Here is a 48,875-nt window from a genome sequence, read left to right on the forward strand (position 1 = left end):
CTATGCATATGGTGGATATGGACTCTATAATGGAAAAAATGAATCCATCACGATGACAGACAAACCCTTGGTGGTTTCGGTGGTAAAAAAGGATTCGACCAAAAAAGATTCTGTCTCCTCGTTCTCACCTGTACAGAAAAAGTCTGAAAAGGAACTGAAAAAAGAAGCAAAGGAATTAAAGAAAGCTGAAAAAGAAGACCAGAAAGACAAGGAAAAAAATAACAAAGCAGCGCTTGTCACCGATAAGGACCCTAAGAAGACCGTAGCGGAAAATAAGAATTTCATCGGCAAGGATGAGAAACTAAAAGAAAATTCCGAGATGGACTCTGTTTTTATGACTGCCGACACCCTATTCTCACAGATGATCTTCCGGCGAGATTATATCGCACGGGATTTTAAATTAGATCGAGAAGGGGGAGCCATTGAAGAAGACAATGAGGTCGATTATGGTGATACAGATTCTACGTCCACCGATATAGATTCAACCAATGATTTACGACAAGCAGCCGATAGCTTAAAAAAAGGTATAGACAGCCTACATAAGAAGGAAATCAAACAACCCACCCCTGGCAAGGAAATCAAAAAATCAGCAGATACTACCATCACTAAAAGGCAGAATATTGCAAAGAAACAACCGGTGATCGTAGGTGATCAAAATCGGATTGAGATTGAAAAAAATCTGAAAGCCGATAGTGTATTACGCAAAAAAGCAATCATCCCGAAAGGCGGGGAATCGGATCAGATTATGGGTGCCGCATTGAAAAATGCGCAAGGCGGGAAAAAAGATTCTTTGGCTCAGGATACCGCAAAAACGAGAATTCTGAAAGCCTACTATAATGCCCGATTATTCAAATCCGATCTGCAGGCGGTTGCCGATTCCATGTATTATGGTATGCAGGATTCGATGTTTAGGTTGATGGGAAAACCGATGATGTGGGCTGAGAATTCGCAGATATCCGGCGATACAATCTTCTTGCAGGTCAAAAATCAAAAACTGGACAATTCCCTTTTAGTCGGAAATGCATTTATGGTCAATGCCACAAGCGATTCATTAAAATTCAATCAGATCAAAGGAAGAAAAATTACCAGCTTCTTTACCAATAACCGGATGGAACGCCTCTTTGTGGATGGAAATGCTGAAAACATTTTCTATAATATCGACGAGAAAACGAATGTAACCACAGAACTCGTTCATGACCGAAGCAGCCGTTTCAAAATTCTGATGGAGGACAATAAACTCAAAGAATACGTTTCCATCCGAAAAGTCGATGGCAAGGTCTATCCGATAGCAGAGGTTACCGCGGACAAAGAGTTTCTGCCAAACTTTACATGGCGTCCTGAGGACCGTCCTAAATCGAAAGCGGATCTATTAAATAGAAAACGTGACCTTTCCAAGTCATCTTTCACCGCTCCGACAGAAAAAGAAACGGAGGAAAATGGGAAAATGAAATCCAAGCCTAAAGAGGATAAGCAGGGTCAGGAGAAGAAAGGGAATGACACGAAAGCCGGAGCAAAAGCTGTTTCGAATAAAACCAGCAGTACGCCTAAAGCAACAAGCCCCGAAGCAACAACGGCTAAGCCGCAAGTAAAAAAAGACATTACGCCAACAACCGATAAAACAGCTGTAAAACGAGATTCAACGAATTTAAAACCGTTGACAGGAGCAGCTCCAGATAGCACCCAAACGTCCAAAAAGAAAGAGACGAAATAGACCATATAAAAAGGTAAACACAAACGGGGCAAAANNTTTTGCCCCGTTTGTGTTTACCGTAAAGGATAAAGTTTATCAACTAAAATTGCGCCTAAGCATTATTTTGTTTTTAGATATTCAGCAAGCTTGCCGACAGCAATCGCACGATGACTGATCGCGTTTTTTTCTTGGGCGCTCATCTCAGCAAAAGTTGTGTTGTAGCCATCAGGGATAAAAATCGGGTCATAACCGAATCCATCCACTCCCCTACGCTCTTTAATGATTTGGCCTTCGATACTTCCCTCAAAAAAATGCTGTTGTTCATTCAGGTATAACGAAATAACGGTTTTGAATCTAGCCGTACGGTTTGGATTATCGCCTAATTTTTCCAGCACAAGATCAATATTCTTTTCCATATCCCTAGAGCCCGAATAACGTGCCGAATACACTCCCGGTTCACCATTTAAGGCATCTATTTCCAGGCCCGAGTCATCACCAAAACAGTAAAGCCCATATTTGTTGACCAAATAGTCCGTTTTTTGCTGTGCATTTTCTTCAAATGTTACCCCGGTTTCCGGTATATCATCCTGACAGTCAATATCGTTTAAACTTTTAATAACAAAAGCATCTCCCACTATTGCCTGAACTTCGTTCAATTTATGGGCATTATTCGTTGCAAATACAAGTTCTAGCATCTTCTTCAATTTTATATTGCCAAAAGTAAAAAATCTTATTTAGAAAGGTGGCAAGCATTCTGATTGGCTATATAGCTTTTTGAAATCAAGAAGCTATAAATGTTTTAAACTCGTTCCAGAACAGTTTCTTTTTATTGATATCGGCAAACATCTCCTCAAAGCTAAAGGTATTGAACACCGTGGCTATGCGCCCTTTCATATAAGAATTGTGTTCGATCGGAGGAAGCTTTAAGGATGCGGGCTCCACACCCAATAGAATAATCTTTGTTGGTTCAAAAAAAGCCATAATCCGCTTAAAATCGTTGGGATTATGTGCATTGGCTAAATTGACCACCGCCACAGTTTCCTTCGTTAACTTTAAAGCACCAATCGTTTTTTCAAATGCTTCACCTGCTGCTGGAGAAAAATAAGGATATGCTACATAACGCAGAATAAAGAGTATCCCCTGATCTTTGTTGCCCTGATAAATAAATTCTCCGCCAAACACCTCCAGTGCATTGCCGCTACCCTTTTGATCTTTTCCGCTCCCTAGCGTACTCGATTCAATGTTTTTGTCTGAAATAACTGGCGTAGCGAATTGATCAACCGAGGGAATTCCAACAGCGACATATTCCGTATCCTTTGCTTTGGCTACAGCTTCCGGTTCCGACCGGAAATCATACCCATTAGAAAAAATAGTTTCATCCATTAAGGCTTGAAGGGCTACCGGATTATCTGTTGTTAAATTGCTCATCGTCTGAAAAAGAAATAGTGGAAAGTAAAGATAAACAAGAAAAGAATAAAAGAAAAGGAGCAAGGAATAAAGAACTTGCCTGAGCCAAATTCTTTGTTCCTCACTCCCCTTTCTCTATAAAAAAGATTAATGCCCTAAGATATAAGAGAAAATCAAAGGCGCTACGATTGTCGCGTCAGATTCTACAATAAATTTAGGTGTATCAATATCCAATTTACCCCAAGTGATTTTTTCATTTGGAACCGCTCCGGAGTAAGACCCATAAGAAGTCGTTGAATCAGAAATTTGACAGAAATAAGCCCAGAAAGGTACTTCTTCCCACTCCAAATCTTGATACATCATTGGAACGACACAGATCGGGAAATCACCGGAAATACCACCGGCAATCTGGAAGAAACCAACACCTTTACCTGCAGAATTATTACGGTACCATTCCGTCAAATAAATCATGTACTCAATACCCGATTTAACGGTGCTCGCTTTCAATTTACCCTTGATCACATTTGACGCGAAGATATTACCTGTAGTCGAATCTTCCCATCCCGGACATACAATAGGCAAATTTTTCTCCGCAGCAGCAACAATCCATGAATCTTTTGGGTCAATTTCATAGTATTGCTCCAATACACCAGAATTAACGACCTGATACAAAAACTCATGTGGCAAGTAACGCTCACCTTTCGCTTCAGCAGCATGCCACACATCTTCAAGATGTTTCTGCAAACGACGGAAAGCTTCTTCTTCCGGAATACAAGTATCTGTTACACGGTTGTAGTGATTATCCAATAATTCTCTTTCTTGTTCCGCTGTCAAATCTCTATAATTCGGAATTCTTTTGTAATGTGAGTGAGCAACTAAGTTCATCACATCTTCCTCCAAATTAGCCCCAGTACAAGAAATAAAGTGTACTTTATCTTGACGGATCATTTCTGCCAAAGAAACACCCAATTCAGCAGTAGACATTGCGCCTCCTAGGGAGATCAACATTTTTCCACCATCCAAAAGATGTTCCTCGTAACCTTTTGCAGCATCTACTAATGCCGCTGCGTTAAAGTGACGGTAATTATGCTCAATAAATTGAGAAATAGGTCCTTTTTGAGTACTCATGATATTTTCTAACTTTTATAAAATAATAAGTACCGCAAAGGTACTGAATATTATCTATTTTAGGCTTCCTCTCCCACCAAAACAGCTATTGGCGGCTTATTTTTTAACAAATGTAAAAAAATAGCCAATTTTACTTCTTTAACAGTTTGGAGAAAAAGAAATATGCAGCCATTAAGAAAATGATAATAACAATAAGGACGACAATCTCCTGAGCGCCTATCCCCCAGTTCATACTATTCATATCTTCCTTATATAAGTTAAATCACCCATTTTTCACAGCCATCCAGAAATGCCTGGTCTATATCTGCGCCAATCCCCGGTTCGTCCGATATATGGATTTTGTATCCGTCATATTGAATCCCCCCGATGACCGGATCCTCTAGGTGCCCAACCATGCAGGTATCTAAATCAAAGAATTTGACATTGGGAGCCGCATAGGCGAAATGGACTTTAGCGGCTAATGCTAAACGAGACTCCAACATCCCACCGATCATACAGTTAATACCATATTCCGCAGCAACGTTATTAATTCTCAAAGCTTCTTGGATCCCCCCTGATTTCGAAAACTTAATATTGATGTAATCACAGGCATCTGATTTACAAAGTCGTTCCGCATCATGATGCGAATAGACAGACTCATCAGCCATAATTGGGACGATCGTCTCTGTGCGCAATTGAGGTAACAGTTCATCATTCCAGGTCCGCATAGGCTGCTCACAAAATTGAATTTTAAACGGTTCTAAGCCTTGTAAGGCTTCCACTGCCTCTTCGTAAGACCAGCCTTGGTTTGCATCAATCCGAATAGGCATCTCAAATCCGACCGCTTTACGAATTTCACGGATACGAGCCACGTCTGTTTTCGGATCCTTTCCCAGTTTGACCTTCAACATAACTGCCCCCTCATCCTGCAGACGCTTAGCTTTCATTGCCATCTCCTCTGGAGACGCTATACCCAGCGTTATATCCGTGGTTATCTCCCTTGTGGTTCCTTTTAAAAATTGATAAAGAGGTAAACCAGCATGTTTGGCCGCCAAGTCATGCAATGCGACATCAAAAGCAGATTTGATCGTTCGATTTCCTGCAATATACAAATCCAGTTCAGCCAGTCGTTCGGCGATGGCCAGCGGATCCTTTCCTTTCCAGATCTTGGCAAAATCACGAGCCAAAACCAGGCAGGTATCCTGCGTTTCTCCCACAATCATGGGGAATGCCGAGCATTCACCGACACCGTAGATTCCAGTATCGGTATATACACGTATAAAAGTATTCTGAGCATAATCCATGGTTCCGGTCGCAATAACAAATGGTTCCATCGGAATGCTGAGCCGGTATATCTCAATTTCAGTTATTTTCATCTTCTGTCTATAAATTAAGTCATTTTGATAGTGCACAAACGTTGTGCAATTCTTTGCCTAATTTATACATATTATTGCAATCCCACGATGCTTTTTCCATATCCAATAAAAATTTATCGCCAAATGATGCATTATTTGAGGATCGAAAAAGCGTGTTAACACAACAAAACAATAAATACAATATCCATAACAAAAACATTAAAAAGAAACAATAAAATCAAAACAATCACATTTTTATTAGAATATTTATAATTTTATTCATTTTTATTCCTATATTAGCAATGTATAATATTTGAAAAGGAAAGATGATTCAACAAAGACCGAAAACGGAGGGCCTTTACGACCCTAATTTTGAGCATGACGCCTGTGGAGTAGGCTTTGTCGCCCATATTAAAGGGAATAAATCACACGCACAAGTAAAAGACGCCTTGACCATGTTGGAGAACATGGAGCATCGTGGTGCCTGTGGTTGTGATCCCGAAAGTGGAGACGGAGCTGGTATCATGATTCAGCTGCCACACGAATTTTTGTGGGAAGAATGTATCAGCTTAGGAATACAGTTAGAGGAACCGGGATATTATGGAACAGGAATGGTATTTCTTCCAAAAGAAGAAGACATGAACAAAATATGTCGGGACTTGATTGAGGAAGCGGCAGCCGAAAGGGGTATGAAATTCCTTGGCTACCGTCCAGTACCAGTCAATCGTGAAGGTATTGGACCAACAGCGCTCAGTGCCGAACCTGAAATCGTCCAATTTTTTGTTAGCAGACCGGACGGCGTTTCAAACACAGAAGAATTTGAACGCAAACTTTTTGTTCTACGTCGCCTGATCATTCAAAAAGTTAAACAGCAACAAGAATACCCTCTCCCACTTTACTTTGCATCACTTTCTTGCAAAACTATCATTTACAAAGGTCAATTAACAACATACCAAGTCGGCACCTATTACCTTGATTTACGCGATCCTCGTGTGGTATCCGCGTTTGGATTGGTACACTCACGCTTCTCGACCAATACTTTTCCTTCCTGGTCACTAGCACAACCGTTCCGTATGTTGGCCCATAATGGTGAAATCAACACCTTAACAGGTAACCTCAATTGGTTTTACGCTGGAATGCGTGCCCTTTCGTCACCTTATTTCACCGAAGACGAAATGGAAATCCTGCTTCCTATCGTTGATCGGGGCCAGTCGGATTCAGCCTGTCTTGACAATGTTGCCGAGTTGCTTTTACACAGTGGCCGTAGCCTGACACACGTCATGTTGATGTTGGTACCTGAGGCATGGGATGGTAATACCCAAATGGATCCACTGAAACGTGCATTCTACGAATACCATGCAACCTTAATGGAGCCTTGGGATGGACCTGCAGCACTATGTTTTACCGATGGTAAACATATCGGGGCAACACTAGACCGTAACGGTTTACGCCCATTACGTTATGCTGTAACTTCGGATGACCGTGTTGTCGTTGCTTCCGAAGCCGGCGCCCTTCCGATCGAAGAATCTACCATTATTAAAAAAGGCCGCCAACAGGCAGGCAAGATATTTCTCGTCGATATGGAGCAAGGCCGCATCTTAACAGACGATGAAGTAAAAGATCAATTGATCAACCAACAACCTTATAGCGATTGGTTGGACAACTATAAAATCAAGCTAGAAGAACTGGAAGAACCTCGTGTCACCTATACCTATCTTTCCAAAGAATCCGTTTTCAAATATCAGAAGACATTTGGTTTCTCCAGAGAAGACCTCGAAACAATCCTGACGCCAATGGCATTGACCGGATACGAACCAACTGGTTCGATGGGTTCGGATGTTCCGCTCGCTATTCTTTCCGATCAGCCACAACATATCTCAAGTTACTTTAAGCAATTTTTCGCACAAGTAACCAACCCACCGATCGATCCGATCCGCGAGCGTTTGGTTATGAGCTTGGCAACCTTTATCGGTAATGCAGGCAACATCCTGATCGAGGACAAAAAATTCTGTCACTGCGTGACCTTACCTCATCCGATCCTAACATCCAAAGAACTTGAAAAATTACGTTCTATTGATACCGGATTGTTTCAGGCAAAAACCATTCAGTCCTATTTCCGTTCAGACGGAAAGCCGGGTTCGCTGGAAGCAGGTTTAGAGCGTCTATGCAGATATGCCGATGACGCTGTACGTGATGGTTTTCAGGTATTGATACTTTCGGATCGCGCGATAGATTCCAAACATGCGGCAATCCCTTCTTTGCTTGCTGTATCAGCAGTTCACCACCACTTGATCAAGACCGGTAACCGTGGTGCTGTAGGACTAGTTGTCGAAGCCGGCGATGCTTGGGAAGTACACCACTTCGCCTGCCTATTGGCTTTTGGTGCCACAGCGATCAACCCGTATATGGCACTGGCAAGTATCCGTACCATGAAGGAACAAAACACCTTGGATACCGAACTTACCTGGCCTGAGCTATCCAAAAACTACGTAAAAGCAGTTAACAACGGTTTGTTGAAAATTTTCTCCAAAATGGGGATATCAACATTGCAATCTTATCACGGAGCACAAATCTTTGAAGTACTTGGTATCGACAAATCTGTTGTTGATAAATTCTTCTGTGGCGCAGTATCCCGTATCGGTGGTATGACACTGGATGATCTGGCCAAAGAGGCTTTATCTAAACACTGGCGTGGATTTGAAAAAAGCCGTACACCACAAAATCTTCTGCCAGAAGGTGGTATCTATCAATGGAAACGTCGTGGCGAAGGTCACTTGTGGAATCCAGATACCATTCACTTATTGCAGCAAGCATGCCGGACCGGAGACTATGCCACGTATAAAAAGTATGCAACCAAGATCAACGAACAGAAAGAACATATGTTTACCCTTCGTGGACTTTTGGATTTTGCTAAACATCGCAATTCCATTCCATTGGAGCAAGTTGAGCCGGCAAGTGAAATACTAAAACGCTTTGCTACCGGAGCGATGTCCTTTGGATCTATCTCCCACGAAGCACATAGTACCCTTGCCATTGCCATGAACCGCATCGGCGCAAAATCTAACACCGGTGAAGGAGGGGAAGATGAATTGCGTTATCAACCTCTTCCAAATGGGGATTCCATGCGTTCGGCAATTAAGCAAGTCGCTTCTGCGCGCTTTGGTGTCACCTCCAATTACCTGACACAAGCGGATGAATTACAGATCAAAATGGCACAGGGTGCTAAACCGGGTGAAGGTGGTCAATTACCGGGGCCGAAGGTGGATGCCTGGATTGCGAAAACCAGACACTCTACACCAGGCGTCGGTCTGATTTCCCCGCCACCACATCATGACATCTATTCCATCGAAGATTTGGCACAGTTGATCTTCGATTTGAAGAATGCGAACCGCCAAGCGCGGATCAATGTCAAATTGGTATCTAAAGCCGGTGTAGGAACGATTGCCGCCGGTGTTGCTAAAGCACATGCTGACGTTATCCTCATCGCAGGTTTTGACGGCGGAACAGGTGCCTCACCGATCAGTTCGATCAAACATGCCGGATTACCTTGGGAACTGGGCCTTGCCGAAGCACATCAGACGCTTGTGAAAAACAAGCTGCGTAGCCGTGTGGTCTTACAGGCCGATGGTCAGGTAAAAACAGGTCGCGATATCGTTATTGCAACACTTTTAGGCGCCGAAGAATGGGGTGTTTCCACAGCTGCCTTGGTTGCTGGAGGTTGTATCATGATGCGCAAATGTCACCTAAATACCTGTCCCGTCGGTGTAGCCACACAAGATCCTGAATTGCGCAAACTTTTCTCCGGAAAACCTGAAGATATCGTCAACCTATTCACTTTCCTTGCCGAAGAAGTACGCGAGACCATGGCATACCTCGGCTTCCGCACCATCAATGAAATGGTAGGCCGTGCTCAGTTCCTCAAAAAACGGGAGAACATCGACCATTGGAAAGCAAAGAAAATCGACTTTACAGATATTCTCCATGTTGAGCGCAATGAACCCGGACAATCGTTGTACAATACAGAAGAGCAGGATCACGGCATGGCCATGATTTTGGACTGGGGATTATTGAAACAATCCAAACTAGCGTTGGAAAGCAGAACACCGGTTTTTGGAACGTTCAAAGTAAAAAATACCGACCGTACCATCGGAACAATGCTCTCCAACGAGATCTCCAAATTATACGGCTCTGAAGGCTTACCGGATAACACGGTCAATTTCAAATTTGAAGGATCGGCAGGTCAGAGCTTTGGTGCATTTTCAACAAAAGGACTCTCTTTTGAATTGCAGGGCGAAGCCAATGACTATGTTGGTAAGGGCTTATCAGGTGCACAGTTGGCCATTTATCCGGTAACGGAAAGTGCCCTTGTACCTGAAGATAACATCATTATCGGCAACGTCGCACTATTCGGAGCCACTTCAGGACACCTATTTGTCAATGGCCAGGCAGGCGAACGTTTCGCTGTGCGTAACTCCGGAGCTACTGCTGTCGTTGAGGGTGTAGGCGATCACGGTTGTGAATATATGACGGGTGGACGGGCACTGATCCTCGGCGCGACAGGACGCAATTTTGCAGCCGGAATGAGCGGTGGTATTGCGTGGATTTATGACATCAATGATGATTTCCGCGAAAACTGCAATCAGGAGATGGTGGACCTGGATCCATTGGAAAGTGAAGATGAAACAGCAATTATTGCCCTATTGAAACGTCATGTATTGTTGACCAATAGCCGTAGAGCAGATTTCATCTTACAGAACTGGGCCCGCGAGAAAAATAAATTTATTAAAGTATTCCCTAGGGAATATAAAAATGTCATTCGTCAAAAATTAGTTGAAGCATAAAATAGGAAGCACAGATCATGGGAAAAATTACAGGTTTTAAAGAATTTGAGCGCGTGCTTCCAACAAAAGAAGCTGTTGAAGGCCGTGTGCAGCACTTCAAAGAATTTAATAAAGGATATTCTGAGAATGAGCTGAATAAACAGGCCGCGCGTTGTATGGATTGCGGTATTCCGTTTTGTCATTCAGGCTGTCCACTGGGCAATGTAATTCCTGAATTCAACGATGCCGTATACGACGGTAAATGGGAAGAGGCTTATCAGATCCTGACCTCGACCAACAACTTTCCTGAATTTACAGGTAGAATATGTCCTGCTCCTTGCGAATCGGCCTGCGTATTGGGCATCCATAGCACACCGATCACCATCGAGGAAATTGAAAAGCATATCATTGAGATTGCATTCAAAAAAGGCTATGTAAAGGCCCATAAGAGCTATTTAAAAACGGGCAAACGTGTTGCCGTGGTCGGTTCCGGGCCAGCTGGACTCGCTGCCGCAGCACAATTGAATAAAGCGGGCCATGACGTCACTGTTTTTGAACGTGACGATCAGGTGGGCGGCTTACTCCGTTATGGTATTCCGGATTTCAAACTGGAGAAGTCTGTTATCGACCGCCGGATTAATTTAATGAAAGAGTCTGGGATCGAATTTAGCGTCAATACGGAGGTAGGAAAAGACATCAGCTTTTACGAATTGAAAGCTTATGATGCCGTAGTATTGGCTACTGGATCGACCGTCCCCTGGCACATGCAGTTGCCCGGACATGAAGCCAAAGGGATCCATTTCGCCATGGACTTCTTAAAACAGCAGAACAAAGAAGTCAGTGGCATCAGCATTGATCAAGAACGTATTTTAGCGACAGATAAACATGTGGTCGTGATTGGCGACGGTGATACAGGTTCGGACTGCATTGGTACCTCCAACCGCCACCGGGCCAAAAGTATTACACAGATCGCCCGTAAACCAACACCTGCAAAAGAGCGTTTAAGAAACAATCCCTGGCCGATGGACAAAGTGACCTTCGGAACCTCCTCTTCACAAGAAGAAGGCTGTGAACGTCTTTGGGCAACGGAAACACAAGAGTTTGTTCACGACGAAAATGGCCATGTCAAAGCGGTAAAAATTAAAGAAGTTGAATACGAAGTCGATGAATTTGGTCGCCGTACGAGACTGGGCGAATCCGAAGTTCGGGAAATTCCTGCCGATCTTGTTTTATTGGCTATTGGCTACAAACATACCGAGCAAAGACTACTGGAGCAGCTCGGTGTACGTGTGGATGAAAAAGGAAATATCCTGGCAAACGACAAAGATTACCAAACTTCAGTGGAAAATATCTTCACAGCGGGTGACTGCCGCAAAGGGCAATCCTTGGTGGTCTGGGCGATATCTGAAGGCCGGGAGTGCGCACGAAAAGTAGACGAATACCTCATGGGGTATTCCGAACTTGAAAGCAAGGATTTCTTGGCTACGCAACAAGCATAATTATAAATAATAATCCTCATATAACAAAAGCACCTTAAGGTGCTTTTGTTATATGAGGATATCCGCGCCCATTACTGAAAATCTCCCTCAGGGGAACGCAAAATACTCCAAGGGGAATTTACTTTGCTCTCAGGGGGATACACTTTTCCCTTAAGGGACTACAAAAAATTCTTAGGGGAATTTGATTTCCTCTCAGGGGGATACACTTTTCCATTAAGGGATTGCAAAAAATTCCTAGGGGAATTTACTTTCCTCTCAGGAGGATACACTTTTCCCTTAAGGGACTACAAAAAATTCTTAGGGGAATTTGATTTCCTCTCAAGGGGATAAACTTTTCCCTTAAGGGATTGCAAAAAATTCTTAGGGGAATTTGATTTCCTCTCAAGGGGACAAACTTTTCCCTTAAGGGATTGCAAAAAATTCTTGGGGGAATTTGATTTCCCCTCAGGGGGATACACTTTTCCCTTAAGGGTTTGCAAAAAATTCTTAGGGGAATTTGATTTCCTCTCAGGGGGATACACTTTTCCCTTAAGAGATTTCAAAAAATTCCTAGGGGAATTTACTTTCCCCTCAGGGGGATACACTTTTCCCTTAAGTTCAGGCTAGCCAGCCAGACCATCTAAAATCAAGCTCTACGCCATCCAAACACAGTTTATAAGAAAACATTTATTCCAAATCAATAATTATTAGGGATAAAATTCCGCCACATGGAGTTTTCCGCTTTTTGCATTTTGGCGGAATTTTACCCCCTCACGTCCTCTCCACTGTCGTATGTTGGTATCGTTGCTAGCTCAATAATTTATTTTAAACTTTTAACATTTAAAAATTATGAGTCAATCCAACTTTAGAAAAATGGAAATATCAAAAAATGCCTGTTTTATAAAGTCAGGCATTCTTTGATATTAACCAAAATAATTATTTCAACGGCGTTTTTAATTTAATAAAATAGATGCTATTCTTATCAACGGTTTTTATCGCCGGTAATATCTTCGATTTATAAATCCCCTCTCCCGTAACGCCAAAATCATCGTCGTTACATACAGCGATTAAAGATGAATTAATAACAGCCAATCCTTCGGCTTTGTCATGTGGATATAATTCTTTGATATCCTTCATTAAATCAGCCACCAAAGTTTTGGTAACAGGCTTAATATTATATTTCGCTAAGTTAGCAGCATCTTTTAGTTCTTCAACACTCTTACCATCAAAAAGTCTCCCTTTTTCACCGTTATTATCATCAGAAATATCCGTTGCACCCGCAAGATCTATCTGATAGATTTTTTTGAATACATCACCACGTGTTTCTTCTGTTGCATATGCTCCGTCACGTTCCAGCACAATAAAAGTGGAATTGGACACCGCAGCAATTTCACTGACAGCCTGTAGGTCAGACCGTTCCATCATATACACGTACTGCTTGGTATTTCCAGTTGCGATATCCATAGTGACAATGCGGATAATCAAGGAATTCTTCACCGCATCCTTGGATGGATTATAGAGTGGAAATTGCATCATACCGACCAAAGTCTTTCCATCCGGTGTAATGGTCAATCCCTCCATTCCACGATTTGGTCGACGTTTGGCAAAGACCAAGGGTAATTTCTTTCCTGTTGTCCAAGGATTGATCCGCTCAATCTCCTTTCCAGAAGCATCAAAGTGAACGATATGTGGTCCATATTCATCACTTACCCACCAAGAACCGTCAGCGGCTCTTGCCAAGCCCTCCGAATCGATGCCATCTTCGCTTTTTCCCAAATCCTTTCCATTCGTATCCAAAGCTTTCTCTCCCGAACCCCCTTTACCCTCAGGGTTCGGCAAGCCGTTCAATTTTACACCGTTTTTATTCTTTAATTCAATCGCAGACTCAAAAACCAGCACATTATCCTTTAATCGAAATTTACCGATCTGAGGGGTAAACATCGGGTTAGCAAAAACTTTACTATCTTTTTCTGTACCATCAATATTTGGCCCGCGATCTGTTAAGAGGTAAAACACTGTCTTATCATTCGGATCCTGAACCATGGAAGAGCCGTACCCGCCATTATATACCTTTACCTCACCAATCGTACCCAATACTTTTGGATCCATGGCTACAGCCTTATCCGGGTAAGTTAAATTGACAATCGGATCAATGATCTTTGATACATCATCCTTACTGCAGGAAGCAAACAAAAGAGCAATCCCCAATACACTGTATAATCTTTTCATAATTTATTCTATTATCCTGCAAACATAAACCTCGCATATTAGGGCATCATTAACAAACGTTTAAATAACTTACATCCACCGACCAAATCATAATGACAAATAAAAATAGATTGACTTTATGGAATTTCGTTTTTCATTGCATCAAAGAAAAAATAGACAAAGAAAAGATGAATCGTTGTTGATGGGGTGATACAAATGAAACAGCCTAAGACTGTGTGAATGCCCGAAAGAAACAATGAGCTGATGATTAAAAAAACGGACTAAAAACGTCCATTGATACCGATAAGACCAGACAAGTATGCCGCGGAAGGCAGCCTGAATATGTTAAAAAACAAAATAATTGATAAGCAAATCATTTCAAAGATGAAAAAGACAATATTAGCCCTCCTCATCCTATTGGTATTTTCCAATGTGGATATAAAGTCTCAAATAAAACCCACCCGTGAGGTGCCCAGCTTAAAAATAAAAAATGAGCAAGGTGTAGACGCAGCAAAACTCGTCGACCTAAAAGTAGCAGTCAATATTTTTGGAAATATTGCAAAAACATCAATGACCATGACTTTCGAAAACACGTCAAATCGGGATCTTGAAGGTGAACTTACCTTCCCGATGCCCGAAGGTGTCTCCGTCAGCGGCTATGCCCTGGATATCAACGGAAAACTACGTCAGGCGGTACCTGTGGACAAAAATAAAGGAACCGAAGTTTTTGAAAGTATAGAAACACGACGAGTAGACCCCGGGCTGCTTGAAAAAGTTGAAGGAAATAATTTCCGGACACGTATCTATCCTTTGCCTTCAAAAGGACGGCGTACCATTCAGATTAGCTATTCCGAGAACCTAATTCCAGAATCCGATCAGGCATTATACTATTATTTGCCTTTGAACTATAACTCCATTATTGAAAATGTTGAGCTGAACATCAACGTTTACCAAGGGAATAAAAAGCCGAGCTTTACTGAACAACCTGATGGATCCTTGGCATTTGCTGAACAAAACCATAACTATGCTGCCACATTACGCAAGCAACAGTTTAAATCCTCAAAAAATCTCGCAATTAAACTTCCTTTAAACGAAAACGCCACCTCAGGATTAAAACAATCCAACCAGGATGGCAGTTTTTACTTTCTAGCCAATGCGAAATTGGAAATACCTAAACAGACACAAAAAAAATGGGGCAACAGCCTCGCCATTATTTGGGATCGTTCACTAAGTTCAAAAAATAGAGATCTGGAAAAAGAGTTCAGCCTCCTGGATCAGTTTTTCAATGAAAATCAGAATATATCAGTGGATCTAGGCTATTTAGATATTCGTTTCAGCAAAGCCCGCACTTTTCAGATTAACAATGGAAACTGGACAGAATTGAAGGATTACCTGAAACAGACTGTTTATGACGGCGGTACCGATTATAGCCAAGTAAAGAGCGGAGTTCTACATGGCGCAAATTATCTCTTTTTCAGTGACGGACTTTCTACATTTGGCCAGGGCAAAATTGTACTTGACCAGCCTACTTATTGCATTACCTCCTCAACCAGCTCAGACTATGCCAATCTCAAACAGATTGCCCAGACTCATTATGGGAAAATGGTCAATTTGACAAATACAACGATCACGCAAGCCTATAACATGCTAAATTCAATCGATCAACTCTTTTTGGGAGTAAAAGAACAATATGCTTTTACCGAAATCTATCCCGAAAAAGGCTCACCTATTCAATCCTATTTCTCTGTTTCGGGACTTGGTAAAAACAGTGATGCAAAAGAAATCACACTTTTAATTGGTGATGGAACAGACCAAATCAAAGAAATCAAAGTTCCATTAAAGCCTGACAATGGCGAGATTGATCTGCAACAGATTTGGGCGCAGAAGAAAATAGAGGCATTGGACATCCAATATGAAGACCACCGTGAAGAGATTGAAGCGATCGGAAAACAATTTGGCATTGTCACCCGGAATACAAGTTTAATCGTACTTGAAAATGTGGAAGATTATATACGCTATGCAATTACACCACCAGCAGAACTGCTTCCCGAATTCAATCGACTCAAAAAAGAAGAACGCATAGAAAAGGAAGAACGCGTAGCGGATCTATTATCTCAGGCCCAAAGTATCACCGAGCAACTCCAATCTTGGGGGAATACCGACTTTCAGCAAAAAACGAAATACCCACAACGGGGGCGATCGCGTCGGACTACAGATTCCATCGCTGCGGGAGACGAGCCCCTCCCAACTACCGTTGCTCCCTCCGTGCCGTCCCGTCCTTTGGCAAACGCGGTGCCTACCCCCATGGTTGTGGAATCCAGATCAGCAGAAGGTGCTACAAACAAGAGCCTGTCTGTGTCCGCCAATTCAAGAGCAGCTAACGCAGCAGTCAGCGCTCAGGAGGAAGTGGTTAGTAAAGATGAACTTATGGAAGCCGTCACAGTAAATGCTGTTCAAGCACTAGAAGAGCGAGTCGCTGGAGTACAAGTAACGAATCCCCGCAATCAGGTATCTGGAAAAATAAGTATTCCCGAAATTAAGGAAGACAATACTTACCTAAAGGAGCTTAATCAAGCCAAAGATCCTTACAAAAGCTATCTTCAGCTTCGGGATCAGTATATGGGTACACCAACGTTCTATTTTGATGTCGCCAATTTCTTTTTCAAAAGGGGAGATAAACAAAAAGCATTGCTTATCCTGAGTGCCATGGCAGACCTGCAAATTGAAAATGCTGACCTTTATAAAACCATTTCATACAAACTCAGGGAATGGGGAGACGTCGACAACGCGTTGTACATAACCGGTAAAGTATTAAAATGGCGACCAATGGATCCACAGAGTCATCGTGACTACGCCTTAGTATTACAGGATAAGGGCCGTTACAACGAAGCCTTGGAAGAACTTTATGGCATCTTGATACAAAACTATTCAGCGGAAGCCGCAAATAGAGATGATGGCATTGAAGAAATCCTTGTCATGGAGATCAATAACCTCATTAAACTTCAGAAAAACGCAACTGCAAAAGTTGCTGTGGAGAAAAAGCTGATTGCCGACCTACCCGTTGACATGCGCGTAGTCATCAACTGGAATTCCCAAAACACCGATATCGATCTTTGGGTAACTGATCCAAACGGGGAAAAATGTTTCTACAGCAACCCCGCAACAGCAATTGGGGGTCGTCTTAGTAACGACTTTACCGGAGGATATGGTCCAGAACAATTTTTATTAAAGAAAGCGTTAAAAGGAAAATATAAAATAGAAGTTGATTTCTACAACGATAGTTCGCTGACCTTAGCCGGTCCCGCTGCTGTTCTGGCAGAAATCTACACCTATTATAGTACTGGGAGACAGGAACGTAAACTCACGACGATTTACCTTGACAGGGATCAGGAGAGAAATGTTCTGGTAGGTGAATTTGCCTTCTAATTTGCCCGACAATTGAATTCTTGATATGGTGAACAATCAAAGGCGAACCACGGTCAGGAACAAGAATGTGTACAACAAAAGATTACCGGGCTGTCCAAAAAGACAGACAGCCCGGTAATCTTTAATGTAATTTTCGGATGATAAGATCTTTCTGTCTCTTCTCCAATTTTGTTTTCACATAAGGGTAGGTAAACACCGCACCTAGAACGATACAAGCTCCGAGATAAAATCCGCCGCTCATGGTTTCTTTTTGTCCAAAGATCAACATGGCCAAAAGTATTCCATAGACAGGCTCCAAATTCGTCGTCAATGCAACCGTAAAAGCCGATAGCTCTTTCATGACCGCTACCCCCATCACATAGGCAACCGCCGTACAGACTACCCCCAACAATAAAAGGTAAATCAGATCCTGCTGTCCCAATTTCATCTCAGCATTGAAATCCCCAGTAAAAAACATCAATATACTGATCCAAAAACATGCACCCAGCATTTCGTAAAATGTGATCAATGTCGGACTCGATTTCTTAACCATCCTTGCATTGGCAATGGAAAATATACTGGCGCAAAAAGCACAGCCAAGCCCCGCCAGTAAGCCGACCAAATAATGCGTTTCAAAGGAAAATATGGTATAAATCCCCACGATGATCACCAAACCAACCACAATGTCCAATAGCGCGATCCGCTTTTTATTGATAATCGGTTCCAATATTGCCGTAAACAATGTCACCGAAGATAAAGTTACCAACGTGACCGAGACAGTAGAGACTTTGATCGAATAGAAAAATAAAACCCAATGTAGACCAACCACGGCCCCCACCATAAAAAACTGAAGAAACTGTTTTTTGGAAACTACTATCGTTTGTTTGGTCAACAGGAAATAGGCCAGCAAAGAAATGGAAGCTATCGCCACGCGGTACCAAACCAAATGAATCGCAGAAACAGAAATGAGACTCCCTAGAATCCCCGTAAATCCCCAAATCAGGATTGTTAAATGCAGAATTAAGATATTCCGATTTAGATGAATTTTGGACATATTCAATAGAATATAAATTATTTGTAATGGCAATGAAAAATCACCATGCGCAGCACTTATTTTCCCTTTTTTTGTAAGCTGCTTAAGTTGATGATCGTAATCGGAGTTATTTTGGCGCCTTTACAGCCAGATAAATTGCGACCAATAAAAAAGTCACATTTGGAATCAATACCGCAATTATCGGCGGCAATCCGCCTTTCAGTGAAAACATGGTGGCAAATTGGATAAAAACAATATACGTAAAACTTAAGCCGATTCCGACACCAAGACTTAAACCGATCCCACCTCTGACTTTCTTGGAGGAAAGCGCTACCCCCATGAGCGTCAGAACAAATGCCGAAAATGGGTAAACATAGCGTTTATATTTTTCCAGCAATAAGTCATTCATTACCCCCGTTCCCCTCGTTTCTTCTTTATGGATACGGATATTGAGTTCTCGCGTATCCATGGCAGTAAACATATTATCCCTTAACTCAAAATCAGAGGGCTTCATATCCAATGTCGTATCTTTGACTGTCCCTTTGTCCATTCGCTCGCGTAAGCCATTGATAATACGGTTGGTGTATCCCTCTATTTTCCATTTCGTCGCCACTGAATCCCAAGTAATACGGTCTGCCATCATCTTTTCCTTCAATGTATCCCCTTTGAAAATCTCCAGGACGAAACCATAGCCAGTCTTGGTAGCATTATCAAAATTGTCAATATACACGTAACTGTTTTTATCCAGCTGCATATGTGTTGATACCCGGGAGTTATCCTTCAACGGTTTCACATAGATATTCTCAAAATCCACCTTCATTTTATTGGTATGCGGAATAATGAATATATTGAATATGAAAGATACAGCAAAGATTATTGTTGCAGCAATCATATAAGGCCGCAACAAACGGTTGAAACTATAACCCGCACTTAATATCGGGACAATCTCGGTCTGATCCGCCATTTTCGAAGTGAAAAAGATCACCGCGATGAAGTTAATTAACGGACAGAGAAAATTAAGATAGAATGGAATAAATCCGGCATAATACTCAAAGATAATCTTATCCAGTGGTGCTTTGTATTTCAGAAAATCGTCCAATCTTTCGGACACATCAAAGACGACCATAACCACGGTGAATATGGCCATCGTGAACACAAATGTTGTCAGGTACTTTTTGATGATGTAACGATCGATTAACGAAAGCATAGTTTTAGATTTGAGTATTAAGATATGAGATTTGAGACTCTACTTCTGCAAGCCCCGGGGCTCACATACTTTATCTATGTTTTATTTTTTTATGTGACTCCATTACAAACGTTGATCCAAAATTTTCACCATTTTATTTTTCCAGTCATAGAATGTACCGTCTATGATTTTCTCCCGGGCTTGATTGACTAGCCAAAGATAAAAATGTAAATTGTGTAATGAAGCAATTTGTGCTCCTAAAATTTCCTGTGATTTTATCAAATGCCGTAAATACGCTTTTGAATAGAACTGATCTGCATGTAAGTCGCTTTCAGCTTCAATAGGCGAAAAATCATCCTTCCATTTTTCATTCTTAATGTTGATGATCCCGTTTTGTGTAAAAAGCATACCATTTCTTGCATTACGCGTTGGCATGACACAGTCGAACATATCAACTCCCAAAGCGATATTTTCCAGGATATTCACAGGAGTACCTACGCCCATCAAATAACGCGATTTTTCTTTAGGCAAAATATCACAAACCACTTCGGTCATCGCATACATTTCCTCTGCCGGTTCACCCACGGACAATCCTCCGATTGCATTTCCGTCCCGGTTAAAGGAGGCTATTGTTTCTGCGGATTTTATTCTTAAGTCTTTGTAAACTGAGCCTTGTACAATAGGAAATAAGGTCTGATCATATCCGTAAAGTGGATCCGTGCTATCAAAACGATCTACACATCGCTTCAACCAACGGTGAGTCATATCCAATGAACGACGTGCATAACCATAATCACAAGGGTAAGGCGTACACTCATCAAAGGCCATGATGATATCCGCACCGATAATACGCTGCGTATCCATCACGTTTTCTGGCGTAAAAAGATGTTTTGAACCATCAATGTGAGAACGGAAAGTTACTCCTTCTTCTTTAATCTTACGCACTTCCGTCAGGGAGTACACCTGATAACCACCAGAATCGGTCAAAATCGGACGATCCCAGCCGTTAAATTTATGCAATCCACCAGCTTTATTCAATACGTTCAATCCTGGACGCAGATAAAGATGATAGGTATTCCCCAAAATAATCTGTGCTTCAATATCATTTTTCAGCTCATGCTGATGAATGGCCTTCACCGTACCGGCGGTGCCAACAGGCATAAAGATGGGAGTTTGAATGGGACCGTGTGCAGTTTCGACAACACCCGCACGTGCTTTTGATAGTGTATCTTGTGCTTGTAGCGTAAATTTCATTAATATTTTCCTCTGAGACTAATTTCATTTTAGTAGACAGACTTTCGCATGTATTTTTCCCAATAATATGGGCAAAACTGTTTTCAACAACGGAAATATGGTTCCGCTTACCAGTATGTTTACGCCCGTCCTTTCCTAAAATATGTTGCAAAAATACTACAAAAAGATTTGCAAACAGGATGTTTCAGGAATAAATTATCATTTTCCTTTATAAAAAGATTATGAATGCGCTTATCTTTGTGGGCTATGCTTGACCTACATGTATTTTTGGCCAATCTTCCATATATTATATTTGGAATATTAGGTCTTTTCCTATTGGCACAATTATATTACATCTTATTTGTTTACAGCAAATTAAGTAGGTACCAAATTGAAGCTTATCAAGAGGGAACAGATCTCCCGGCAATATCTGTTATTATCTGCGCGCACAATGAGCAGGATAATCTGCGTGAATACTTGCCCAGTATCCTTGAGCAAGATTATCCCAATTTTGAGGTTACTGTTGTCAACGATTTTTCAACCGACGAAACACCATGGATACTCCAGGAATTTGATGAGCAATATGCCCATTTAAAAATTGTCGATATCAAAGAGCATATCCGATTGAAGCATGGCAAAAAATTCGCGGTAAGTATGGGGATCAAGGCTTCAAAACATCAGACTTTGGTATTTACCGATGCAGATTGCGCTCCTCAATCTAATCAGTGGTTGAAAGAGGTTGCATCGGCTTTTAGGCCGGAGACCGAAATCGTATTGGGCTATTCGCCTTATTTTAAAAAAAGAAGCTTACTCAATTTGCTGATTCGGTTTGAAACGAGCCATACCGCAATGAGCTATTTATCCTATGCGCTCAAAGGAGACGCCTATATGGGTGTTGGCCGAAACATGGCCTACAAAAAAGATCTCTTCTTTCGCAACAAAGGATTCGCAGCCCACATGCATGTCAAATCCGGTGACGACGATCTTTTTGTCAACCAAAATGCCACCGCAACCAATGTCAATATCGTTCTCGCTCCAAGCGCTATTGTTTACTCGGCTCCCAAAACAACCTGGAAAAGCTATTATAAACAAAAAGCAAGACATTCGGGAGCCTCCACCATTTATAAAAAACGTCACCAGCGCATGTTGGGTACACAGCTGGTATCCGCGGTATTGTTTTACGTAACCTTGATTGCTGTTGCGATTGCTTTTCCTACGTTCTGGTACGTTCCGCTTACAGCTTACCTGCTCAGACTATTCGCCCAATGGGCCGTTTTTTCATCTATTTACAGGAAACTCGAAGTGAAAGAACTGATTTGGTGGCTTCCGCTGGTAGACTTCATCTACTATTTCTATATTTGTATCAATGGTTTGTTCAGCCGAAAAAAGAAAAAAATAAGCTGGAAATAATTCACCCCTTTAAAAAATCACATGTTGAATCCTACAGTCGATATCATATACTCCTATTTTCCGAAATTAACGGATATACAAAAAGAACAGTTTGCCAAACTTGCAGACCTCTATACTTTTTGGAATAGTCAGATCAATGTAATTTCACGTAAGGACATTGATAGCCTATATCTCCATCACGTATTACATTCATTGGGTATCGCCAAATTTGTTCAGGAGTTGACTCCGGGAACACAGATTTTGGATGTCGGTACCGGCGGTGGATTTCCGGGCATCCCCATGGCGATCCTTTTTCCGGACGTCAAATTCCACTTAGTCGATTCGATCGGAAAAAAAATCAAGGTAGTCCGTGAAGTCGCCGCGGGATTAGGCCTTAAAAATGTTGAAGCCGACCATATTCGCGCAGAACAACTGGACGACAAATATGATTTTGTCATTTCGCGGGCAGTAACCAGACTTGGAGAATTCACCCCCTGGATCCGAAATAAATTCGCAAAGAAAGATAAAAACGGAATTCCGAACGGAATTCTTTATCTAAAAGGTGGTGACCTGAGCGAAGAAATCAAAGAATCCAAACTAAAAGCTGAATTGTACCCGCTCTCAGGCTACTTTAAGGAAGAGTTTTTTGACACAAAATATTTGGTATACGTACCGATGTAATCAAAGTTTAGCATTATCCATAGGCAGTTGGAGCCGCCTGTGGATAATGGTTACAGAATCCAGGTAATATTTTAAGCACTTATTCATATAAGCTATCTTTTCATAGCGATCATTTTCATAAAACCAGGTTAAAGAAGGCTCATAGTATATCCTAAATTTATTCAACGAATCTCCCGACAACTTACTGTATTCCTTCGTCAACGCATACCACTCCTCACGAATTAAATCCTGTTGGTAAGTTTTTTCAAACTCACGTTGAAGTTTCCTCGCATTCCGCCCTTTTCGGCTGAATTTATTGTAAAGTTTGTTAAGATTGACAGCGATCCCTCCTTGATGCGGCAATGTGACCATATTCTTGGTATCGCCCCAAAAATAGATAGATTTATATTCTTCTTTTTTTTTGTCCAGTTTCTCCTTGGCCGAAAGGTTTTCACGAATGATCTTAGCCGTATCCAGTTTAAGCGTATCTTTTCCATTCTTCTTCACGGTATCCTGCAAAATAACCTCTTTAGGTAGCGCAAAGACCTGCCGATCAAAGGCCAAATAGATGCAAAGAGCGATTAAAAATAAGAAACCAATACGTGCCATATCTATCATTGATTATCCTAAAATAATCAACGTCAGATAAGAGCAAAATAATTTTAACGATCTTTAACTTATAAGAATTATTGGCTAAGCTCTTTTTTGATTTCCTCCCCGATCAGGTTAATCTCTTCATCCATTCCAAACATCGGCAATTCGGTTTCAGGATTTAGTTTTAGCCAAGTGGTATCGGTATCCTTTATAATTTTCACATATTCCATTCCATCTTTAAAGATCACATAGGCATCTTCCTCTTCCGGAAAGACAGAATAAATTATATCGCCCAATTCTATATCAAAAGGTTCTTTCATTTCCATACTAAAAATATTGTTAATTCAACAAAGCTACCAAATCAAAACATTCTTCCCAAAAACAGCCTCAAATTGTTCCCCCAAAAGGAACGATTCTGAAATCAAAACGCTCATCTATACGATAGCGCAAATGCGGTTCCAGGTCGTAATTTATCAACAACCAATGATCATGCGATACACGACCAGCAATACGATCTCCGAGCTACGGCTTATCAGTGGAAACAGCACCGCTAATGTTTGCGGAAAATGGCCACAAAATCAAATGATTAATTCTAATGAAAAGCGCTACAAGATTTATAATTTTTCACTATATTTAAAGTACCCAATTATGAAATTAATCTATCCCATAGCTTTGACTAAGATCAAGGGCATTGGCCCTAGAACAGCGCGTAATATCATGGATCATTGCGACAACTTAGCGGATTTCTTCTCTTACTCAAAAAAAGAACTGATGCAGATCCCGGGAGTGAAGGCATCTATCGCCGATGCTGTCCGTAACAAAACTTACCTGTCAGCCTGCGAAAAGGAACTTGCTTTTATCGACAAACATCAGATTAAAGCGCTATGGATCGAAGATAAGGAATACCCCGATAGGCTAAAACAATGTGATGATGCCCCCCTCATGTTATACTACAAAGGAAATGATGTGCTCAACGCAACAAAAGTCATCAGCATCGTCGGGACAAGAAATGCGACACATTATGGGCAGAAAATATGCGAGGACCTAATCCGTGACTTAAATGAAGACCGGGACACGCTGATCGTCAGCGGACTAGCCTATGGCATTGATGCCCTAGCACACCGCAATGCCTTAAAAAATAATATCCCGACCGTCGCTGTACTGGCCCATGGACTGGATCGGATATACCCTGCATCTCATCGCGAACTCGCATCAAAAATGCTCGAAAATGGTGGACTATTAACCGAATTCACATCGGAGACTATACCCGAACGAGTCAATTTTCCAATGCGTAACCGCATCATCGCCGGGATGGCAGATGTTACTATCGTGGTAGAAGCGGCAATTAAGGGGGGCGCATTAATTACAGCCGAAATAGCGAATAGTTATAACAGAGACGTATGTGCCTTTCCGGGATCCATATACGAGAAGAGCAGTGAAGGAACCAATTATCTGATCAAAACAAATCGCGCCCACATGATCAGACATGCAGAAGATCTCGCCTATGTCATGAATTGGGAAATCAGTAAAAAAAACGACGTAAACCAGCAGTTAGCCCTCCCATTGAGTTTGACTAAAGACCAGGAAAGCCTTTTCAATCTCATTCACCAAAACGGACAACTGGAACTTGATCAAATGATCAAGCTGCTCAACTGGCCGCAGAGTAAGCTGGCCCTGGTCTTATTGGAACTGGAAATGCAATCGCTGATCCGCTCGCTCCCCGGAAAAGTATATAAATCAGAGGGCAGTCTACAATGGTAACCAAATGAGTTATCCAATAAATACAAGAAAATAAATTCATTCAAATCAAATTCTATATTAAGCAAACATAACACTAAACCGATTATTAATGAACGAAAACAGCACAAAGAGCATCTGGAAAGTCATCGGCGCCTCATCCATGGGCACACTCATTGAGTGGTATGACTTTTTTATTTTTGGAAGTCTCTCCATCGTAATTTCAACGAAATTTTTTCCTGCCGACAATCCCACAGCGGCCTTTCTATCGACATTGGCTACCTTTGCCGCCGGATTTGTCGTACGCCCTTTTGGGGCATTGTTTTTTGGTCGCTTGGGCGATATCATCGGCCGCAAATACACCTTTATGGTAACACTGATGCTGATGGGTGGCGCGACCTTTCTGATTGGTTGTATTCCAAGTTACGAAACGATCGGTTTTTGGGCACCATTGATTGTTTTGATCCTACGGCTTTTGCAAGGACTCGCGCTGGGCGGCGAATATGGGGGTGCAGCGACTTATGTCGCCGAACATGCTCCTTTGGGGCAACGTGGCTATTGGACATCCTGGATACAGACTACTGCTACCTTCGGCTTATTTATCTCCCTTGTGGTGATTCTTTTAACCAAAAGTTTTCTGAGTGAGACGCAATTTGATAGCTGGGGATGGCGCGTTCCTTTCCTGCTCTCCTTAGTAATGGTATATGTTTCATACCTCATCCGAAAAAAAATGAAGGAATCACCTGAGTTTAGCAAAGCGAAAGCAGAAGGTAAGACAAGTACCAACCCGCTAAAAGAAAGTTTCGGAAATCGGTATAACCTCAAATTTGTGTTACTAGCCTTATTCGGCGCGGCGATGGGACAGGGAGTCGTTTGGTATACCGGTCAATTCTACTCCATGAGTTTCATGAAAACAGTCATGCACCTGCAATCCGATCAGGCAGATACCATTTTAGGTATTGCGTTATTGTTAGGCACGCCATTTTTTGTCGTTTTCGGATGGCTTAGTGACAAAGTTGGCCGCAAGTGGATTATGCTGGGTGGTATGCTCCTGGCGGTGCTAACCTATCGCCCTATTTACGAAGCGATGTATCAGCTATCAAATGTTCAGCAAAAAACCAAGCTAAACGAAACTACAGTACCTAGCTCCCAACAAAATTCTACCATCATTACGATCACAAAAAGCCAGTATGCCGATGGGACAGAAATGAGCAGTTCAAAAATACTACATCAGGAAGGAGAACTTAAAGGAAAAGAAACGGTCAAAACAACCGTACATTTAACAGGCAAAAATTACATACTGCTCGTTGCCCTTATATTTATCCAGGTCATCTATATTACGATGGTTTACGGACCTATTGCAGCATTTTTAGTAGAACTATTTCCTGTAAAAATTCGATATACCTCCATGTCTTTGCCCTATCATGTGGGCAACGGTATATTTGGAGGGCTCCTTCCGGCAGTTTCCACTTACCTCACCACAAATGCAGAAGCCTCGAATACGCCACAGTTTTATCTGGCGGGATTAGGGTATCCTATCCTTATTGCTGCAGTCTGCTTTATTATCGGTAGTCTATACATCAACAACAAATCAACACCCCCGAACCATGAATAATCTGAAAAAACTTCTCGGTATAGTATGGATCATGCTAGCCATATACACGGCATATTTTTCCATTTTTGAATTGGCATTACCTAAGATTGCTACAGGACACCAAGAGGATCTGGTCTTTGGTATCATTATACTCTGTATCTTAACGCCGATCATTTCCCTCGGTTTGGGGCTGTTTGGCTACTATTCTTTGCTGGGCGAGTACGACAGAAAGAAGATGTAATGCATTAAAAAAGCAATCATGGCCATCTTAACGGATTATTTATACCAGTAAGATGGCCTTTTGAATAATTTATTCTGATGAGAATCAGTACAGTAGGAGAAAAAGGCATTTTTTCTTTCCTAAAACTATTTTTTTTTCTACTTTTGTGCTGGGTAAGTCTTCTACGACCAGCTCCCATTGACTCCCCCAGGTTGGGAACAAAGCAAGGGTATTTGGTTGAGCGGTGCGATAGAAGTAGCTTACCCTTTTTTTGTGCCCAAATTTTTGACCAGGGATCGTCCTCAACCTCAGCCGCCCCAATTTAGCCCGACAATATGCTCTCAAATCGCGTGTCTTATCCGCCGACCAGCATCCCTACCAAACGAAACAATTGATTTACTGCCCTTTACATTCAACACAATTATAATTGTATATAAAAGCATTTTTATCTAAGTTTGTAATCGAATAAGAACTATCGTATGAGTTGGTTTAAAAGAGAAAAAGCTGGTATTAGCACAGCTACCGCTAATAAAAAAGAAGCACCGGATGGCATGTGGAACAAGTGTCCCACGTGTAAAAAACCACTGTTGCATCTTGAACAAGTAGAAAACGACTATGTTTGTCAATATTGTGGCCATCATTTAAGAATTGGCTCCAAAGAATATTTTTCAATTTTATTTGACAATAACGAATTTACTGAACTATTCCCCAACCTAAATTCTGGTGACCCGCTGGAATTTTTCGATTCAAAACCATACCCTGAACGCTTAAAAGAAAGTCAAGCAAAAACAGGCCTTAAAGATGCGATACGCTCTGGTCACGGTAAAATGAATGGCCAGGATATTGTGATTGCTTGTATGGACTTTAGCTTTATCGGCGGATCGATGGGATCTGTCGTTGGAGAAAAAATCGCACGCTCCATTGATTACTGTATCGAGCATAAAATTCCTTTTATGCTGATCTCAAAATCAGGTGGTGCGCGTATGATGGAAGCCGCATTCTCTTTGATGCAAATGGCAAAAACTTCAGCCAAATTAGCATTACTGGCACAAGCAGGACTTCCTTACGTATGTCTATTGACTGACCCGACCACCGGCGGAGTAACGGCATCTTATGCCATGCTAGGCGATGTTAATATTGCTGAACCCGGCGCGTTGATCGGATTTGCCGGCCCTCGTGTTATTAAAGAAACAATCAAAAAAGACCTTCCTAAAGGATTCCAGACATCTGAGTTTGTACTTGAACATGGATTCCTGGATTTTATCGTTGACCGTAGACAATTAAAAGACAAAGTGGCTACTTATCTCAAATTAGTCGGATAAAACGTAAAATTAAATATACAAAAAGGCTCTTAACATGTTTTAAGAGCCTTTTTTATGCAATCTAAATTGCTGATCGAGTCAATTATATGTATTGCCAAAATGCCCAGATCTTTCTTTTGGATAAGTAGGCAGGATCATCTTCGTGACGATAAGCTTCCCGTTCAAAGGAAATCTGGCGGTAAGCTTTGTCAAAATCGTGAAAACGGGCAAAGCGAACCACAAATTCGCATAAATACCAGAGATAAAAAAACACAATCCCCAGTTCCAGGGCTTGCCGCAAGTGGATACGCTCGTGGCGGATCAGCTCCTTGTTATCTTTAAAAAATGCATGTTTCAGAAATATAATCGGAAAAATAGTAATTGCATCGGCTTTCCCAAAAGAGAATAAATTTGTCCAAAATTTGCTAACGATAATCATCCGATCTGTCCATATAGGTTTCAACGTCAGTCAAACTTAGCTAATTTAGTCCTTATTTACAATGCGCATCCTAGCGCCACAACAACAACTTGCAATGTCCCAGCCCCAAAGCGGCTAAGACCATATATAGATCAGAACTTCAATTACCGGCTCTCTTTCACCGCTTTGTTTCCCGGCTACCTAAAATAAGAAACCGCAAAATTTCTTTTTGAATTGGAATTTTTATTAAGTTTGCTATAGATTAATTGCGATGATATGCCGTACAAAGAGCGTGAAATAAATAAATTGTATTATACAATGGGGGAAGTTACAGAGATGTTTGATGTAAATGCATCCCAGATACGTTTTTATGAGCGTGAGTTTGACATTCTTCAACCCAAAAAAAATAAAAAGGGCAACCGACTCTTTACGCAGGAAGATATCGCAAACCTCAAAATCATCTTCAATCTGGTAAAAGAAAAAGGATATACGCTACAAGGTGCAAGAGATTATCTCCGTGACAACAAATCCGAGGCAAAAGAAAATCAACGTGTTGTGGATTCTTTAGAACGCCTGAAGAGCTTCTTGCTGGAAGTACGTGACTCGTTATAAGAATATCTGTGTATCCATCTTAAGGCCATAGCCGTCGCACGCCCCTTTAGAGATTGATGGACTATCTCCCCTTGAGCTCAATCACTTCAAGGTTTTCAATCTTATCCTTATTGATCTCAAAGCGCATAAGTGTTCTTACTTTATGCCAACCATGTTTGCCTGCAGCACCTGGATTGAGATGAAGACAACGGATTTTCGGGTCAAAAACAACCTTGAGGATATGGGAGTGCCCAGTGATAAACAATTTTGGCGGATCAGCCAATAGGCCGGCCTTGATTCGAGGAGCATACTTCCCCGGGTAGCCCCCTATATGGGTCATAAAAACCTCCACCTCCTCACAGGTAAATCTTAAATCTTCAGGAAAACGCAAACGAAGATCTTTTCCGTCAATATTTCCGTACACCCCACGCAAAGGTTTAAAAGCTTCTAGTTGGTCCGCAATAGCAGCGTCGCCGAAATCCCCGGCATGCCAAATCTCATCGCAATCAGCAAAGTACTTAAATACAGATTCATCTAAATAGGAATGTGTATCCGAAAGAAGTCCAATTTTTGTCATAGTCTAGAAAGCTAAAAAATAAGGCGCCAAAGCATTCTTGTACGATTCCGAGTAAACGCCCCTGGATTTATAAATCACAAATTCACGTCGGTCAACCATCGTCGTTGGCATACGTTCAAAAGTGACGATCTTTCGAATCACGGGATCCTCAACGAATGAGCTTATTTCAATTTCAGCGGTACGATACAAGCGATGTTCCACTGCCAATGCCATTACCGTTTCCGCGAGTTGTGTAGGGAGAATCAGAACAATTTTACCTTTAGAAGTTAAATACGACGATGCGAACTGTAGTAATTCCCGAAAAAAGTCCAGGTCCGTATGTCGGGCTAATTTCTTCCGGACATCTGGATTATGCAGTGAATCTGTATAAAAAGGAGGATTTGATACAATCAGATCATAGTGATCGCTTATTTGTAAGTGTTGAAAAGCAGTCGCATGCAATACGAGCCGATCCTTAAAAATCGAATTATTAAAATTTCTGCTCGCCATCGCTGCTGCAAGTTCATCTATCTCCACGGCCTCCACCTGGATATCAATCATCCGTTGAGCCAACATAAGTGCGATCACACCTGTGCCCGTACCGACATCCAGTATCCGCCTCGCACCATCCGTATCGACCAATGATGCCAACAATACGCCATCTGTATTGATCTTCATCGCACAATTGGATTGATCAACTTCAAATTGTTTAAATCGAAATATAGACGCCATGAGCCAAAGATAAAACTTTTGAGATGTTTGCCACAAATAAGGAAGACATCATTCAATTTATTTATTAATTTAGTCCCTGATAAATCCATAAGCCATGATGATCCGTCAGTTCATTTTTGCAGTATTTGCTTTCATTTACTTTCTTGCCCCACAAAAAACTCAGGCACAAGAAACATGCGAAAAACATACAGCAGAGATCCTTCCTTTAATAACAGGAGCGTTGAACAACAATGAGTTCGACAAAATTACCCCTTTATTGAATACCTTACAGGCCAGCTGTGGTGTGACGGAATTCGGCCAACGCTTACGCATTCTTCTGCTCATTATCGACAAAAAGGATTGTGGTACAGAAATAGAACGTTATATCGGTAATCAATTGGACAAGACATTTGTTCAACGTTTAGATGCTGCTGACCGGGGCGACTTCGCCCAGCAATACGAACAAAATAAATCGATATACAATTTCTTTCCCCTGCGGCATCCTTTGGACAATTTAATCAAGATAAGAGCCCGGGCGCTGCTCTCTTCAACTAACTACAGTCTCAATGATCGTGAAAGAGATATTCTTCATTTGTTTGCCGACACCGATAGCCCCGAAGATGAACCGGCACCTCAAAATACCGAACAACCGAAGAGTCGTCCTCAAGTCTACGGAAACAGAAGTAGATCCAAACTGGGCTATGTTCCACTCGTCGGTGTGATGAGTCCTCTTGGAGGCACAAACAAGATTTTTGGAACAAATTTCATGTTTGGATTTATGCTTATGAGTTCATTGGAACGCAAATTTATATTCGAGGGTGGTTTCAACGTGCGGATCAATTCAAATGATAAAAATATCGCCTACAATTATGAAGGATCCGATGTTACGATCAATTCTTCCGCAACGGGATTTATCGGCGGTTCCGTGGGCTATAAAATTTTTGACAACGAAAAATGCATCCTGATTCCCAAAGGCATAATAGGGATAGATATTACGGATACGGGCATCACCGAAAGCGTCTATTCAGACGGATATTATGACCCGGACGGTTACTATTATGACGGCGGTTACAACGATCGCATGGTAACCATTAACAATGTTCACTTAGGCTTGGGGTTTTCCTCTCTTTTTCAGATGAAAAACAAGAAATATGTTGGAATTGAGGTGGCTTACCACTATGCTCCCTATGATGCGAGTAGCAAGGTCCTGACACCGATACAGTCGAATTACGGAACTGCAGCGTTCTTCTTCAGGTTCTAATTCACTTTATCATCTGTTTCTCCATTTGAATCTCTTTTCCTTCTGTTGAAGCAGATCCTTGGGATCCACGTGCAGCATAAGCCAATCTGTTTTTATCTAATTTTTTAGCAAACGCTGAATTTCGTCTAATTTCATCAAGGCTTCCACAGGAGTAAGTGAGTTAACATCCAAGTTGTTCAACATGTCGCGGATTTTATTCAGAACCGGATCATCTATAGAAAACATCTGCAACTGATAGGCCTGTTTCTGAATCTTACGCATGCTATCTTTAATCTGCTCTCCCCCTGTACGCTCCTGTTCCAATCGTTTCAAAATTTGATTGGCACGGTTCAACAGCTTCGGCGGCATTCCCGCGAGCTTGGCAACATGAATACCAAAACTATGTTCGGACCCTCCGGGTACGAGCTTACGCAAAAAGATCACCTTGTTATTGACCTCCTTTACCGTAACATTGTAATTTTTTATGCGCTCAAGCGAGGTTGACAGTTCATTCAATTCATGATAATGTGTCGCAAAGAGAGTCTTCGCTTTGGCAGCAGGGTGATTATGTAAATATTCTGCTATTGCCCAAGCGATCGAAATTCCATCGTAGGTACTTGTCCCACGTCCAATTTCATCCAAAAGGATCAGACTTCGATCCGAAAGGTTATTCATGATACTGGCGGTTTCATTCATCTCCACCATAAATGTAGACTCTCCGGAAGACAAATTATCCGAAGCCCCTACCCTAGTAAATATTTTATCGACAAGACCTATTTTGGCTTCTTTGGCAGGTACAAAACAACCAATCTGCGCCATCAGGACAATTAGACCTGTCTGACGGAGCAAAGCTGACTTACCCGCCATATTCGGACCGGTGATAATAATAATCTGCTGCGCTTTGGGGTCGAGATAGGTGTCGTTGGTAATATAATCTTCACCAATCGGCAGATTTTTTTCGATAACAGGATGCCGTCCACCTTTTATATCCAAAATCTTGCTGTCACTCACCTCCGGTTTGACGTAATAGTTCTTTTCTGCGACAATGGCAAAATTAAGTAGCACGTCCAGCTTGGCAATAAGCTGTGCATTCAGTTGAATCGGCTTGATATATTCTGCAATAGCAACCAATAGTTCAGCATAGAGTCTATTTTCCAACGCCTGGATCTTTTCTTCGGCTCCAAGAATCTGCTCCTCATATTCTTTCAATTCCTCTGTGATATATCGTTCCGCATTGACCAAGGTTTGCTTTCGGATCCACTCCGTTGGAACTTTGTCCTTATGTGTATTCGTTACTTCAAGATAGTAACCAAATACATTGTTGAATGCGATCTTTAGGGACGGGATACCCGTCAGTTCAGCTTCTCTTTTTTGAATTTCCAACAAATAATCTTTACCGCCAAAAGAAATCTTACGCAGGCGATCCAATTCAGCATCAACTCCCGCAGCAATGACGTTGCCCTTATTGATGGCCACAGGCGGTTCAGCCTGTATTTGTTGTTCTATTCGTTCTCGAATAGCGGCACAGGCATCCAATTGATCGGATATCAGGGCCAGTGATTGCGCGTCCTTACGATCTGTCAGTTCCTTGAGTTTTTCAATGGCATGTAAAGCACGTTTCAATTGAACAATCTCTCTCGGATTGGCCTTTTGAAGCCCGATCTTTGATATCAATCGTTCCAGGTCACCAACTTGTTTAATCTGCCCGATCAGCTCGTCCCGCAGTTCACGGTTATTAAAAAAGAAATCCACTACGTCCAAACGTTCCTGAATACCCTTTTTATCTTTCAATGGCATGACGATCCAACGCTTCAAAAGCCGTGCGCCCATTGGACTTGCTGTATGATCGAGGACATCTGACAGTGTAACTGCATTTTCGTTCATGGATCCGATCAGTTCCAGATTGCGGATCGTAAATCGGTCCAGCCACATAAAACGGTCCTCTTCAATGCGGGAAAGTGTCGATATATGTTGTAGGTTGCGGTGTTCCGTTTCATTGAGGTAATGCAGGGCAACCCCCGCCGCAACGATGCCTGCTGACATCCGCTCCACGCCAAACCCCTTCAACGATGCAACTTCAAAGTGCTTTAACAAAGCCTCGGTCGCATAGTCACCAGTATAGGGCCACTCATCCAAAAAATAAGTATAATAGTGTGCTCCGAACTGCTCGATAAAATCCTTGCTTTGTTTTTTGGGTAAAATGATTTCAGTCGGCTTGAAACCCTGAAGCAATTTATCTATATAGGATGTACTTCCTTGTGCAACAAGAAATTCACCCGTCGAAATATCCAGAAAAGCAATACCGATCTTGTCTTTATCTGTAAAAATAGAGGCTAGATAATTATTCGATTTCTGTTGAACAATGTTATCATTGTAAGAGACTCCAGGAGTAACCAATTCCGTGACGCCACGTTTAACGATCGTTTTGGTTGTTTTGGGATCCTCCAGCTGATCACAGATTGCTACCCGTTGACCTGCACGCACCAATTTAGGGAGATAAGTTTCCAGCGAGTGATGTGGAAAACCCGCCAACGCCGTTTCGGATTCCGAACCATTTCCTCGTTTCGTCAAAACGATACCCAAAATTTGAGCCGCCTTGATTGCATCCTCACCAAATGTCTCGTAAAAATCGCCAACACGGAACAACAATAACGCACCAGGATACTTAATCTTGATCGCATTATATTGCTGCATCAACGGAGTTACTTTCTTTTCTTTTGCCAACTTCTAAAATCAAATTTGTGAAGCGTAAAAATAGGATAATATCGTCGCTTTGGCAAACAATACCCTCAACTTCTCGATAAAATCATTTCCATTAAACAAGAATATACGCTAAGTTTGTATCCGAAAAAATTTAGTCATGGCCATCAAAAGATCTGGTAAGCAAAATACTGCCAGCAAACAAAAAAATACCTTTAAAAAAGTTTCCTTCAATCCGTTGAAGTCTATCAAATCACCCGTTCTGCGCATCATAAGCAGAGTCGTCCTCTATTTTATTGGCATCAGCCTTTTTTGGGTAATAAGCTTACGTTTTATTAACCCACCTATTACCTGGCTGATGATTCAACGTAGCTTTGAACTCAAGGAACAGGGTAAAGGGTTTAAATTGGAAAAGAACTGGTTGAGTTACGACGAACTTTCGGACAATTTAAAGCTAGCGGCCATTGCTGGTGAAGATGCCCATTTTATGACGCACTGGGGTTTTGACCTAAAAGGTATCCAAAATGCCATCAAGAAAAATGCACAGGGTAAAAAGCTCCGTGGCGGAAGTACAATCAGTCAGCAGGTCGCTAAGAACGTCTTTCTCTGGCCAGGTCGCTCTTGGTTAAGAAAAGGATTTGAAACCTACTTCACGGTACTCATTGAAACCTTCTGGAGTAAAAAACGAATTCTTGAAGTCTATCTCAATGTCATTGAAATGGGACAGGGAGTTTATGGAGCAGATGCAGCTGCTGAATACTATTTTAGCAAAACCGGAAGCAATCTGTCCAAAAAACAAGCGGCATTGATCATCGCAATCCTGCCAAATCCCCGCGAATGGGATGCGCGTAATCCTTCTTCATATGTCAACAGAAGAGCAAATGCAATCGCCAAATATATGCATCATTATACCATTCCGGAATAGTGCACAGCGATCATTAAGATAAAAAAGAAACTTTTTAATAGGCAGAGTAAATGGTATTCGGATAACCAGCCCGAACACATCAACTGTTGATCGCTTGTAGCAAAAAAAAAGCCATTTTATGAATGGCTTTTTTTATATGTTATTTTCGTTATGCAAATAATCTTTTGTGCCAGCTCTCTTTAAAAGGAACCACCCAAGCGTTATCCAATTGATGCTCGTAAGTAATTGTATTATCAAACACGAGTGTGTTATCATTTATTTCACCTGCGGCCAATAATCTTTCAAAACCTGAACGGTTGACTACCGCGACGCCGCTCGCCGATTTATACGCAAATTGCATACGATCGAAAAGTTGTACCCCGTACTTTTCTTCTATACCTTTCAGAAAACGAACAGAGCTATCTACAGAGCAACCTGAAGCCGCAGCAATATCCTCATCAACCTTCAAAATAATGAAAAGATGATCACGAAGCTCAGCGGAAGCAGACAAAGGCTTGCCATGCACTTTCCACTGCTCAGCAAAAGAGGCCAATTCCATCGAAATTTGCTCTCCTTCTTCAACCGAAAGTATACGATCAGCTTGATATATCCAAATACGTTTCATAAGCACTCTCCTTTATTAAATTAACCTATATAATAGGGTGAAATCATCAAATAAACAATGACGCCTGTCACTGCAACATAGAGCCACATGGGGTAAGTGATCCGTGCCAACTTTTTGTGTCGCGCATAAGATCCCGAAATACCTCTTACAAAAGTAAAAAGAACAAACGGTATGATTATAATAGACAAGAGAATATGTGTGATCAATATAAAGAAATAGATTGGTCTTAAAATTCCCTCTCCTCCATATTTTGTTTCAATAGATGTCATGTGATAGGCCACATACATCGCCAAAAAGGCCAAGGAACAGGCAATACAACATTTAATCAAACGTTCGTGCAAAGTTTTATTCCCCTTCTTTATTGCAGCTACCGCCCAAAATAACAACACCGCGGTTACTCCGTTGATCGTCGCATAAATCGGCGGCAGAAAAGTCAACGGCTTCACGTCATAACCTAGCTTTTGTAAATTCACAGTAAACAAAATAGCGACAACTATTGGAATCACAATAGACAGCAACCAAATCCACTTACTATACTTTTTTTCTTTAATAAGGCTCTCTTCCATAATGTTAAAATCTCTTTTGTTCTATTGTGGCTGGATGGTTTCGGATTTCTTCCACCAACAGTAACTTAATTTCGTCTTCAAGACGATCGACATCTGTCTTTACATTAATATCATACATGCCGCGAATCCGTCCTTTTGTGTCAAGCAAGAGATAATTCGAACCGATAATAAATGGCTTGTTCTTATCACTGTTTACCAACGCATCCTGTAATAAACTCTCTTTGGCAAATTTAAAGATATCGACATTAGGATCTGTCACAAAAAACCAGGATTTAGTCCAAGGTTTGTAAACTTTTACGTATTTCGTCAGAACCCCCGGCGTATCGTACGCAGTATCCACGGTGATCGAATACAGTTTTACCTTTTTATTATGAATAAAGCGATTGGCAATCTGATCCAGCTTCTTCACCATCATTCGCGACAATGAAGCATCTCTTGAATACATCAAATGTACCACGGACAAGGTCGTATCACTATCCATTAGGCGCACAGGCTTGCCGTCATAATTCACAAAATCAACGGGCGGAACGGTATGATAAATGGTATCGGGAATATCACGTCCCCATTTACGGTGTGTTGTTCCGGGAACCTCCTTTTTACCGAAAATAGGTAAGGAAACGTAGCTATTGGAACCACTTTTATTTAGTATAAAATATAAAAATCCTGGCAATAAAAGAATTACTGCCAGGATCAATATAGTTTTAATACCTTTCTTTTGTCCAGTATTATTATTATCCATTATTCACTTTATCTATTTATTTGGAAACAATTGATGCTCCTGAAAAGCACCAGCCAAGAAACCTCCCTCAACTAGCATCAGGACGATAAAATAAATAATAAAAATAAAGACTATTGATACTGTAACGATGAAACTCGATTTTTCAAATTTTAAGTGCATAAAGAATGCAACGATATAATATGCTTTAACCAAAGTTAAAACGATATAAATAGTATTTACCAATGCACCTTTGGCTAAAATTTGCCAGTGGTGAACAAAACCTAATGCAATTAAGAACTCTAGACAAGTAAGCGCCAAAAGTACGCCAAATACTCTCCAGATGGCTTTCTTATCCATCCCACCTTCGTGAGCATGCTCTCCGTGAGCGATATTATCTTGATATTGTGACATAGCGATCTAAAATTAATAATACAGTGATTAGATTAAGTAGAAGAATGTAAATACGAATACCCACACCAAATCCACAAAGTGCCAATATAAACCTACTTTTTCAATCATTAAATAAGAACCACGATTTTCAAAAGTATTATTCAACGTCATGCAAAGAATGATGATGTTTAATATAATACCTACAGTAACGTGGAAACCGTGGAAACCTGTAATCGTGAAGAACAAGTTTGCAAATTGCAAGGCCGACGTATAGGAAATATCGTGTGTAAAGTATGGCAACAACGCGGTTTTAATCGCATCACCTTCTAAACCTGTAGCTGGATTTTTACCAAACCAGAAACCCATGTGGTGTAAGTGAGTCCACTCGATAGCCTGACAACCTACGAAACAGATACCTCCCAAAATTGTCCATAGCATCCATTTAACAACTTCATTTTTTTGATTACGGTGACCAGCTTCAACGGCCAAAACCATCGTTACCGAAGACATAATCAAGATAAAGGTCATCAAACCTACGAATACCAAAGGTTGACCATGCTCCGCAATACCCGGGATAGATTGGAAAATCTTATCAGGATCTGGCCAAGTTGGGTGAGAAAAGCGTTGTGCGCCGTAATAAACCAAAAATGCAGAAAATGTGAAGGCATCCCCTACCAAGAAAAACCACATCATGATTTTTCCATACTCTAAGTTCCAAGGTGATTTTCCACCATTCCATGGACCAGTTTTTACCTTATCCAATTGCGATACTGTTGTACTCATTGTTTACTATTATTGATTCAAAAGTAAGAAAACATATATATAAATCCATAAAAGATCGAGAAAATGCCAAAAAATACTGGCAAGATCCATGCGGAAAAGATTGCCGTCCTTAGGAAGTTTGTTAACTCCTATAATCGCGCCAATCAAAACGATCAAACCCGCAATAATATGTGCCAAGTGCATCCAAATAAAAACGTAAATAAACGATTGGGATGCATTGTTATTCACAAAATAAACACCTCTTTCGATTAATACGTTCCAAGCATGTACCTGTAACGCAAAAAATACGATACCCAAAACAAAAGTGACCATCAACAATGCCTTTTGTTTGGAAGAATCACCATTTTTAGCAGCTTTATGCGCTAAAAACATCGTAAGACTACTTACCGCAATCACAATTGTACTATACAACAGTGCATTTGGTAATAGGGTCTTGATCCCTTTGTCCACGCCACTCGCCGTATATACAATGAAACCACTGGATAACGCAGCAAACATCATGAACATACCCAGCATACCCAACCAAAGGTTGAATTTCTGAGCTTTTCTCTGTACTAACTTCTCGTCAGTCTGTGCCTGTATATCTAACATTATTTCAAAGGAATAAAGTTAAGCAATAATACGAGTTGTGTAACAGGTAAATAGATGAAAGATGTAAACATAACTTTCTTTGCCGAAGGAATATCACAATTCCTAAAAAGCAAATAGCCATAATACCCAAACATCAATCCACCAATGACGGACACTATCGTAAACCAAATCCCACCAAAGCCAAAATAATAAGGTATAAATCCAGCAGGAATCATTAACAATCCTGTAATAAATACCATAAAGGCCGATATCTTATCACGTTTTGTAGTTGGTAACAACCTAAAACCAGCCAATTTATAGTCATCATCCACAACCCAGGCGATTGCCCAAAAATGTGGAAACTGCCATAAAAACTGAATCGCGAACAAAACAAAGGGAATAATAATAATCGCGGCTTCGTTGTGTCCACTGTAATAGGCAAGATCATCCTGTGAAAAGGCTGCATAATAACCAATTAATGGTGGAAATGCGCCCGGAAAAGCCCCTACAAAAACGGCTATTGGTGATTTTCTTTTTAAAGGTGTGTAGATGAATGCATAAAGTAGGATACAAAATACCGACAATAAGCCCGCCACAAAATTTAAGCGAACCAATACCAAGGTACCCAGTATGCCCATAAAGACGCTCAATACCAAAGCTTGACCAGTTGTCATCCGACCGGAAGGTAACGGTCTATCCTCCGTACGTTTCATCAATTTGTCCAGATCTTTTTCGATGATCTCGTTAAAACCATTGGCAGAACCTGTTACCAGAAAACCGCCCACAGTCAACAACAACCAATTGATCCAGAAAATTTCACCCTGTTGTTTTGATCCTATCAGAAAAGCTATTGAGGCGGAGAATACCACCGTCAACGTAAGTCTTAACTTAACTAGCTTTTTAAAATCTGAAATAAATTCTTTCATAATTAAAAGAGACCTCCTACTACCAGTGTATTCAAACACATAGTTTTTAACATAAACATCTCGAATTTCAAAATTAATGCCTCTGCTTATTTAACAGCAACAACAGATAAAATTGAGCACCAAACAAAAGTGTCCCAATAACCAAGTGTGTTGTCTGCGCAAATGCCGGTATTGCAAATCGAGCTAAGATAATTCCTGATAGCATTTGGATACCCACGAGGATCAATGCGATTAAAGCAAATTTAAACTGCTTAGATCCTGTATTGAAACTTGTGCGGACCAAAAAGAATAATACAATAACTAAAATCAAAGAACAATATGCCAACCATCGATGCACTTCAAATTGTTGGCCAATAGCTGTTATAAAATCGGCACGGGCAATGTTGGAATCAGTCAATAGATCAACTTCCTCCCGAACACCCGTTCCGACGATCACTTGCGTTAACATCAATAATATCGATGCCAATGCCAGAACTTTCAATACGCTTAAAGAACGATTAACCAATATGGTCTTATCACGTAAAGTAACTGCTTTAAAGTAAGTGTATATACTAATACAAACAATTACAAGCGCCAAGAGCATATGTACAGTGATAATCCATGGCATCAAATTGGTCGATACGACGATCGAACCCAACCAAGCCTGAATAACCACAACAAAAAGATTAATCACTGACCAAACAACGATCGAACTTTTTGATTTTATATATGTGAAGGAATAAATTGCGGTAAACAATAAACAAAATCCGGAAATAACACCTACCAAACGATTGATATACTCCGTCCAGGTCTTCGCAACATTAAATTCCTCATGCTGCAAAATACTTTTGTCGGTACGAAGCTTGTAAGCCATTTCCTTATCACCAAAAAATTCTACAATCTTGGCGAAACGTTCATTCTTCTTTGCTCTTCCTTCAATATAATGTTGTTCATATCCTTGTGGTAATTGGGAAATATCTGTGGGTGGAATAATACGGTTAAAACATTTTGGCCAATCTGGACATCCCATGCCTGAACCTGTACTCCGTACAACACCCCCAGCAATAATGACCATGAATAATACGATAATCGTAATAAAATTGGTCTTTATAAATCGCTTTTCAGCAGCTGGAAACATAATACTACCCCTACCTCTTAAAATACAAACTTGTATAAAATAGAGTAGGTACAAGCCCTACTCTATTTCATTAAATCTTATTAGTCTTTTCTACCATTCTGCGCATTCCATTCTGCCTGGATACGCTCAGCTTCCTCGTCTCCTTCAAAATCATGAGGCAAATTCGAGCTCATTGTTTCAGAGAAAGGAACATCTTGAGGAATGAAATCCTCACCATGACCTGGCTTACTGTAATCGTAAGGCCAACGGTGTACTGTTGGAATTTCTCCCGGCCAGTTACCGTGAATATGCTCTACCGGAGTAGTCCATTCCAAGGTGTTTGATTGCCAAGGATTTTGTGTTGCTTTCTTACCGAAGAAGATCGAGTAAAAGAAGTTCCATAAAAATGCAACCTGTCCCAAAGCAGCGATGATAGCCGCCCAAGTTACCAATTGATTCACAGATACCCATTTTGCCATGAAAGCAAACTCAGTAAATGCATAGTAACGACGAGGCACACCATCAATACCCATAAAGTGCATTGGGAAGAATACCAGGTAAGCACCGATGAAAGTCAACCAAAAGTGTAAATAACCCAATTTCGTGTTCATCATACGACCAAACATTTTAGGGTACCAGTGGTAAACACCACAAAGCATACCGAAAATGGACGCAGATCCCATTACCAAGTGGAAGTGGGCTACAACGAAATACGTATCGTGCAAGTTGATATCCAATGCCGCGTTACCCAAGAACAATCCTGTTAAACCACCGGAGATAAAGAAAGATACCAAACCGATAGCAAACATCATTGCCGGCGTAAAGCGGATATTACCTTTCCACAATGTTGCAAGGTAGTTGAATGCCTTAACAGCCGAAGGAACGGCAATGATCAACGTTGTAATCATAAATACACCACCTAAGAACGGATTCATACCTGTCACAAACATATGGTGACCCCATACGATAAATGACAACACGGTGATACCGATCAACGAGTAAACCATGGCGTGGTAACCGAAAATTGGTTTACGTGAGTTTGTAGCAATAACCTCAGAAGTCAAACCTAATGCAGGCATAACTACGATATATACCTCTGGGTGACCCAAGAACCAGAATAAGTGCTGGAACAAAATTGGAGAACCACCTTCGTTAGGTAAAATCTGTCCTTGTACAACCAAGTCAGACAAATAAAATGACGTACCAGCGGCACGGTCAAAAATCAAAAGAACCACTGCAGATACCAAGACTGGGAATGACAACATACCCACGATCGCAGTTAAGAAAAACGCCCAGATTGTCAAAGGCATTTTCCATAAATCCATACCTTTTGTACGCATGTTCAAAATCGTACTTACGTAGTTGATACCACCGATCAACTGTGAAGCAACGAATAGAACCATACTCACCAACCATAAAGTCATACCAGTCGCAGATCCAGCGATTGCTGTTGGTACAGCCGATAATGGTGGATAGATTGTCCAACCAGCAGAAGCAGGTCCGCTCTCCACAAAGAAAGAAGCGATCATGATTACTGATGCAATGAAGAACAACCAGTAGGATAACATATTCATAAAAGGCGACGCCATATCGCGCGCACCGATTTGATATGGAATCAATAAGTTACTGAATGTACCCGATAGACCCGCTGTCAACACGAAGAATACCATGACAGTACCGTGGATCGTCACCAAGGAAAGGAAAAACTCCGGCTTAATACGGCCACCCTCAGCCCATTTGCCCAAGAATACTTCTAATATAGGGAATTCTTTATCCGGCCATGCTAACTGGATACGGAATAATACTGATAAAAGCATCGCAAAAACTGCCATGATGATACCAGTGATCAAGAATTGCTTGGCAATCATCTTGTGGTCACCAGAAAAGATATACTTTCTGATGAATGATTCCTCGTGATGATGTCCGTGCGAATCGTGATGTTCAGCGCTATGCGATATTACTGTACTTGACATATTCGATTTTATATTCAAAAATTCTTAATTAGTTCAAAGATGCTGTAACTTGTACGCTATCCTTTTTTACGTCAGCCGTTTTACCACTGAATTCCTTTTGTAGGTCTTCAGTAAAATATTTGTTTTGTTTAGCTAACCACTCTTTATATTGTGCCTCAGTTACAACAACCACTTTCTTTTGCATGTTCCAGTGAGCAGATCCACAGATCTTGTTACATAACATCACAAAATCATAGTTGTAGTCTCCCAAACGATCACGCATTTCTTCTGTTGTTACAGTAGGTGTGAATTGGAAGTAGTTGGTCATTCCGGGTACCGCATTGATTTGAACACGGAAATCTGGAATAAAGAAAGAGTGAATAATATCTTTTGAAACGATATGGAAACGAACTGGTTTGTTTACAGGTAACCAAATCTCAGAACCTTGAATATCATCCCATGAATTTTTATCATTAAAATCGATCCCGTAAGGATTTGTTGGTGTCGTCATTTTGTAATTACGTTTACCAATAACGCCATCTGTACCAGGGTAACGTACATTCCATTGGAACTGCTCACCCAATACTTCAATTTGCAATGCAGATTTTTGAAGATCCTCTGGAACATTTGTAATCGATCTCCAAGTAAAGAAACCGAACAATACCAATACGGTCAAAACCACAGCAGGAACGATTGTCCAAATCTTCTCAATAGTATTGTTATGCGGATAATAATAGGCTTTGCTTTTGGCGCGCATACGGTATATGTATGGGAACGTCAACAACAAGATATGTGTAATAACCAATACAAATGTTGTAATTGCGGTGGTGATGATAAACATGTTATCAATACGTAAACCATGTTCTGTCACCGCAGACCGCCAATATGCGGCCCCCCAATGTACGTATGACCAGTAGACACCGTAAAGAAATACAACCAAGAAGATAAACAACAATGCCGATTGGAATGTGTTATTCGCAAAAGGATTGTATCTACCGTTCATTTTTCGTGTCAATTCGTAGATCGAAAGTACCTTGCCAATAACGGCAACGATTGTACAAATGACTAAGAACAATAACACATAGTATGTGAAGTTTTTATAAACCTGAGGGTCTATTTGCTTCACTTCTTCAACAGCAGGAGCAGCTGCGCTAGCCTCTGTAGTAGAGCTAGCAGATGCAACAGCAGCAGTACCTGCTGCCGCTGTTGTATCTTTTGCAACCGAATCCGTTGCTGCAGGGGCAGCTACCGCTGTAGTCGCCACTTTAGCAGAATCAGATGCTACTGTATCTTGTTGACTTGCAAGAATAGGATTTGCAAAAAGCAGCCCTAGTGCAAGCACAAAACCCGAGATGGATTTGAATCTATTATTTAATTTAAAGCTCATTTCTTTTATAACGTTTTTACGTAACCTTCCTTTAAAAGTGAAACTATATCTGGTGATGTAAACTCTCATCCAAGAAAGGATGATTTTTAGGCACCAAGGCTTGTTTGCTTAATTTACTCATCACTAAAAAGATGAACAAACCTAAGAAACCAAGTGCAGTTCCGATTTCAATGATACCAAATCCTCTATGTTCAGCAACAGTACCGGGCATAACCATGATATAATAATCAAGCCAGTGACCTGCCAACAATAGGATCGCTACGAACAACATAACATTTTGTTTACGTTTAGCATCGCGATCTACCAATATAAGCAATGGAGACACAAAGTTAATGATAATACTCAACCAAAACCAAGGTTTGTATTCAGGTTCCCAACGTTTGTAGAAATAAACTGTTTCCTCAGGAATGTTCGAATACCAAATCAACATGAATTGTGCAAACCAAACATAAGTCCAGAAGATGGAGAAACCAAACATCAATTTACCCAAATCGTGTAAATGATTTTCGTTCACCCAGTTCATATAACCAGCTTTCTTCAATACAACAACGATAATCGTGATACATGAAATACCACTCACCCACATTGCTGCGAAGTTATACCATCCGAACATCGTAGAAAACCAGTGTGCCTCTAGGGACATGATCGTATCGAATGCCCAAATTGGTGTTGTAAATCCAAAGATAACCAAGAAGATTGCTGACAATTTGAATGACTTTTTGTAAGATGTCAAACCGCCTTCTAGATCCTCTTTATAAGAAAGTTTCGCAAGGACAACGGCAAAAATACTATAGATACCCATGAATACAATTTGACGAGTCAAAAAGAAAGGTACATTTAAGTAAGCTGATTTTCCTTCGATAATAGGGTCATAATTTGCATGATTGGGGTCTAAAAGACCATCTGCATGCCAGTGATGATACAAGTTATGTGTAGTCAGACCTAAGCCCACTATAACTAGTAAGATCAAGGATGCAATTGGTAAAACACCTGCCATAGCCTGAGGTATACGTACCAGACCTGCAGACCATGCAGACTGTGTTACATATTGCAAGGCAACGAAGAATGCTCCAGCTGCGCATACACATGTAAAGTAATAACCCATCAATAACAAGTTGGCGTAAGTACGCTCTACAGTATGCGAATCGCCCGAAAGCAACCCGAAAGCTACAGCAGCTACGCCTAGTACAACAGCGATAATACTGTACAATTTAGCTTTGCCAGCAAACTCGTATCGCTCGTTGAAATTATAATCGTGATGATGACTGTGAGTTCCCATTTATATATCTGATGTTAGATTATTTCTTTTGTAATTCGTGAACATACATAACAACTTTCCATCTCTCTTCTGGAGACAATTGCGATGCATGCGATCCCATGGAGTTGTGTCCGTAATAAATCGTATGGTAGATTTTACCATCTGTCAAGTCAGCCATCAAACCACCTCTCGAAGAGTTTGCCGCATCCGTTCTATGATAAGACGGTGGCGGCGGAAAGTTCTCTAATTGACGGGTACCTCTAGAATCAGTTACACTACGATCTTTCGTCAGCGGTCCGTCACCTTTACCTTCCGGTCCGTGACATACCGAACAGTACGTGGTGAACAATGCCTTTCCTTTTTCAAGGTTTTCTGCATTGACAACCAAAGGATTTTTAACTTCCCGTCCCGCACGTTCGTACTCCTCTAATGTATTGGCATACTCGAAACGAGTGAATCCAACTGGATCGGTACCCTTTGGCGGAGTTTGCGCTGTTTTTCCATCAGCAAAATTCGCGTTGGGTTGATCCGGATTGAACGCAAGCGGATCGTACATGTTACGGGAAAATTCCAAACCTGTACTACGAGTTGTTTTATCACCACAAGAAGAAACAAGTGCTGTTAATGCTACAGCTGCGCATACAGTTCCAAGTAAATTCTTCTTATTCATAGCTAACATATTTTCTATCATTGTACTTAACTTCAACAGCACCCGCTTCTTTCAATAAACTATCGATCAAAGCGTGATCTGCATTTTCTTTGGCATCTACTGCAAGGATGAAACGATCATCTGTCGCTCTTAGGTCCATCACGCGAGGTGTACGTCCCGGGAACAGGTGGTTACGGAAGAAAAATGTAGCAACCATACCCAAAGCACACAATAAGATGGTAACCTCAAATGTTACAGGAACAAAGTTTGGCATTGCAAAAGATGGTTTACCACCAATATTCATTGGCCAATCGTATACCATGGTATAATACAATAAACTAAAACCTAATGTCGTTCCCAATGCTCCAAAGCAAAATGCTGCGATAGGCAAGCGAGAAGGTTTCACACCTAACTTCGCTTCGATACCGTGAATAGGCATCGGAGTAAAGCAGTCATAAATACTTATATTGTTTGCTTGCAACTTGTCGATCCCATGCATCATGTCATCCGGATCCGCAAAACTACCTAATATATATTTTGTATTGCTCATTGCTGATTATTTTCTAACTGATAATTCTTTAATCTCTTCTTCTGTCACTGAATCATATTTCTCTAATGACTCTTGGAAGTACTTAACTTGTTCCTCAGGGAATGCGCCTTCTTGAGCCAATTTAGTTTTATGTTGTAATGAAGATGATTTCAACAACAATTTCACTTCGGCGATAGCGATACCTGGTAAGAAACGTAAGAACAACAAGAATAATGTAAAGAATAATCCGATTGAACCTACAAAGATACCTACGTCTGTCCAAGTTGGGTAGAACATTGCCCAAGATGAAGGCAAGTAATCACGGTGCAATGAAGTCACGATAATTACGAAACGCTCAAACCACATACCGATATTTACCACGATAGATAAGATCCATGAGATCGGAATACTTGTACGGATTTTTTTGAACCAGAATAACTGTGGAGAAATTACGTTACAAGTCATCATCGACCAGTATGCCCATGCGTATGGACCCAACATACGGTTCTCGAACGCATACATTTCGTATTCTGAACGAGAGTACATCGCGATAAACAACTCTGTTAAGTAAGCCACACCTACGATAGAACCAGTCGTCATGATGATGATATTCATCGACTCAATGTGGAACATCGTGATGTAGTTTTCAAAGTTCATTACTTTACGTAAGATCAACAATAAAGTCTGTACCATCGCGAAACCCGAGAAGATCGCACCTGCCACGAAATATGGCGGGAAGATCGTCGTATGCCATCCAGGGATAACCGAAGTTGCAAAGTCCATGGATACGATGGTGTGCACAGAAAGTACCAGTGGTGTTGAAATACCTGCCAAGATCAATGACACGATTTCAAAACGTTGCCAAGTCTTCACAGAACCATTCCAACCGAATGATAATACAGAATAAATCTTTTGTTTTAATCCAGTAGCACGGTCACGGATAGTCGCGATATCCGGCAACAAACCACAGTACCAAAATACCAAGGATACGGTGAAGTATGTTGAGATCGCAAATGCATCCCATACCAATGGAGAGTTGAAGTTTACCCAAAGTGATCCAAACTGATTTGGAAGTGGGAAAATCCAATAAGCCAACCAAGGACGACCCATGTGAGCGACAACGTAGGTAGCCGCACAGATTACCGCAAAGATCGTCATCGCCTCTGCGGAACGGTTGATTGAGTTACGCCAGTTCTGGCGGAAAATTAATAATACAGCTGAAATCAACGTACCAGCGTGACCGATACCAACCCACCATACGAAGTCGGTGATATCCCAAGCCCAGCCTACAGTTTTATTCAGACCCCAAGCGCCGATACCTGTCCAAAAGGTATAACTAACGCTAACTACCCATAATAAAGCACCTAATACAGCAACGGTAAAACCAATCCACCATGCTTTATTTGGTTTATTTTCAACCGGTAGTAAGATATCATCCGTAATTTTTGCATACGTGATGTCTTTACCGGTCATTAATGGTTCTCTTAATATTGATTCGTTATGCGATGACATAGTAATTTTATTTCAAATATTGTACAAGATTACGCCTCAAAAGTGTTTCTAACTTTTGTCATATAACCGATACCCGGTTGAACATTGATTTCCTCAAGTACGTAATAAACACGCTCATTGCGCAATGCTTTGGATACTTCTGATTCTGGATCGTTAGCGTCACCAAAGATGATTGCATTTGCCGAACATGCTTGTTGACAAGCCATTTGGATATCGCCATCTTTCACTTTACGATTTTCGATCTTAGCTTGCAATTTACCTGCTTGGATACGTTGGATACACATTGAACATTTTTCCATTACCCCACGTGAACGTGTTACCACATCTGGATTCAATACCAATTGTGTGAACTCATTGTTCAAGTAGTTGTCAAAACG

41 protein-coding genes, 1 other RNA gene and 1 pseudogene (1 of these 43 only partly in view) are annotated in these 48,875 nt (G+C 41.1%); 14 read left to right on the top strand and 29 right to left on the bottom strand.

The genetic code is table 11. The annotated features are described in order from the left end of the window. Positions 1 to 1,711, top strand: partial view of an OstA-like protein gene (locus B4G94_RS13535; protein WP_286859519.1) — the 3' portion only. Its footprint begins 794 nt before the window's first position; only the last 1,711 of its 2,505 coding nucleotides appear in the window; its start codon lies beyond the left edge, outside the window; its stop codon occupies positions 1,709 to 1,711. A 98-nt stretch (positions 1,712 to 1,809) separates the two neighbouring features. Here the strand turns inward: B4G94_RS13535 and B4G94_RS13540 are convergent, their stop codons facing one another. The 4 genes from B4G94_RS13540 to B4G94_RS13555 form a co-directional block, all read right to left on the bottom strand. Further along, on the bottom strand, positions 1,810 to 2,385 hold the full coding sequence (locus tag B4G94_RS13540; protein ID WP_108635957.1) for a non-canonical purine NTP diphosphatase: 576 nt from the start codon (positions 2,383 to 2,385) through the stop codon (positions 1,810 to 1,812). 85 nt (positions 2,386 to 2,470) lie between these two features. Next, entirely contained in the window at positions 2,471 to 3,118 is a 648-nt protein-coding gene (locus tag B4G94_RS13545) for a hypothetical protein (RefSeq protein WP_286859521.1), read from the bottom strand. A gap of 126 nt (positions 3,119 to 3,244) precedes the next feature. Further along, positions 3,245 to 4,225, bottom strand: coding sequence for a deoxyhypusine synthase family protein (locus B4G94_RS13550; protein WP_046674101.1), 981 nt, complete (start codon positions 4,223 to 4,225; stop codon positions 3,245 to 3,247). Positions 4,226 to 4,482: 257 nt separating this feature from the next. Then, the gene (locus tag B4G94_RS13555; RefSeq protein WP_286859523.1) at positions 4,483 to 5,580 is read right to left on the bottom strand and encodes a mandelate racemase/muconate lactonizing enzyme family protein; all 1,098 of its coding nucleotides are present in this window, start codon (positions 5,578 to 5,580) and stop codon (positions 4,483 to 4,485) included. 305 nt (positions 5,581 to 5,885) lie between these two features. On the opposite strand from B4G94_RS13555, the gene gltB reads away from it, so the two are divergent. Continuing rightward, entirely contained in the window at positions 5,886 to 10,400 is a 4,515-nt protein-coding gene (gene gltB / locus B4G94_RS13560; protein WP_286859524.1) for a glutamate synthase large subunit, read from the top strand. A gap of 17 nt (positions 10,401 to 10,417) precedes the next feature. Next, a complete protein-coding gene (locus B4G94_RS13565) occupies positions 10,418 to 11,878 on the top strand; it encodes a glutamate synthase subunit beta (RefSeq protein WP_286859526.1) in 1,461 nt (486 codons plus the stop codon). A gap of 915 nt (positions 11,879 to 12,793) precedes the next feature. Here B4G94_RS13565 and B4G94_RS13570 read toward each other — a convergent pair. After that, entirely contained in the window at positions 12,794 to 14,086 is a 1,293-nt protein-coding gene (locus tag B4G94_RS13570; RefSeq protein WP_286859527.1) for an esterase-like activity of phytase family protein, read from the bottom strand. 363 nt (positions 14,087 to 14,449) lie between these two features. On the opposite strand from B4G94_RS13570, the gene B4G94_RS13575 reads away from it, so the two are divergent. Beyond that, entirely contained in the window at positions 14,450 to 17,491 is a 3,042-nt protein-coding gene (locus B4G94_RS13575) for a VIT domain-containing protein (protein ID WP_286859528.1), read from the top strand. Positions 17,492 to 17,612: 121 nt separating this feature from the next. Here B4G94_RS13575 and B4G94_RS13580 read toward each other — a convergent pair whose 3' ends face one another. The 3 genes from B4G94_RS13580 to tgt form a co-directional block, all read right to left on the bottom strand. Beyond that, a complete protein-coding gene (locus tag B4G94_RS13580) occupies positions 17,613 to 18,524 on the bottom strand; it encodes a DMT family transporter (protein ID WP_104384968.1) in 912 nt (303 codons plus the stop codon). A gap of 106 nt (positions 18,525 to 18,630) precedes the next feature. Beyond that, positions 18,631 to 19,710, bottom strand: coding sequence for an LptF/LptG family permease (locus B4G94_RS13585; protein ID WP_108635973.1), 1,080 nt, complete (start codon positions 19,708 to 19,710; stop codon positions 18,631 to 18,633). 102 nt (positions 19,711 to 19,812) lie between these two features. Continuing rightward, positions 19,813 to 20,943, bottom strand: a complete 1,131-nt coding sequence (tgt, locus tag B4G94_RS13590) for a tRNA guanosine(34) transglycosylase Tgt (protein WP_286859529.1) — start codon at positions 20,941 to 20,943, stop codon at positions 19,813 to 19,815. A 225-nt stretch (positions 20,944 to 21,168) separates the two neighbouring features. On the opposite strand from tgt, the gene B4G94_RS13595 reads away from it, so the two are divergent. Both B4G94_RS13595 and rsmG read left to right on the top strand, forming a co-directional pair. Further along, complete coding sequence (locus B4G94_RS13595) at positions 21,169 to 22,332, top strand: glycosyltransferase (RefSeq protein ID WP_286859530.1); 1,164 nt, start codon at positions 21,169 to 21,171, stop codon at positions 22,330 to 22,332. A gap of 21 nt (positions 22,333 to 22,353) precedes the next feature. After that, the gene (gene rsmG, locus B4G94_RS13600) at positions 22,354 to 22,992 is read left to right on the top strand and encodes a 16S rRNA (guanine(527)-N(7))-methyltransferase RsmG (RefSeq protein ID WP_181390646.1); all 639 of its coding nucleotides are present in this window, start codon (positions 22,354 to 22,356) and stop codon (positions 22,990 to 22,992) included. Here the strand turns inward: rsmG and B4G94_RS13605 are convergent, their stop codons facing one another. Both B4G94_RS13605 and B4G94_RS13610 read right to left on the bottom strand, forming a co-directional pair. Then, complete coding sequence (locus B4G94_RS13605; RefSeq protein ID WP_286859531.1) at positions 22,993 to 23,589, bottom strand: hypothetical protein; 597 nt, start codon at positions 23,587 to 23,589, stop codon at positions 22,993 to 22,995. It lies immediately after the preceding gene. A 68-nt stretch (positions 23,590 to 23,657) separates the two neighbouring features. After that, the gene (locus tag B4G94_RS13610; RefSeq protein WP_108635977.1) at positions 23,658 to 23,891 is read right to left on the bottom strand and encodes a hypothetical protein; all 234 of its coding nucleotides are present in this window, start codon (positions 23,889 to 23,891) and stop codon (positions 23,658 to 23,660) included. A gap of 322 nt (positions 23,892 to 24,213) precedes the next feature. Here B4G94_RS13610 and dprA point away from each other — a divergent pair, with 322 nt between their 5' ends. The 5 genes from dprA to accD all read left to right on the top strand — a co-directional run bounded on the left by dprA (position 24,214) and on the right by accD (position 28,438). After that, complete coding sequence (gene dprA, locus B4G94_RS13615; protein WP_286859532.1) at positions 24,214 to 25,326, top strand: DNA-processing protein DprA; 1,113 nt, start codon at positions 24,214 to 24,216, stop codon at positions 25,324 to 25,326. 88 nt (positions 25,327 to 25,414) lie between these two features. Next, positions 25,415 to 26,917 carry an MFS transporter gene (locus tag B4G94_RS13620; RefSeq protein WP_286859533.1) on the top strand — a complete coding sequence of 501 codons (1,503 nt, stop codon included), beginning with the start codon at positions 25,415 to 25,417 and terminating at the stop codon, positions 26,915 to 26,917. Further along, complete coding sequence (locus B4G94_RS13625) at positions 26,910 to 27,137, top strand: DUF6814 family protein (RefSeq protein ID WP_165305627.1); 228 nt, start codon at positions 26,910 to 26,912, stop codon at positions 27,135 to 27,137. The genes B4G94_RS13620 and B4G94_RS13625 overlap by 8 nt, the downstream gene beginning before the upstream one ends. A gap of 150 nt (positions 27,138 to 27,287) precedes the next feature. After that, an RNA gene (gene ffs / locus B4G94_RS13630) (signal recognition particle sRNA small type) lies at positions 27,288 to 27,385 on the top strand. A gap of 210 nt (positions 27,386 to 27,595) precedes the next feature. Next, positions 27,596 to 28,438 carry an acetyl-CoA carboxylase, carboxyltransferase subunit beta gene (gene accD, locus B4G94_RS13635; protein ID WP_108635980.1) on the top strand — a complete coding sequence of 281 codons (843 nt, stop codon included), beginning with the start codon at positions 27,596 to 27,598 and terminating at the stop codon, positions 28,436 to 28,438. A gap of 82 nt (positions 28,439 to 28,520) precedes the next feature. Here the strand turns inward: accD and B4G94_RS13640 are convergent, their stop codons facing one another. After that, on the bottom strand, positions 28,521 to 28,880 hold the full coding sequence (locus B4G94_RS13640; protein WP_286859535.1) for a hypothetical protein: 360 nt from the start codon (positions 28,878 to 28,880) through the stop codon (positions 28,521 to 28,523). Positions 28,881 to 29,111: 231 nt separating this feature from the next. On the opposite strand from B4G94_RS13640, the gene B4G94_RS13645 reads away from it, so the two are divergent. After that, the gene (locus B4G94_RS13645; RefSeq protein WP_077437903.1) at positions 29,112 to 29,447 is read left to right on the top strand and encodes a MerR family transcriptional regulator; all 336 of its coding nucleotides are present in this window, start codon (positions 29,112 to 29,114) and stop codon (positions 29,445 to 29,447) included. 61 nt (positions 29,448 to 29,508) lie between these two features. Here the strand turns inward: B4G94_RS13645 and B4G94_RS13650 are convergent, their stop codons facing one another. Continuing rightward, positions 29,509 to 30,003 carry a metallophosphoesterase family protein gene (locus B4G94_RS13650; RefSeq protein WP_165305625.1) on the bottom strand — a complete coding sequence of 165 codons (495 nt, stop codon included), beginning with the start codon at positions 30,001 to 30,003 and terminating at the stop codon, positions 29,509 to 29,511. Positions 30,004 to 30,006: 3 nt separating this feature from the next. Then, entirely contained in the window at positions 30,007 to 30,714 is a 708-nt protein-coding gene (locus tag B4G94_RS13655; protein WP_286859536.1) for a tRNA1(Val) (adenine(37)-N6)-methyltransferase, read from the bottom strand. Positions 30,715 to 30,808: 94 nt separating this feature from the next. On the opposite strand from B4G94_RS13655, the gene B4G94_RS13660 reads away from it, so the two are divergent. Further along, on the top strand, positions 30,809 to 31,954 hold the full coding sequence (locus tag B4G94_RS13660; protein WP_286859538.1) for a hypothetical protein: 1,146 nt from the start codon (positions 30,809 to 30,811) through the stop codon (positions 31,952 to 31,954). 96 nt (positions 31,955 to 32,050) lie between these two features. Here B4G94_RS13660 and mutS read toward each other — a convergent pair whose 3' ends face one another. Continuing rightward, positions 32,051 to 34,657 (bottom strand): DNA mismatch repair protein MutS, encoded by a 2,607-nt coding sequence (gene mutS / locus B4G94_RS13665; protein WP_108635985.1) that lies wholly within the window; start codon positions 34,655 to 34,657, stop codon positions 32,051 to 32,053. Between the two features lie 136 nt (positions 34,658 to 34,793). On the opposite strand from mutS, the gene mtgA reads away from it, so the two are divergent. Then, the gene (gene mtgA, locus B4G94_RS13670; protein ID WP_286859539.1) at positions 34,794 to 35,558 is read left to right on the top strand and encodes a monofunctional biosynthetic peptidoglycan transglycosylase; all 765 of its coding nucleotides are present in this window, start codon (positions 34,794 to 34,796) and stop codon (positions 35,556 to 35,558) included. A 148-nt stretch (positions 35,559 to 35,706) separates the two neighbouring features. On the opposite strand, the gene B4G94_RS13675 is transcribed toward mtgA, so the two are convergent. The 15 genes and pseudogenes from B4G94_RS13675 to B4G94_RS13745 all read right to left on the bottom strand — a co-directional run. Then, complete coding sequence (locus B4G94_RS13675) at positions 35,707 to 36,162, bottom strand: ABC transporter ATPase (RefSeq protein WP_286859541.1); 456 nt, start codon at positions 36,160 to 36,162, stop codon at positions 35,707 to 35,709. A gap of 20 nt (positions 36,163 to 36,182) precedes the next feature. Then, on the bottom strand, positions 36,183 to 36,728 hold the full coding sequence (locus tag B4G94_RS13680) for a DUF420 domain-containing protein (RefSeq protein ID WP_108635987.1): 546 nt from the start codon (positions 36,726 to 36,728) through the stop codon (positions 36,183 to 36,185). A gap of 4 nt (positions 36,729 to 36,732) precedes the next feature. Continuing rightward, on the bottom strand, positions 36,733 to 37,467 hold the full coding sequence (locus B4G94_RS13685) for an SCO family protein (RefSeq protein WP_108635988.1): 735 nt from the start codon (positions 37,465 to 37,467) through the stop codon (positions 36,733 to 36,735). 12 nt (positions 37,468 to 37,479) lie between these two features. After that, entirely contained in the window at positions 37,480 to 37,857 is a 378-nt protein-coding gene (locus B4G94_RS13690) for a cytochrome C oxidase subunit IV family protein (RefSeq protein WP_077437911.1), read from the bottom strand. A 27-nt stretch (positions 37,858 to 37,884) separates the two neighbouring features. After that, on the bottom strand, positions 37,885 to 38,619 hold the full coding sequence (locus B4G94_RS13695) for a cytochrome c oxidase subunit 3 (RefSeq protein WP_108635989.1): 735 nt from the start codon (positions 38,617 to 38,619) through the stop codon (positions 37,885 to 37,887). A gap of 9 nt (positions 38,620 to 38,628) precedes the next feature. Beyond that, positions 38,629 to 39,210, bottom strand: coding sequence for a cytochrome c oxidase subunit 3 (locus B4G94_RS13700; protein WP_108635990.1), 582 nt, complete (start codon positions 39,208 to 39,210; stop codon positions 38,629 to 38,631). Then, positions 39,210 to 40,115, bottom strand: a complete 906-nt coding sequence (cyoE, locus tag B4G94_RS13705; RefSeq protein WP_108635991.1) for a heme o synthase — start codon at positions 40,113 to 40,115, stop codon at positions 39,210 to 39,212. The genes B4G94_RS13700 and cyoE overlap by 1 nt, the downstream gene beginning before the upstream one ends. A gap of 73 nt (positions 40,116 to 40,188) precedes the next feature. Next, a complete protein-coding gene (locus tag B4G94_RS13710; RefSeq protein ID WP_286859546.1) occupies positions 40,189 to 41,232 on the bottom strand; it encodes a COX15/CtaA family protein in 1,044 nt (347 codons plus the stop codon). Between the two features lie 80 nt (positions 41,233 to 41,312). After that, entirely contained in the window at positions 41,313 to 43,079 is a 1,767-nt protein-coding gene (locus tag B4G94_RS13715; RefSeq protein WP_108635993.1) for a cytochrome c oxidase subunit I, read from the bottom strand. 133 nt (positions 43,080 to 43,212) lie between these two features. Further along, complete coding sequence (locus B4G94_RS13720; protein WP_286859548.1) at positions 43,213 to 44,550, bottom strand: cytochrome c oxidase subunit II; 1,338 nt, start codon at positions 44,548 to 44,550, stop codon at positions 43,213 to 43,215. A gap of 43 nt (positions 44,551 to 44,593) precedes the next feature. Then, positions 44,594 to 45,829, bottom strand: a complete 1,236-nt coding sequence (locus B4G94_RS13725) for a quinol:cytochrome C oxidoreductase (RefSeq protein ID WP_286859549.1) — start codon at positions 45,827 to 45,829, stop codon at positions 44,594 to 44,596. A 19-nt stretch (positions 45,830 to 45,848) separates the two neighbouring features. Beyond that, entirely contained in the window at positions 45,849 to 46,364 is a 516-nt protein-coding gene (locus B4G94_RS13730; RefSeq protein ID WP_313533445.1) for a cytochrome c, read from the bottom strand. 106 nt (positions 46,365 to 46,470) lie between these two features. Next, the gene (locus tag B4G94_RS13735; RefSeq protein WP_108635997.1) at positions 46,471 to 47,007 is read right to left on the bottom strand and encodes a DUF3341 domain-containing protein; all 537 of its coding nucleotides are present in this window, start codon (positions 47,005 to 47,007) and stop codon (positions 46,471 to 46,473) included. Between the two features lie 6 nt (positions 47,008 to 47,013). Next, positions 47,014 to 48,498, bottom strand: coding sequence for an NrfD/PsrC family molybdoenzyme membrane anchor subunit (nrfD, locus tag B4G94_RS13740; RefSeq protein WP_046674137.1), 1,485 nt, complete (start codon positions 48,496 to 48,498; stop codon positions 47,014 to 47,016). 29 nt (positions 48,499 to 48,527) lie between these two features. Next, positions 48,528 to 48,875 (bottom strand): annotated as a pseudogene (locus tag B4G94_RS13745) (molybdopterin oxidoreductase); the annotation flags it as partial.

This window comes from Sphingobacterium sp. UBA7625 (assembly GCF_002484085.1).
Taxonomy (GTDB): domain Bacteria; phylum Bacteroidota; class Bacteroidia; order Sphingobacteriales; family Sphingobacteriaceae; genus Sphingobacterium; species Sphingobacterium athyrii.

Excerpts from the sequence above, each read along its gene's own strand:
- B4G94_RS13540 (WP_108635957.1), bottom strand. The coding sequence starts at position 2,385 with ATGCTAGAACTTGTATTTGCAACGAATAATGCCCATAAATTGAACGAA.
- B4G94_RS13545 (WP_286859521.1), bottom strand. The coding sequence starts at position 3,118 with ATGAGCAATTTAACAACAGATAATCCGGTAGCCCTTCAAGCCTTAATG.
- B4G94_RS13550 (WP_046674101.1), bottom strand. The coding sequence starts at position 4,225 with ATGAGTACTCAAAAAGGACCTATTTCTCAATTTATTGAGCATAATTAC.
- B4G94_RS13555 (WP_286859523.1), bottom strand. The coding sequence starts at position 5,580 with ATGAAAATAACTGAAATTGAGATATACCGGCTCAGCATTCCGATGGAA.
- gltB (WP_286859524.1), top strand. The coding sequence starts at position 5,886 with ATGATTCAACAAAGACCGAAAACGGAGGGCCTTTACGACCCTAATTTT.
- B4G94_RS13565 (WP_286859526.1), top strand. The coding sequence starts at position 10,418 with ATGGGAAAAATTACAGGTTTTAAAGAATTTGAGCGCGTGCTTCCAACA.
- B4G94_RS13570 (WP_286859527.1), bottom strand. The coding sequence starts at position 14,086 with ATGAAAAGATTATACAGTGTATTGGGGATTGCTCTTTTGTTTGCTTCC.
- B4G94_RS13575 (WP_286859528.1), top strand. The coding sequence starts at position 14,450 with ATGAAAAAGACAATATTAGCCCTCCTCATCCTATTGGTATTTTCCAAT.
- B4G94_RS13580 (WP_104384968.1), bottom strand. The coding sequence starts at position 18,524 with ATGTCCAAAATTCATCTAAATCGGAATATCTTAATTCTGCATTTAACA.
- B4G94_RS13585 (WP_108635973.1), bottom strand. The coding sequence starts at position 19,710 with ATGCTTTCGTTAATCGATCGTTACATCATCAAAAAGTACCTGACAACA.
- tgt (WP_286859529.1), bottom strand. The coding sequence starts at position 20,943 with ATGAAATTTACGCTACAAGCACAAGATACACTATCAAAAGCACGTGCG.
- B4G94_RS13595 (WP_286859530.1), top strand. The coding sequence starts at position 21,169 with ATGCGCTTATCTTTGTGGGCTATGCTTGACCTACATGTATTTTTGGCC.
- rsmG (WP_181390646.1), top strand. The coding sequence starts at position 22,354 with ATGTTGAATCCTACAGTCGATATCATATACTCCTATTTTCCGAAATTA.
- B4G94_RS13605 (WP_286859531.1), bottom strand. The coding sequence starts at position 23,589 with ATGATAGATATGGCACGTATTGGTTTCTTATTTTTAATCGCTCTTTGC.
- B4G94_RS13610 (WP_108635977.1), bottom strand. The coding sequence starts at position 23,891 with ATGGAAATGAAAGAACCTTTTGATATAGAATTGGGCGATATAATTTAT.
- dprA (WP_286859532.1), top strand. The coding sequence starts at position 24,214 with ATGAAATTAATCTATCCCATAGCTTTGACTAAGATCAAGGGCATTGGC.
- B4G94_RS13620 (WP_286859533.1), top strand. The coding sequence starts at position 25,415 with ATGAACGAAAACAGCACAAAGAGCATCTGGAAAGTCATCGGCGCCTCA.
- B4G94_RS13625 (WP_165305627.1), top strand. The coding sequence starts at position 26,910 with ATGAATAATCTGAAAAAACTTCTCGGTATAGTATGGATCATGCTAGCC.
- accD (WP_108635980.1), top strand. The coding sequence starts at position 27,596 with ATGAGTTGGTTTAAAAGAGAAAAAGCTGGTATTAGCACAGCTACCGCT.
- B4G94_RS13645 (WP_077437903.1), top strand. The coding sequence starts at position 29,112 with ATGCCGTACAAAGAGCGTGAAATAAATAAATTGTATTATACAATGGGG.
- B4G94_RS13650 (WP_165305625.1), bottom strand. The coding sequence starts at position 30,003 with ATGACAAAAATTGGACTTCTTTCGGATACACATTCCTATTTAGATGAA.
- B4G94_RS13655 (WP_286859536.1), bottom strand. The coding sequence starts at position 30,714 with ATGGCGTCTATATTTCGATTTAAACAATTTGAAGTTGATCAATCCAAT.
- B4G94_RS13660 (WP_286859538.1), top strand. The coding sequence starts at position 30,809 with ATGATGATCCGTCAGTTCATTTTTGCAGTATTTGCTTTCATTTACTTT.
- mtgA (WP_286859539.1), top strand. The coding sequence starts at position 34,794 with ATGGCCATCAAAAGATCTGGTAAGCAAAATACTGCCAGCAAACAAAAA.
- B4G94_RS13675 (WP_286859541.1), bottom strand. The coding sequence starts at position 36,162 with ATGAAACGTATTTGGATATATCAAGCTGATCGTATACTTTCGGTTGAA.
- B4G94_RS13680 (WP_108635987.1), bottom strand. The coding sequence starts at position 36,728 with ATGGAAGAGAGCCTTATTAAAGAAAAAAAGTATAGTAAGTGGATTTGG.
- B4G94_RS13685 (WP_108635988.1), bottom strand. The coding sequence starts at position 37,467 with ATGGATAATAATAATACTGGACAAAAGAAAGGTATTAAAACTATATTG.
- B4G94_RS13690 (WP_077437911.1), bottom strand. The coding sequence starts at position 37,857 with ATGTCACAATATCAAGATAATATCGCTCACGGAGAGCATGCTCACGAA.
- B4G94_RS13695 (WP_108635989.1), bottom strand. The coding sequence starts at position 38,619 with ATGAGTACAACAGTATCGCAATTGGATAAGGTAAAAACTGGTCCATGG.
- B4G94_RS13700 (WP_108635990.1), bottom strand. The coding sequence starts at position 39,210 with ATGTTAGATATACAGGCACAGACTGACGAGAAGTTAGTACAGAGAAAA.
- cyoE (WP_108635991.1), bottom strand. The coding sequence starts at position 40,115 with ATGAAAGAATTTATTTCAGATTTTAAAAAGCTAGTTAAGTTAAGACTT.
- B4G94_RS13710 (WP_286859546.1), bottom strand. The coding sequence starts at position 41,232 with ATGTTTCCAGCTGCTGAAAAGCGATTTATAAAGACCAATTTTATTACG.
- B4G94_RS13715 (WP_108635993.1), bottom strand. The coding sequence starts at position 43,079 with ATGATTGCCAAGCAATTCTTGATCACTGGTATCATCATGGCAGTTTTT.
- B4G94_RS13720 (WP_286859548.1), bottom strand. The coding sequence starts at position 44,550 with ATGAGCTTTAAATTAAATAATAGATTCAAATCCATCTCGGGTTTTGTG.
- B4G94_RS13725 (WP_286859549.1), bottom strand. The coding sequence starts at position 45,829 with ATGGGAACTCACAGTCATCATCACGATTATAATTTCAACGAGCGATAC.
- B4G94_RS13730 (WP_313533445.1), bottom strand. The coding sequence starts at position 46,364 with ATGTACGATCCGCTTGCGTTCAATCCGGATCAACCCAACGCGAATTTT.
- B4G94_RS13735 (WP_108635997.1), bottom strand. The coding sequence starts at position 47,007 with ATGAGCAATACAAAATATATATTAGGTAGTTTTGCGGATCCGGATGAC.
- nrfD (WP_046674137.1), bottom strand. The coding sequence starts at position 48,498 with ATGTCATCGCATAACGAATCAATATTAAGAGAACCATTAATGACCGGT.